Source organism: Globicatella sp. HMSC072A10 (assembly GCF_001811625.1).
GTDB classification, from domain to species: Bacteria; Bacillota; Bacilli; order Lactobacillales; family Aerococcaceae; genus Globicatella; species Globicatella sanguinis.
In genome coordinates, this window is sequence record NZ_KV805621.1 from 1 (window position 1) to 44,874 (window position 44,874).

At 35.8% G+C, this 44,874-nt stretch carries 43 protein-coding genes and 1 pseudogene; 36 read left to right on the top strand and 8 right to left on the bottom strand.

The window, feature by feature from the left end:
• The first annotated feature begins 125 nt into the window (after positions 1-125).
• From HMPREF2811_RS00630 to HMPREF2811_RS00655, 6 genes are all read left to right on the top strand, one after another.
• Positions 126-965, top strand: a complete 840-nt coding sequence (locus tag HMPREF2811_RS00630; RefSeq protein ID WP_071407649.1) for an energy-coupling factor ABC transporter ATP-binding protein — start codon at positions 126-128, stop codon at positions 963-965.
• Positions 935-1,813, top strand: coding sequence for an energy-coupling factor ABC transporter ATP-binding protein (locus HMPREF2811_RS00635; protein WP_071407650.1), 879 nt, complete (start codon positions 935-937; stop codon positions 1,811-1,813). The genes HMPREF2811_RS00630 and HMPREF2811_RS00635 overlap by 31 nt, the downstream gene beginning before the upstream one ends.
• Positions 1,806-2,609: an energy-coupling factor transporter transmembrane component T family protein gene (locus HMPREF2811_RS00640; protein WP_071407651.1), complete on the top strand. Its 804-nt coding sequence runs from the start codon at positions 1,806-1,808 to the stop codon at positions 2,607-2,609. The genes HMPREF2811_RS00635 and HMPREF2811_RS00640 overlap by 8 nt, the downstream gene beginning before the upstream one ends.
• Before the next feature lie 10 nt (positions 2,610-2,619).
• Positions 2,620-3,396 (top strand): tRNA pseudouridine(38-40) synthase TruA, encoded by a 777-nt coding sequence (gene truA, locus HMPREF2811_RS00645; protein WP_071407652.1) that lies wholly within the window; start codon positions 2,620-2,622, stop codon positions 3,394-3,396.
• Positions 3,397-3,523: 127 nt separating this feature from the next.
• Positions 3,524-4,105, top strand: a complete 582-nt coding sequence (locus HMPREF2811_RS00650; protein ID WP_066124337.1) for a xanthine phosphoribosyltransferase — start codon at positions 3,524-3,526, stop codon at positions 4,103-4,105.
• A gap of 5 nt (positions 4,106-4,110) precedes the next feature.
• The gene (locus tag HMPREF2811_RS00655; RefSeq protein WP_071407653.1) at positions 4,111-4,647 is read left to right on the top strand and encodes an LOG family protein; all 537 of its coding nucleotides are present in this window, start codon (positions 4,111-4,113) and stop codon (positions 4,645-4,647) included.
• Positions 4,648-4,767: 120 nt separating this feature from the next.
• Here HMPREF2811_RS00655 and HMPREF2811_RS00660 read toward each other — a convergent pair whose 3' ends face one another.
• Entirely contained in the window at positions 4,768-5,847 is a 1,080-nt protein-coding gene (locus HMPREF2811_RS00660; RefSeq protein WP_168164921.1) for an iron-containing alcohol dehydrogenase family protein, read from the bottom strand.
• Positions 5,848-6,024: 177 nt separating this feature from the next.
• On the opposite strand from HMPREF2811_RS00660, the gene HMPREF2811_RS00665 reads away from it, so the two are divergent.
• Positions 6,025-6,876, top strand: a complete 852-nt coding sequence (locus HMPREF2811_RS00665; RefSeq protein WP_071407655.1) for an aldo/keto reductase — start codon at positions 6,025-6,027, stop codon at positions 6,874-6,876.
• Between the two features lie 105 nt (positions 6,877-6,981).
• Here the strand turns inward: HMPREF2811_RS00665 and galT are convergent, their stop codons facing one another.
• From galT to HMPREF2811_RS00700, 7 genes and pseudogenes are all read right to left on the bottom strand, one after another.
• The gene (gene galT, locus HMPREF2811_RS00670) at positions 6,982-8,475 is read right to left on the bottom strand and encodes a UDP-glucose--hexose-1-phosphate uridylyltransferase (protein WP_071407656.1); all 1,494 of its coding nucleotides are present in this window, start codon (positions 8,473-8,475) and stop codon (positions 6,982-6,984) included.
• A gap of 117 nt (positions 8,476-8,592) precedes the next feature.
• Positions 8,593-8,892: pseudogene (locus tag HMPREF2811_RS00675) on the bottom strand (hypothetical protein); the annotation flags it as partial.
• A gap of 15 nt (positions 8,893-8,907) precedes the next feature.
• The gene (locus HMPREF2811_RS00680) at positions 8,908-9,225 is read right to left on the bottom strand and encodes a hypothetical protein (protein WP_071407658.1); all 318 of its coding nucleotides are present in this window, start codon (positions 9,223-9,225) and stop codon (positions 8,908-8,910) included.
• 29 nt (positions 9,226-9,254) lie between these two features.
• Positions 9,255-9,902 carry a metallophosphoesterase family protein gene (locus HMPREF2811_RS00685; RefSeq protein ID WP_141749220.1) on the bottom strand — a complete coding sequence of 216 codons (648 nt, stop codon included), beginning with the start codon at positions 9,900-9,902 and terminating at the stop codon, positions 9,255-9,257.
• Between the two features lie 113 nt (positions 9,903-10,015).
• Positions 10,016-10,567, bottom strand: a complete 552-nt coding sequence (locus HMPREF2811_RS00690; protein WP_071407660.1) for a biotin transporter BioY — start codon at positions 10,565-10,567, stop codon at positions 10,016-10,018.
• 14 nt (positions 10,568-10,581) lie between these two features.
• The gene (locus HMPREF2811_RS00695) at positions 10,582-11,577 is read right to left on the bottom strand and encodes a biotin--[acetyl-CoA-carboxylase] ligase (protein ID WP_071407661.1); all 996 of its coding nucleotides are present in this window, start codon (positions 11,575-11,577) and stop codon (positions 10,582-10,584) included.
• Between the two features lie 242 nt (positions 11,578-11,819).
• Entirely contained in the window at positions 11,820-12,920 is a 1,101-nt protein-coding gene (locus HMPREF2811_RS00700) for a M24 family metallopeptidase (RefSeq protein WP_071407662.1), read from the bottom strand.
• 171 nt (positions 12,921-13,091) lie between these two features.
• Here HMPREF2811_RS00700 and HMPREF2811_RS00705 point away from each other — a divergent pair, with 171 nt between their 5' ends.
• The 29 genes from HMPREF2811_RS00705 to HMPREF2811_RS00845 all read left to right on the top strand — a co-directional run bounded on the left by HMPREF2811_RS00705 (position 13,092) and on the right by HMPREF2811_RS00845 (position 44,606).
• Positions 13,092-13,697: a TVP38/TMEM64 family protein gene (locus tag HMPREF2811_RS00705; RefSeq protein ID WP_071407663.1), complete on the top strand. Its 606-nt coding sequence runs from the start codon at positions 13,092-13,094 to the stop codon at positions 13,695-13,697.
• Positions 13,698-13,715: 18 nt separating this feature from the next.
• The gene (gene yidD / locus HMPREF2811_RS00710; RefSeq protein ID WP_071407690.1) at positions 13,716-13,991 is read left to right on the top strand and encodes a membrane protein insertion efficiency factor YidD; all 276 of its coding nucleotides are present in this window, start codon (positions 13,716-13,718) and stop codon (positions 13,989-13,991) included.
• A gap of 268 nt (positions 13,992-14,259) precedes the next feature.
• On the top strand, positions 14,260-15,111 hold the full coding sequence (gene cdaA, locus HMPREF2811_RS00715; protein ID WP_246829780.1) for a diadenylate cyclase CdaA: 852 nt from the start codon (positions 14,260-14,262) through the stop codon (positions 15,109-15,111).
• The gene (locus tag HMPREF2811_RS00720) at positions 15,111-16,208 is read left to right on the top strand and encodes a CdaR family protein (RefSeq protein WP_071407664.1); all 1,098 of its coding nucleotides are present in this window, start codon (positions 15,111-15,113) and stop codon (positions 16,206-16,208) included. The genes cdaA and HMPREF2811_RS00720 overlap by 1 nt, the downstream gene beginning before the upstream one ends.
• A 32-nt stretch (positions 16,209-16,240) precedes the next feature.
• Positions 16,241-17,599 (top strand): phosphoglucosamine mutase, encoded by a 1,359-nt coding sequence (gene glmM / locus HMPREF2811_RS00725; protein WP_071407665.1) that lies wholly within the window; start codon positions 16,241-16,243, stop codon positions 17,597-17,599.
• Between the two features lie 69 nt (positions 17,600-17,668).
• Positions 17,669-18,553, top strand: coding sequence for a putative RNA methyltransferase (locus tag HMPREF2811_RS00730; protein WP_071407666.1), 885 nt, complete (start codon positions 17,669-17,671; stop codon positions 18,551-18,553).
• A 59-nt stretch (positions 18,554-18,612) separates the two neighbouring features.
• Positions 18,613-19,203 (top strand): signal peptidase I, encoded by a 591-nt coding sequence (lepB, locus tag HMPREF2811_RS00735; protein WP_071407667.1) that lies wholly within the window; start codon positions 18,613-18,615, stop codon positions 19,201-19,203.
• Positions 19,204-19,586: 383 nt separating this feature from the next.
• Entirely contained in the window at positions 19,587-21,026 is a 1,440-nt protein-coding gene (gene proS / locus HMPREF2811_RS00740) for a proline--tRNA ligase (protein WP_071407668.1), read from the top strand.
• Between the two features lie 260 nt (positions 21,027-21,286).
• A complete protein-coding gene (locus HMPREF2811_RS00745; protein ID WP_071407669.1) occupies positions 21,287-22,681 on the top strand; it encodes a hemolysin family protein in 1,395 nt (464 codons plus the stop codon).
• Between the two features lie 166 nt (positions 22,682-22,847).
• Positions 22,848-24,242 (top strand): sugar transferase, encoded by a 1,395-nt coding sequence (locus HMPREF2811_RS00750; protein WP_071407670.1) that lies wholly within the window; start codon positions 22,848-22,850, stop codon positions 24,240-24,242.
• A gap of 149 nt (positions 24,243-24,391) precedes the next feature.
• On the top strand, positions 24,392-25,510 hold the full coding sequence (locus tag HMPREF2811_RS00755; protein ID WP_071407671.1) for a hypothetical protein: 1,119 nt from the start codon (positions 24,392-24,394) through the stop codon (positions 25,508-25,510).
• Between the two features lie 453 nt (positions 25,511-25,963).
• A complete protein-coding gene (locus tag HMPREF2811_RS00760; RefSeq protein ID WP_071407672.1) occupies positions 25,964-26,662 on the top strand; it encodes a metal ABC transporter ATP-binding protein in 699 nt (232 codons plus the stop codon).
• The gene (locus tag HMPREF2811_RS00765) at positions 26,620-27,444 is read left to right on the top strand and encodes a metal ABC transporter permease (RefSeq protein ID WP_071407673.1); all 825 of its coding nucleotides are present in this window, start codon (positions 26,620-26,622) and stop codon (positions 27,442-27,444) included. Before HMPREF2811_RS00760 ends, HMPREF2811_RS00765 begins: the two co-directional genes overlap by 43 nt.
• A 165-nt stretch (positions 27,445-27,609) precedes the next feature.
• Positions 27,610-28,443, top strand: a complete 834-nt coding sequence (locus HMPREF2811_RS00770) for a hypothetical protein (protein WP_071407674.1) — start codon at positions 27,610-27,612, stop codon at positions 28,441-28,443.
• 16 nt (positions 28,444-28,459) lie between these two features.
• The gene (locus HMPREF2811_RS00775; protein ID WP_071407675.1) at positions 28,460-29,716 is read left to right on the top strand and encodes a UDP-N-acetylglucosamine 1-carboxyvinyltransferase; all 1,257 of its coding nucleotides are present in this window, start codon (positions 28,460-28,462) and stop codon (positions 29,714-29,716) included.
• A 46-nt stretch (positions 29,717-29,762) separates the two neighbouring features.
• Positions 29,763-31,031 carry a transcription termination factor Rho gene (gene rho, locus HMPREF2811_RS00780; protein WP_141749223.1) on the top strand — a complete coding sequence of 423 codons (1,269 nt, stop codon included), beginning with the start codon at positions 29,763-29,765 and terminating at the stop codon, positions 31,029-31,031.
• A gap of 2 nt (positions 31,032-31,033) precedes the next feature.
• A complete protein-coding gene (locus HMPREF2811_RS00785) occupies positions 31,034-31,492 on the top strand; it encodes an aminoacyl-tRNA deacylase (RefSeq protein WP_071407677.1) in 459 nt (152 codons plus the stop codon).
• A gap of 237 nt (positions 31,493-31,729) precedes the next feature.
• The gene (locus HMPREF2811_RS00790) at positions 31,730-32,404 is read left to right on the top strand and encodes an O-methyltransferase (RefSeq protein WP_071407678.1); all 675 of its coding nucleotides are present in this window, start codon (positions 31,730-31,732) and stop codon (positions 32,402-32,404) included.
• On the top strand, positions 32,404-33,225 hold the full coding sequence (locus tag HMPREF2811_RS00795) for a Cof-type HAD-IIB family hydrolase (RefSeq protein WP_071407679.1): 822 nt from the start codon (positions 32,404-32,406) through the stop codon (positions 33,223-33,225). Before HMPREF2811_RS00790 ends, HMPREF2811_RS00795 begins: the two co-directional genes overlap by 1 nt.
• Before the next feature lie 91 nt (positions 33,226-33,316).
• On the top strand, positions 33,317-34,699 hold the full coding sequence (locus HMPREF2811_RS00800) for a L,D-transpeptidase family protein (protein ID WP_071407680.1): 1,383 nt from the start codon (positions 33,317-33,319) through the stop codon (positions 34,697-34,699).
• Between the two features lie 324 nt (positions 34,700-35,023).
• On the top strand, positions 35,024-35,731 hold the full coding sequence (yycF, locus tag HMPREF2811_RS00805) for a response regulator YycF (RefSeq protein WP_071407681.1): 708 nt from the start codon (positions 35,024-35,026) through the stop codon (positions 35,729-35,731).
• Between the two features lie 4 nt (positions 35,732-35,735).
• On the top strand, positions 35,736-37,592 hold the full coding sequence (gene walK / locus HMPREF2811_RS00810; protein ID WP_071407682.1) for a cell wall metabolism sensor histidine kinase WalK: 1,857 nt from the start codon (positions 35,736-35,738) through the stop codon (positions 37,590-37,592).
• Positions 37,589-39,001, top strand: coding sequence for a hypothetical protein (locus HMPREF2811_RS00815; protein ID WP_071407683.1), 1,413 nt, complete (start codon positions 37,589-37,591; stop codon positions 38,999-39,001). The genes walK and HMPREF2811_RS00815 overlap by 4 nt, the downstream gene beginning before the upstream one ends.
• Before the next feature lie 10 nt (positions 39,002-39,011).
• Positions 39,012-39,851 (top strand): two-component system regulatory protein YycI, encoded by an 840-nt coding sequence (gene yycI, locus HMPREF2811_RS00820; RefSeq protein WP_071407684.1) that lies wholly within the window; start codon positions 39,012-39,014, stop codon positions 39,849-39,851.
• A gap of 197 nt (positions 39,852-40,048) precedes the next feature.
• On the top strand, positions 40,049-40,798 hold the full coding sequence (tsaB, locus tag HMPREF2811_RS00825; protein ID WP_071407685.1) for a tRNA (adenosine(37)-N6)-threonylcarbamoyltransferase complex dimerization subunit type 1 TsaB: 750 nt from the start codon (positions 40,049-40,051) through the stop codon (positions 40,796-40,798).
• Positions 40,767-41,345 (top strand): ribosomal protein S18-alanine N-acetyltransferase, encoded by a 579-nt coding sequence (gene rimI / locus HMPREF2811_RS00830; RefSeq protein WP_071407686.1) that lies wholly within the window; start codon positions 40,767-40,769, stop codon positions 41,343-41,345. The genes tsaB and rimI (HMPREF2811_RS00830) overlap by 32 nt, the downstream gene beginning before the upstream one ends.
• A gap of 3 nt (positions 41,346-41,348) precedes the next feature.
• Entirely contained in the window at positions 41,349-41,828 is a 480-nt protein-coding gene (gene rimI / locus HMPREF2811_RS00835) for a ribosomal protein S18-alanine N-acetyltransferase (RefSeq protein ID WP_141749221.1), read from the top strand.
• The gene (gene tsaD, locus HMPREF2811_RS00840; RefSeq protein WP_071407688.1) at positions 41,812-42,822 is read left to right on the top strand and encodes a tRNA (adenosine(37)-N6)-threonylcarbamoyltransferase complex transferase subunit TsaD; all 1,011 of its coding nucleotides are present in this window, start codon (positions 41,812-41,814) and stop codon (positions 42,820-42,822) included. Before rimI (HMPREF2811_RS00835) ends, tsaD begins: the two co-directional genes overlap by 17 nt.
• Before the next feature lie 170 nt (positions 42,823-42,992).
• Complete coding sequence (locus tag HMPREF2811_RS00845) at positions 42,993-44,606, top strand: peptide ABC transporter substrate-binding protein (RefSeq protein ID WP_071407689.1); 1,614 nt, start codon at positions 42,993-42,995, stop codon at positions 44,604-44,606.
• Positions 44,607-44,874: the final 268 nt, after the last annotated feature.

A 44,874-nucleotide genomic window follows, 5' to 3' on the forward strand; every position in this document is an offset into this window, starting at 1 on the left:
TGATAGATACTCTGTTATAGGACGCTTACCATTTTTCTTGATAAAAGAGCACAAAAATCCCTAAGGATAAAGATTCTATGATATAATAAGCATTATGAAAACGACAAAGTAAAGGAGCAACAAATATGACTGAAAAGGTTATCGAAGTAAAAGATTTAACTTTTCGCTATTTTGAAAGTGAACAACTCGCTCTAAACAATGTTTCTTTATCTATCAATAAAAATGAATGGGTAGCTATCATAGGACCGAATGGTTCAGGGAAATCTACACTTGCGAAAGTAATTAATGGATTATTAGTTCCTGAAGCTGGAGAAGTATATATCAATTCGCTTTTATTAAACGAAGAATCGGTTTGGGATATTAGAAGATTAGTAGGAATGGTATTTCAAAATCCAGATAATCAATTTGTTGGGGCAACTGTTGAAGATGACGTTGCATTCGGGTTAGAAAATCATGGAGTCAAACGTGATGAAATGATTATGCGTATCGAAGAAGCTTTAGACCAAGTTCGAATGACAGAGTATAAAAAAAGCGAACCTGCTCGTCTCTCTGGAGGACAAAAACAAAGAGTTGCCATTGCAGGTGTATTAGCTTTAAGACCAGAGGTTATCATATTGGACGAAGCAACAGCAATGTTAGATCCTGTAGGTCGCAAAGAAGTCATTGAAGCAGTGAAAGCTATTAAAGAGAAATATAATTTAACGGTCATTTCGATAACGCACGATATTGATGAAGCAAGTAATGCCGATCGTATTATTGTTATGAACCAAGGAAAACTAGTTCGTCAAGATGACCCATATAATATTTTTATTTTAGGTGATGAGCTTATCAAAATGGGCTTAGATATTCCTTTTGCTCAAAAAATTCATATGGAATTAGAACGAAGAGGAATCGAAGTGCCAAAAGAGTATTTATCAGAAGAGGAGTTATTTGAATGGCTAACAACATCGTATTTGACCAAGTAAGTTATACCTATAATGCTAATACGCCATTTGAATACAAGGCATTACACAATATTAGTTTAGAAATACCAGCCAATAAAATTTCGGCTATTGTTGGACATACAGGTTCTGGGAAGTCTACCTTATTGCAACATTTGAATGTTCTAGTTAGACCAACAGAAGGGGCAGTGACAATTGCAGGTGAACGAGTAACAGCTGATTCGAAACATCAATCATTAAAGGCCTTACGCAAAAAAGTGGGGGTTGTTTTTCAATTTCCGGAAGCGCAACTTTTTGAGGAGACCGTTTTAAAGGACGTGATGTTCGGTCCCTTAAATTTTGGTGCTACAGAAGCAGAAGCTGAGTCGATTGCTCGTGAAAAATTGGCATTAGTCGGTTTAAATGAAAGTTTATATGAACGTTCACCTTTTGATTTGTCCGGAGGACAAATGCGTCGTGTTGCAATTGCGGGTGTGCTAGCATTAGAGCCGGAAATTCTGGTGTTAGATGAACCGACCGCAGGACTAGATCCTCAAGGACATTTCGATATGCTCGAGATGTTTGTTGGTTTGCAAAAAGAACAGTCTTTAACCATGGTGATGGTCACGCATCATATGGAAGATGTTGTAAAATATGCTGAGCATGTGATTGTTTTAAATAAGGGGCATGTCATTCGTCAAGGAACGCCAAGAGAAATATTTGAAGATGAAGCTTGGTTAGATGAATTTCAATTGGGGTTACCTCAAACCTTGTCCTTCATAAAAAAAATTGAGGAACATTTAGGGGTTGATTATGAGGTTCATCCTTTAAGTGTGGAGGAATTAGTAGATGTTTTAATTGAGATGAAGGAGGCGGAGAATAAAGATGCTTGATAAATTATTATTAGGAAGATATATTCAATCCGATTCCTGGATTCATCGTTTAGACCCTAGAACGAAACTTTTAGGAAGTTTTTATTTTATTGCCATTATTTTCCTGGCCAACAATATTTGGGGCTATTTATTGTTATTATTATTTACATTATTAACCATATCGTTAACTGGGATTAAATTATCCGTTTTTATTAATGGAGTAAAACCAATGTTGTGGATCATTGTATTTACAGTAGTGTTTCAAATGATTTTTACCACTGGTGGAGAAGTTTATTTCAAATGGGGACCTTTCACGGTCACCTCTTTGGGTTTATTAAATTCGTTTTATATCTTTATGCGTCTAGTGCTCATTATTATGATGTCAACGATTTTAACTTTAACGACAGCACCGCTTGAATTGACCGACGGTATTGAGCATTTACTAAGACCTTTATCCCGCTTTGGTTTTCCATCACATGAGATTGCGCTTATGTTATCGATTGCTTTAAGATATGTGCCTACGTTAATTGATGAAGCTCAAAAAATTATGAATGCCCAACGATCAAGAGGGGTAGAATTTGATCAAGGCGGATTTGTCGATCGCATGAAGGCGATTATCCCTATTTTGGTTCCACTATTTGTTTCTGCATTCAATCGTGCAGAGGAAATGGCGATTGCGATGGAAGCGAGAGGGTATCGTGGTGGTGAAGGTCGAACGAAATTCCGTCACTTAGACTATACGCGTAATGATCTGATTGCGGTATTGGCATTTATCGTGGTTACTGCGCTATTATTCTTGATTAGAATTTATCTATAAGGGGACTAGCATGCCGAAATATATCATTAAAATTCAATATGATGGGACCGGTTATGCTGGTTATCAAATTCAACCGAATGGCAAGACGATTCAAGAGGAATTAGAAAAAGCGTTGAGATTGATGGCGAAATTGCCGAATGGGGAGCATATTCCTACATCTAGCGCTGGACGAACAGATGCTGGCGTACATGCACTTGGACAAGTCGTTTCTTTCGATTATCCAGCTAATATCGCACCCGATGCGCTCATCCGGGCGTTGAATAGTATTTTAGACGATTCTATTCGTGTGATTGATGCTAATCAGGTGGCAGATGATTTTCATGTTCGATATATGGCAACGGCGAAAGAATATTGTTATCGCGTAGATATTAATCGTTTCCCCGATCCATTTAAACGCCTGTACACTACTCACAATCCTTATCGATTTAATTTAGATGTGATGCAAGAAGCAATTCAAACAATTATCGGAAAACATGACTTTACGAGTTTTTGTTCAACTAAAACAGATAAAGAATATAAAGTTAGAACGATTTATGAAGCGGAAGTAAATTTAGATATAAAGCAAAATGAACTGGTTTTTCGCTTTTACGGAGATGGCTTCTTATATAATATGATTCGTATTTTAGTGGGCACCTTACTACAAATTGGTGATGGTTTGAAACCGGTAGACGAATTACAAAGATTACTTTCAGTTAAAGATCGAAATCAAGCAGGACCGACAGCTCCACCACAAGGACTCTATATGATGCGAGTAGAGTATCAAGAGGATCCATTTAAAAAGAAATGATAATCAGAGCATTGAATTTTAGAAGAGGACGAACGTTCCTCTTTTTTTATATTAAAAATTTTGAAAAATGATAGCATCTTTGATAAGGTTCGGTATAATAGATATGTTAAAAAATGGAGGGTTATTAATGAGTTATTTAAAAGAGCGCATCTTAAAAGATGGCATAATTTTACCAAATAATGTAATTAAAGTGGATTCGTTTATGAATCATCAAATCGATCCGGAAATCATGCAAGAAATTGCGATTGATTTCTATTATCATTTTCGTCAAGAAGGTATCACCAAAGTACTAACAATTGAAGCTTCTGGTATTGCACCGGCTATTATTACGGCTGCACACTTTAAAGTTCCAATGTTATTCGCAAAAAAAACACAGCCATCAACATTAGGAAATAAAGATTTTTATGAGACCAATGTTTATAGCTATACCAAAAATGTGACCAATCGTGTCATCATCTCAAAAAAATATATTAACGAAAATGATCGCGTATTGATTATTGATGATTTCCTTGCGAATGGCGAAGCAGCGCTTGGTTTAGTTGATTTAGTAGAGCAAGCGGGGGCCCAAGTAGCTGGCGTTGGTATTTGTATCGAAAAATCATTCCAAAATGGACGTCAAAAATTAATGGATAAAGGCTTAGAGGTCTTTTCAGTTTGTCGTATCGGCTCTTTAGAAGATCAACAAATTGAATTTTTGGAAGGAAATTAATCGCGATGAATATTACAGTGTACTGTGGATCTAATTTTGGTAATCAGTCAATTTATGAAGAGTTTGCTCGTGACTTAGGTCGTTTTATTGCCATGCATCAACATCAATTAATTTACGGCGGTGGCAATAAAGGGCTGATGGGGGTGCAAGCGAATAGTGTTATCAACACCGGTGGTCGAGTAATTGGGATTATGCCCAGTTTTCTAATCAATAAAGAAGTAGCTAATATACATTTGACTGAATTTATTGAAGTAGACACCATGTCTGAAAGAAAAATAAAGATGATTGAATTAGGAGAAGCTTTTGTCGCTTTACCAGGAGGACCTGGCACACTTGAAGAAATTACTGAGGTCATCAGTTTGATTCGTCTAAATCTTATTAATAAAGAATGCTATTTAATGAAGATTCATGGTTACTACAATCATTTAGAAATATTTTTTGATACGATGGTTAAGGAAGGATTCATGACCGTTGAAGAACGTCAAAAAATTCATTTTGTTGAAAGTATTGGTGAATTAGAACTGTTAATTGAACAACATTAATAAAGACGGATTTAATCATGAGTCGAAGTAACAAACGAGCACAAGTTAAATACTTTTGCGAGGGTTACTAAGACTGTTGGTTAAGTCCATTTTTGATTTTAGCGATTATAATGATTGTATTTATGAATGATAGGCTAAATTTTCTAAATAGGTCATGCCCGTGATAATATCGTCTGCTGTTAGGTCTTGTTTAGCTAAAATAAAACTCTCATTATTTGAAGCAGCATATGTAGCGACTTGATGTATTTTGTTAGGTAAATCTTCCCTCACACCAAGTTGTTTTAAGGTAGTTGGAAAGTGATTAGTTTGGTAAAAAGGTAAGAGGGTATTAAGTTCATCGCGATTACCTAATGTAGCAATTTGTACCAAAATACCATAAGCTACTTTGACTCCGTGTTCAACAGACGCTGTTTCAGGTAGGAGTGTGAGACCGTTATGCACAGCATGAGCCCCCGCGATTCGTCCATATGATCCAGCAAAGCCACCTACACTGGCAGCGATTAGAAAGATGGTATCCGCAATTCGTTGAAACGCATCTGATAATTGCTTCGATTGTATACTTTCAATCGCTTTGGCCCCCTCATTTAACAAAGTTTCCCTACACAATTGAGCGCTATTGAGACCAAGGGCAATGGTAGCGGGCCAAGGTAACGGTAAATTTTCTGCTAAGGCAATGGCTTCATACCATTTTGCGAGGGTATCACCGATGCCACTTTGTAAATATTTTAGTGGTGATTCTACTAATAAATTGGTATCGACAATGGTTAAGAAAGCAGCTTTGGGATAATAGTCAACGGTTTTAAAGGTATGATCGGGATGATAAATGACACTTAATGGTGTACAGGCTGCACAGGTTCCAAGAACAGTTGGAATCATCACATACTCCACTTGAAGTTTGTTAGCGACTCCTTTTGCCGTATCAAGTGCTTTACCACCGCCGATGCCAATAATTAAATCGGTGCCTGGAGGAGCACTATTTACTAAACTCTCGATGTTTTCATGAGAAGCACTTTGATTGTAGAATAACACAGGGAAGCGACGACCTTGAGGATAAAATTGATTAAAAGCATGGTGAGCTTTCGCACCAGTAATAATTAAAGGGTGTTTAAATAATTGAATAGAGCTGTCTAAAAAAGTTAAAGCTCCCGGTTGACTGATATATTGTCCAACACCTGGACGGGTTACTTCAGATAATTCCACACACATCCTTCTTTCTATAGGAGCAAAATAAAAATACTCTCATATTTTTTTAATTCACATCTAATTTATCATAATGAGTATAAGATTTCAAATGAATAAAAGAAGCTAAAATATTGTCATTTAGAGAATATCTATTGTATGATATGGTTAACAACGTTAATTTTTAGGAGGGTTCAGATGAGAAATGCAATATCTTTAAACAATGGGACAAAGATTCCGATGATTGGCTTTGGTACTTGGCGCTTAGAAGAAGGCGAACAAGCGTATAATGCGGTTAAATATGCTTTAGAAGTAGGTTATCGTCATATTGATACAGCACAAGGTTATCAAAATGAAGCAAGTGTTGGGCAAGCTATTTTAGATAGTGGCATTGATCGTCAGCAATTATATGTAACCACAAAAGTAGCAAATACTGTAAGAGGGTACGATAATACTATTCATTCCATTGACGACTCTTTGGCAAAGTTGAAAATGGATTATCTAGATTTAGTTTTAATTCATTGGCCAAATCCACAATCTGTTCGTGATAAAGGTGAGAATGCATGGAAAGAAGCAAACGCTGAAACTTGGCGTGCTTTAGAAGATTTAGTAGAGGCAGGTAAAATTCGTTCAATTGGCATCTCTAACTTCTTAGAGCACCATATTGAAGAATTATTGAAAACAGCTCGTATTAAGCCGGTATTAAATCAAATTAAAATTGCACCCGGTTGTTATCCTGAGGCATTAATTAACTATTGTCGTCAACATGAGATTGAATTAGAAGCTTATAGTCCATTAGGTGCGGGCGAACTATTTAGCAATGAAACAGTGCTCGAAATGGCTAAAAAATATGATTGTACGGCAGCGCAATTAGATTTACGTTGGGTTATTGACCGCGATTGTATACCTTTACCACGATCGACTAATCCTAAAAATATTCAATCAAATCTTGAATTAGAAGGCATTGAGATTTCTGAAGAAGATGCCTTAGTATTACAAAATCTTGCTGGAATGAGTGGTGCGACTCATCCAGATAGCGCGACGTTCTAATATAATTTAAAAGCGAAAGACGCATGCTATTTTGAATTCATAAGCTAGATAAAAAGATACTGGCTTAAAGCATTCATAATAGTATGCGTCTTATTTAAGTGGTAATTATTGTTGATTAAAGGCATCGATAAAACGTAGCATAGCTTGTCGACCAGATTCATCTTGTTTAAAGACACCTGCATCTTCAAGCACACGTCCAAATTTGTTGGTGATTGCTTGTTCGATAAAGCGATCAATTGTTGTTTCGTCATATTCTTTGTTTTTTAATTCTTTTGCCCATGTTTGGTGATATTCTGCCACTTGATTTAAGTCTGCTTGGTTTAACAAATAGGCTTTAATGCTATCGATTTCATTGACTAAACGAGGTGGTAATATCGCTAAGCCCATTACTTCTATTAGTCCGATGTTTTCTTTCTTGATATGTTGAACGTCTTGATGCGGGTGGAAAATTCCATCCGGATGTGCTTCGTTAGTTCGATTATTACGTAAGACAATATCCAATTCAAAATGATTATTACGACGACGAGCAACAGGTGTTACAGTGTTATGAGGTGTATCGTTTGTATAAGCCAGAACATCTACTGATTCATCAGAATAATTTCGCCAAAAGTTAAGTAAGGCTTCCCCAGCAGTTGCGACTTCATCTCGATTAGCACCATTTAAACGAATAACTGACATAGGCCATTCAACTAATTCCACCTTTAAGGAAGGAAAAGCGTTTAATTTAATTGTTTGATAGGCTTTTGCTTTTTCCATAGGGAAGGTATAACGTCCACCTTGGTAATGGTCATGGGCTAAAATTGAACCCCCTACAATTGGTAAATCAGCATTTGAACCAGCAAAATAGTGTGGTAACTGTTCAACAATCGCTAATAAATTGTCCATCGCTTTACGATCGATTTGCATAGGAGTATGTTCTTCACTTAAAAAAATACTATGCTCATTATAATAGACATAAGGTGAATATTGCATCCCGTAGTGACGATGATTCAAATTTAATCGAACAAGACGATGTTGCTGTCTGGCTGGGTGATTATTTCGTCCTTGATACCCTTCGTTTTCCATACAAAGCAAACATAGAGGATAATTAGATTGTTTAGCATTTTTTGCTAAAGCAATTTCTTTTGGATCCTTCTCAGGTTTCGAAAGATTAATGGTAATATCTAAATTGCCATAATTTTTGTATGGTGCGTTAAATTGAATATTTTTGGCAATATTTCTAGTTTTAATATAGTCATTACTTTTAGAGAGTTCGTAAAAATAATCCGTTGCATCGGCAGGGTTATTTCGATATAAAACCCAAAACTTATTATTTAGTTGTGAAGGAGAGGGGGTTAATAAATCCATTACAGCTGCCTCAAATTGTTCTCGTTGATAGCCGATATTTTCGATGATTCCCTTCTCAATGGCATACTGAGTTAATTGATCCATTAAGGAAAGTAAATCATTTGAGTCACTCACACCTTCTTCTAATTCATTGATTTGAATGAGAGACATAAGACGATTAGTGGTGTATATCCGGTCTAAAGAATCAATCCAACCTTGTTCAATTGCGTTATTGACAAAAGAGCGGATGACGGATGAAATGTTAAATTGCATATGCAGCCTCCTAAAATTTTTTACCTACAATGTTATTATACCGTTTACCTAATATTGATTCAATATTGTAAGAATCGAATTGTGAGCGTTAGTAAATTTCGAAAATGTCTCTGTTGATTACCAATGCATATTACGAATTGCGGTGTAGTCTGTTTGATTATTGAGGATCATTTTAAGATCGTCTTTGAAAAAACTTGCTGCATTCTCATCGATAAGCTGTTGAGTTTTTTCACTGTTTGGAATGTCTATTAAATCCAAAGCATCGAGTGGTTTTCCTGCAAAAAAAGCTAAATTAAGTGCTGCGACATATTGTGTTACTTCTTCTAATAGAGGATCATTTTCTTGATACCAACCGCCTTCAATCATTTCGCCATAAGCCATTTTGTGACTGCTATCGTCGAATGGATGTTTCATGTAGTTTGAATAATCGCGTCATTGTGGGTTGATAATGGAGTTGGTAATAGCATTATCAGTCATCGCTAATGGTTCTGCTTGGTAAGCAATCGCATTATCAGTAAAGGATATTTTCCCGATGTAAGATGGATATGAAGCAAAAGATCCCGTTACAATATCGGTAAGTAGTTGCTGATTAGTGGACGCTATCGTCGCATAGTGTTGAGTATGAATATGGCCACTTAATGTAAAGGGTGTATTGTATTTAAATAAAATGTCACGTAATTCATTGGCATTGTCTAAAGTATAGTTAGCGTCTAAAACTTGATGATGTGTAATGGTATTATGATGAATCACCGGAATGATGCGCTTGTTTTTCTTTTGTGCTAGCTGAAAAATATGGTCAATCCATTGAGCGTCGTTTTGTTAAGTAAGCCGTTAACTTTAGGTGCGCCAACCCCTTCAACATCACTATATAGATTACTATCAATCATCAATAACCAGTAGTTATGGTTGATAGTAGCTACATAGCTTAGGCTATCTGAATCTCGGCTAATCGCTTCTCGATAGCCAAACTCATTGAAAATCGTCGCAAAATCGTGAGCCAAAACTTGCTGCGTTTTAATAAAGGCTTCACCTTTAAATTCCCGGGCCCAACCACTTGCGATATCATGATTACCAGGAATGACAAATACATCGGTACCTAAGACTTCTATATTTTTAAAGTATTCGGCTAGGTCTAGCATACTTTGGTACTCCCCATTTAAGGTGAGGTCCCCTGAAATGATTAAAACATCCGGTTTATCTTGATCAATTTGTTGGGTTAGTGCTTGCATACGTTCCGCACCATAATCAAAGTCTTTTCCGGCACCAGTATTTTTTATATGTTGATAAGCGTCACCGTCCTTATCATGCAGGCTAGGAGATAAATAGTGTAAGTCCGTAATAACCCAAGCAACTAAATCGTCGTTTATTGCCTCAATAGTGACTGGTATGAATATTAGTAAGGAACAGGCCCAACAAAAGCAGAACATAATTTTTTCATACAACTCTCCTCATAGTGAATGATTTTCAATTATTGTATCATAAAAAAACCTTCGCCATCGTATGATGAAGAAGGTTCGATTTGAATGCAAAAAATGCCTGCTTATAGTGGTTTATAATTTAATCTGACGATTTTAGTTAATCTTACAGCGACTAAACTAGCGAAAACCAATTTAATTGAATCCCCGATTAAAAATGGCGTCATACCAATTTGCATAATTTGAGCAACCGATTTAGATAAATTAAGAACGTGATTGAGAATAAAACCTAAGTATGGGACCCCAATCGCATAAATCACAATCGTCGCCACAATACCTGCTATGATGAATTGTTTTAATGAACTGTTTGCTTTACGTGATAACAAAGAAGTAACATATGAAGCTGGGATAAAACTGATAATAAAGCCAAATGATGGTGATAAAAAGCTATTAAAACCACCCGAAAAACCACTAAAAACTGGTAACCCAACTAATCCTAGAATCATATAAAATGTCGTTACAATTAAAGCTTGTTTAGGATTTAAAAGCATGCCGATTAATAATACGGCGAATGTTTGTAAAGTGATGGCTACTGGCCACATTGGAACCGCGATTTGGGAACAAATAATTAATAGTGCCAACATAACTGCCATTAAAGTAATATCTCTTGTTTTCATAAAATAACTCCTTTTTACTTACTAAATTGTGTACTTGAAAAATGAATTTCAGAACCGACTAATGCTTCTATGTTGTGATTAGCATGTTCGACTAATAGATGCCCATCTTTATCGATTCCACGAATAATCGCGCTTTGTGTTTGACCATTTTGAAGGTAGGATACTTTTTGATTCAAACCCAGTAAACGTTCTTGATAATAGTCAAGATGTTTCCGTTTATCAATGTTTTGTTCATATTCACAAAAATACTCAATAAACAGAGCTAACATCTGATTATAATTAAAATTTGGTGGAATAGTCTCACCGAAAATTGTTCCGGCAACTTGTTTGATTTCTTCAGATTCCTGTTCGAAATTACCGGCTAAATTCAATCCAATACCTATAATAATAGAACTTACTTGGTGTGACTCTATATCAATCATCGACTCACATAGAATCCCTGCTACTTTTTTATTTTGATAAAATAAGTCATTGACCCATTTGATTTCAAGTGGACGAGTTGTATAATGACTGATAGCTTTAGTCATAGCAGCTGCCGCTAGCGTAGTATATAAAGTAATATCATTTAAAGAATCTACTTTGGGGTTAAAAACTAAGGATAAATAGAGACCATGATCTAAAGATGAAACAAAACTACGCCCATGTCGCCCGCGCCCTTTTGTCTGTTCTGTGGAAATAAATAATCCAGGTATAGTGGGAGAGTGAGTGGCATGAATTTTAGCTAAGTCATTAGTTGAACTCACTTTTTCTTCGATGGTAATGTCTAACTCTGGCCAAATTGTTGCCAATCGTTGCTTTAGCTGAGTTAATTCTAGGTGATTGACACTATCAACGAGAACGTATCCTTTGCGGCCTTGCTGATTAATTTGATAGCCTTCAGAGCGTAATTGTTCAATGGCTTTCCATATTGCATTTCGCGAACAGGCTAAATGATCAGCCATAAACTGCCCAGAGATAGGTTTTGGTGCGGCCTCTATTAGAAAATCTAACACTTTTTGTCGTGTTGACACTGAGGTTCACTCCTTTTTTGTCTTAATAACGATAGAATAATCGAAAACATCCGTTGTGTCAACCTGAAAATCATACAAGGTGACATAAAAACAATAAAAGAACACGCTTGGGTAAGCGGAATTTAATCGATAGACAATAAAGCTTATCATTGTTTAAATAGAGGTATCCATTAAATCATCCGTTATCAAGCGCATAAGTTCTAAGTTTTTTAAGTATTGAAGCATTACTTATTTATAAGAGATTAAGAAAGTGAAGGTTGACAGCTGATTAGGTCTTTAGAGACATTGTTTATTACACGGCAACCATCTTCAGTGACAATGACCAAGTCTTCTATCCTAACACCTAATTCGCCGGGAAGGTAAATACCAGGCTCGATTGAGAAAACATTGCCTACTTCAACGATATCTTGATTAAAAGCACCTACATCACCTGGTTCATGGACTTCGATGCCAATACTATGGCCAGTTCGATGGGTAAAATATTGACCATAACCTGCCTCTTCAATGACTTTACGGGCCGCCTGATCAATAGAGGCGAAAGTGACTCCGGGTTTCACCTGGTTGATTGCCGCTAGGTTGGCTTTTTTAACCAGTTCATAAATTTCACGAGCCTTTTTGCTTGGCTCACCATAAAAAACCGTACGAGTCATATCACTAGCATAGCCTTGATAAAAGCTTCCAATATCAATAACAACACTATCGCCGACTTTAGGTTGGTCATTATTTGTAGTGTGGTGAGGATCAGCGCCATTAGGACCATAGGCAATAATTGGTTCAAATGAAAAACCATCACAATTAAGCTCCTGGTATTTTTGTTTTAATAAAGTAACCATTTCAGTCTCGGGTAATCCTTTTGCCACCAATTGAATGAGATATTCCATTGCTTGGTCGTTCAAATGAGAAGCTTCAGCCATAATTTCTTGTTCCTCCTCAGATTTAAGAGAACGTAGCTGATCACTTAATGGACTCCCATTTTTAAATTGAGCGTGAGGCATCTCTTCAATTAAGCTTAATAAGAAATGACTCGGCCAATCTTTATCGATACCAATTTTACCATTGTAATCTAGATGTTTGACTAATTCTTTAATAATGTTTTCGCCATCACGGTACCAAATGATATCACAATCGATAGCAAGAGATTGTGGCTCTAGAAATAGTCGATTGAGATAAAGAGTGATAGAGCCTTTTTCATTGAGGTGTAAAATAAATAAACGCTCACCGGGCTCAAAATTTTGATAGCTCGTTAAGTAGGCAATCGTAGTAGGATTACTAATTATTAAGTCAGTGTAATGATTTTCTTTTATTGCTTTCATCAGTCTTTGAATGCGTGTATAATGAATCATAGAGAATCCTCCTTTTTTATTATAGAGATTATTATAATACAAAAAATGGTAACATTCATTGATTTAAAAGTCGAAGGGTCTTAAAGATAAAAGATCTGAGACTAGAGACGGATAACATTATCACGTTTTTATTGATATACTTACGTTAACACTGAATATAAGGAGTACAGCATGTCATTAATTTCACTTAAAAAAAAGCGCTCATTAATTCGATATACGACTATTGTGGGCATTATTTTTACCGTTATCGCCTCCTTTTTTATTGCACAGTCTTCTTTTTTTAAGCCAGGTGGCGGATTTAATGAGTTATTAGAAAAGTTAGGGATTGTTGGACCAATCGTGTTTATTTTCTTACAAATTACGCAAACTATATATCCAATCATTCCAATGGGTTTAACGAATGTCATCGGGAACTTAGTTTTCGGAACCTGGTTAGGATTTTTATGTAATGTTACTGGAATGTTAATAGGTTCCAGCATCAATTTTTATTTAGGGAGACGTTTTGGTGAATCGGTAGTTAAAGCCTTTATTTCTGATGAACAATATGATAAATATATCAGCAAAATAGGTGATAGCAAAGCTTTCGAGCGGTTGATAATTATTGGGTTTATTTTACCAGTTTTTCCTGATGATATATTCTGTATGATTTCAGGAATGTCGAAATTAACTTTTAAACGATTTTTTATGCTAGTCGTGTTGTATCGACCGATTTCATTATTTGTCTTTACTTATGCATGGGCCGAGATTATTCGCTTTGCAAGCACCTTATGGAGTTAAGTTAGGAGACGATTATTGTTGAAACGAATTATTATTAAATTAGTACAATTTTATCAAACTTACCTTTCACCTATGAAGCCACCGTCTTGTCGTTATTATCCCACTTGTTCTAGTTATATGTTACAAGCGGTAGAAAAACATGGTGCTTTTAAAGGGTTTATGATGGGGATTGCTAGAATTTTAAGGTGTCATCCTTTTGTTAAAGGTGGTAGGGATGAAGTACCAGAACATTTTTCTTTATGTCGCAATCCTTCACATTATCATCATGAACCTGAGGGATTAAGTAAGAAATAGGCTAGAGATAGATCGTCTCTGCGGCTGAAAATGGCAGGATAGTTGGCATATCAACTAGTTTAAGAAAATGTCATTTATTTATGTATCATATGCTAATAATATAAGACGGGACAGAATTGAAGAGATTCTCTCAAAAATGTTAGATGTTGGTTTAGCTTTGGGAGTCTGCTCAAAATGATACTGATCGGTCTTTTTTTTTACACAAATTTTCACACAAAGAAATGATTTGTGATATAATTAAACGAGAATTAAGGGGGCGGTGACGCGATTGATAGATTGGATAGTACGTTATATGGGAAATCAAACATTGGCAAAGATTTTAGATATTGTCATTGTCTGGTTTCTAATATACCAAGTTCTCTTATGGGCGCGAGGAACTCGTATGATGAATTTATTAAAAGGGATAGCCATCGTTTTTATTGCGAAGGCATTCAGTTCATTGATGGGGTTGCAGACCATAGACTGGTTATTAAATCAAGTAATTTCATGGGGAGTAGTAGCCCTTATTATTTTATTCCAACCTGAAATTAGAAAAGCGTTGGAAAGCTTAGGGAAAAACCTATTCCGTAATCGCAAAAGTATGCAAAATCCAAGTGATAAATTAATCACAGATTTGGAAAAATCAGTACAATATATGTCAAGGCGTAAAATTGGGGCATTAATATCGATTGAAGCAGAAGATAGTTTGGAAGAGTATATTAATACCGGAATTGAAATGGATTCCTATGTAAGTAATCAATTATTGATTAATATTTTCATTCCGAATACCCCTTTACATGATGGGGCGGTAATCATTTCTGATTATCGAGTGGCATCAGCTTCAAGTTATTTACCTCTCTCAGAGAGTACATTAATACCGAAAGAGTTAGGGACGCGGCATCGTGCAGCGATAGGATTAGGGGAAGTGACCGATGCGTTGACTTTAATTGTGTCAGAAGAAACAGGGTCTATTTCTTTGGTCAAACGAGACCATCTCCATCGAGATGTGTCGAATGAGGAACTGCATCAATTATTAACCCAATATTTAACAGCTGATGACGAAGATGACGAAGAAAAATCTCTACCTATGCTAATCAAAGAGTTCTTTCTGAATGGTTTTTCTCAAAGAGGTGATCAATAATGAAAAATAGTTTATTTGATAATAATTGGGTAGTAGGCTTCATTTCATTATTCTTTGCCTTAGTATTATTTGTATCGGTAGCGAACGAAAATAATTCTTTAGCCTCTCTGGCATTGAATAATAATTCAGCGAGTATCGATTCAACGGTAACCATTTCAAACGTACCGGTGCATTTGGGTGAACATGATGATGGGACTTTTGTTAGCGGGATGCCCGAAACAGTCTCTGTGCGATTAAGTGGTCCTAAAAATATCATTAATCAAATTTCTGAAGAAGACATTACCGTTCAAACAGAGTCTTTAGTAGGCAAAAAAGAGGGAGTCTCATCAATTCGTTTTGAAGTAATTGGTTTACCCGATTCAATCGTCTATAAAGTGACACCCGATTTATTTTATGGAACGATTTCTACGAAAGAGACTTTAACACAACCCGTTGAGTATGAAATTGCTGATGGGACTGTAGCAGCAGGTTTTGAAATAGACAGCGTTGAATTAAATATAAATGAAGTCACCTTGTCGGGTTCAGCCGATGAAATCAATAAGGTAGCACGCGTTTTAATTCAAATTTTTGCGGATAAACCACAAAGTACCTCCTTCACCAAAACTTATCGGGTTCAAATTTTAGATAAGGATGGTAATCCACTGGATATTAATCCGTCAGAAACGGAAATAACAGCAACGGTTAATTTAAAAGAAAAATCAAAAGTGGTAGGTTTAAACATTGTACCGGTTGGTGAAAATGAAAATTTTCAATATCGCTATACACTATCGAATACTCAGACAGTATCGATTAGTGGGGATAATATAGCGACTATTGACAGCCTAAATGTGATAGTAGATGTTTCAGACCTAGTAACGAGTGGTAATGTATTAGGCACCATTGAGCTAATAGATGGTATTAGTGTCTCCCCCGAGACGGTCGATGTTACCGTCACAGTCAATAATCTGCAGACGGAGACAGATGTGGAGTCTAATGAAACAACTATTTCACAACCATCTTCAGTGGGGGAAACAACAACGGCACCCGTTGAAACATCATCAATGAATGAACAAACGACAGTAACAGAAGAAGAAACAACACAAAGTAATAATGAATAAAATAGAATAATAGCGATAAAAGGAGCAATATAATGGGGAAATATTTTGGAACTGATGGGGTACGCGGTGTCGCAAATGAAGAATTAACACCGGAATTAGCATTTAAATTAGGACGTTTTGGCGGATATGTATTACGTCAACACGCAGAAAATATCGAGCATCCACGTGTATTAGTAGCGCGTGATACAAGAATTTCAGGACAGCTATTAGAAAATGCTTTAATTGCAGGATTACTATCAATTGGAATCGAAGTAATGCAATTAGGGGTCGTCCCAACACCAGCAGTTGCATACTTAACGCGAACACAAGGTGCGGTGGCAGGTGTTATGATTAGTGCTTCTCACAACCCCGCACAAGATAATGGAATTAAATTCTTTGGTGCGGATGGATTTAAATTATCAGATGATCAAGAATTAGAAATTGAAGCTTTATTAGATGCAGATGAAGATACATTGCCACGTCCAAGTCGTGACGGTTTAGGAACACTAGAAGAATTTAACGAAGCATCAAGTAAATATATTCAATTTTTACAAACGACGATTCCAAATGACTTATCAGGCATTACGGTATGTATTGATGCTGCTCATGGTGCGACTTCACCATTAATTAGTCAATTATTTGCTGATTTAGAGACAGAATTTTATACAATGGGTGATCGTCCAAATGGTCTTAATATTAACGATGGTGTGGGATCTACTCATCCAGAAGCTTTACAAAACTTTGTTAAAGAGAAAAAAGCGATGGTTGGTTTAGCTTTTGATGGTGACGGTGACCGTTTAATTGCTGTTGATGAAAATGGAGAAATTGTTGATGGCGATAAAATTATGTATATTTGTGGTAAACACTTAAAAGCTAAAGGTCGTTTAGCTCAAGATACTATTGTTTCAACCGTCATGAGTAATATAGGATTCCATAAAGCAGTTGAAGACGCCGGCATGGTTGCTTTAAAAACAGCCGTGGGTGACCGTTATGTAGTGGAAGAAATGCGTAATGGTGGCTATACATTAGGCGGAGAACAATCTGGCCATATTGTCTTTTTAGATTTAAATACTACCGGTGACGGTTTACTTTCTGCCATTCAATTACTATATGTAATGAAAGAAACAGGTAAATCATTATCTGAATTGGCTGCTGAAGTCACGATTTTCCCACAATTATTAGTGAATGTTCGTGTGCGCGATAAGCATACCGTAATGGATGAACCAGCTGTTAAAGCGGTGATTGAAGAAGTGGAAGCAGAAATGAACGGTGATGGACGTATTTTAGTTCGTCCAAGTGGAACAGAACCATTGTTACGTGTAATGGCGGAAGCTTCTACCGATGAAAAATGTGATAATTTTGTTCATCGTATTGCGGATGTTATTCGTGAAGTTCGTGGTTTAGACGACTAAATGAGAAAGAATAAATGGCTAGGACTTAGGGTCCCGGCCCTTTTTCATACATACAGATAGGAATAATAAATGAAATTTTCAAAAAAACAATTAACAGCACAATGGTTACAAAATTGGCCGATTGAAGATTGGGGTGCCTGTATTCACTGTGGTTTACCTCTCTTTCAAGAGGACAGTAGTTTTGTTTGCCCCCATAACCATCGCTTTGACGGCGCTAAGCAAGGTTATTATTACTTATCCAAAACGAAATTATCGCCAACAAAGTATGATAAGGAATTATTTAACGCTAGAAGACACGTCATTCAAGACACTGCCTTATATGGAGCGTTGCATCGTCAATTTGATGTTATCATTTCCACTCATTTGACTAAAGTGCCAAAATTGGCAATAGACGCGGGAAGTGGTGAAGGGAGTCATTTGATGCGTATGCGGCAATATCTGCCTGATGGTACCGCACTCATCGGAGCTGATTTAGCAAAAGATGGGATTCAACTGGCAACAGAGTATAATGGAGCGATTTTTTCAATGATCGCTGATTTGGCTAATTTACCCATTCAAGAGGAAAAAGCAGAGATTGTTTTTTCAATACTTTCACCAGCTAATTATCAAGAATTCAAACGAATACTTAAACCACAAGGCCTGATTATTAAAGTAATCCCCAATGCGGATTATTTAGTGGAGGTGCGCGAAGCACTCGCACAATATCACTTAACAGAACAAACGGTATATGATAATTCCAAGGTCTTGGAAGTCTTCACACACCATTTTCCGTATCATCACCGCTATTTAGTTCAGGACAAAGTTGATTTTTCTTATCAAGATAAGCAGGCTTTATTAAAGATGACTCCATTAGCGTGGCAACTGAGTGAAGCGCAGAAGGAACAGCTTGTCCAATCGTTGTCTAATCAAATAACGCTTGATTGTACAGTATTAGTCGGTCATAAGTTGGATTGATTTTAATTAATAATCAAGTTAAAATAAGATAGAAACTAATTTAGATTTGAGGAATTAAGATGGATATAAAAGTAATCTTACGTGAAATTGTGAGTACCTTATTTACCTTTGCCATTGTTTTTGCTATTGTGTGGGGAGTTCAACAAGTAGCCCTACAGCCGTTCATGGTCGATGGTCATTCGATGGATTATACTTTAGCTGATAGAGAACGATTATTTATGTGGAAGTTGGGAGAAGTTGATCGTTTTGACGTAGTCATTATCAACGCGCCAAACAATCCAGAAAAAATGTATGTAAAACGTGTTATCGGCTTGTCAGGTGATACGATTGAAGTGAATAATGATCAATTGATTCTTAATGGACAATCTTTAGATGAACCTTATTTAAAGGCCAAACAAGATGAATTTAATGGCAACTTTACTAAGGACTTTACTTTGGAACAAATCACCGGTTCCACAACAGTACCAGAAGGGAAAATATTTGTAATGGGAGATAATCGTCAAAATTCACTAGATGGACGTGATTTTGGTTTTGTCGACATAGAGAGTGTTGTTGGGGAAGCTAATATTATTTATTGGCCACTAAATAAATTGGGGTTATTAGATACTTATAAACTTAATGATAGTGGAGATGCGATTATCGATCGTTAATGAAAGAAATGAGTTCGAAAGATTAAAATAGTAAGCAATAATAGTCGGTTTTAAAAGCGACATTAACCGCATTGCGTGAATGGTTCAGGCTTTAGTCATGCTTCCTATCGAAGTAATATTATGTTCTTGTTTTTTAGTAAGTTTGTCGCTATAATAAGGGTGATATAGACTAGTATTTTAGTTTCGGCATTTTAAGAGAGGTTGTCCCGGCTGTAAGCAACTAATGTCCCCTAAAAGAACCTACTATAATGTGTATTTGGGTTGCCCCCTTATCGGCAAAGAGTTGGCTTTATAGCAAATAAGGTGGTACCGCGGAGTAGCTGTTCTTCGTCCTTAATACAGGATGAAACAGCTATTTTTATATTTTAAAAAGGAGCAAAAAAATGGTAACGCGTAAAGAAGATTTTTCAAAATGGTATTTACAAACAATTCAACAAGCAGATTTAATGGATTATTCACCAGTTAGAGGATGTATGATTTTTAAACCGGATGGTTTTGAAATTTGGGAACACATTCAAGCCACTTTTAATGCCCGCTTTAAAGAAGAGGGAGTTCGCAATGCTTATTTCCCGATGCTAATTCCTGAAACTTTCTTTAGCAAAGAAAAGGATCATATTGAAGGATTTAGTCCAGAATTACCTTGGGTAACGGAAGCTGCAGGAGAACCGTTAGAAGAACGTTTAGCTTTAAGACCAACATCAGAAACGATTATTGGCGATGCTTATAGTAATTGGATTCAATCTTATCGTGATTTACCAATGCAAATTAATCAATGGGCCAATGTGTTTCGTTGGGAAAAGAAAACTTTACCGTTTTTACGTACGTCCGAGTTTTTATGGCAAGAAGGACATACCGCACATGCGACAGCTGAAGAAGCACAAGAACGTACGATGAGAATGTTAAATATTTATCGTGAAGTTGTCGAAGAGCTATTAGCCGTTCCTGTAGTGGCAGGTGAAAAGACACCTTCAGAACGTTTTGCGGGTGCTGAAAATACCTATTCAATCGAAGCAATGATGCAAGATGGAAAAGCGGTTCAAGCTGGCACTTCTCATTATATGGGAACAAAATTCGCAGAAGCATTTGATATTCGTTATTTAAATACGGATAATGAACACGTTTATGCTTATACTACTTCTTGGGGAGTTTCAACTCGTTTAATTGGGGCGATGATTATGACGCATAGTGATGATCAAGGATTAGTGTTACCTCCAAAAGTGGCACCAATCCAAGTAGTATTAGTACCAGTTGGACCATGGCAAAAAAATCCTGCAATTTTAGAAAAAATTGAGGAATTGAATACGCAGTTAAAAGCTAAAGGGATTCGTACTAAAATAGACGATACTGATAATTCACCTGGCTATAAATTTAATGAATGGGAATTAAGAGGAGTGCCTTTACGTATTGAGTGTGGGCCAAGAGACCTACAAAATGAGCAAGTAATCATTAAATTGCGTGATGAAAGTGATAAAAAAGCTGTCCCATTTGCTGACTTTATTGAGACGATTGAAAGTGAATTAACAACCATGCAAACACGTCTGTTAACAACCGCTCGGGCAATGAATCAAGCTAATTATCATACAAATATCAATACGCTTGATGAATTAGTCAAACATATCGAAACAAAACGTGCAGCTGGAGAGTTGCCAGGATGGGTATTAGCCGGTTGGGATGGTACTGAAGAAAGTGAAGCTAAAATTAAAGAGTTAACCGGGTTTACCACTCGCAATATTCCATTTGCGGGTCAAGTTGAGGAGAAAACGACCTGTATCGTAACAGGACAACCTGCTAAACATACGGTATGGTTAGCGAGAGCTTATTAATTCTCAAAAAATGAGGTTAGAAACTTACTCATTATCTTTCAATTAAAAATCGTGATTAAGCTAATGGCTGAATCAAATTAAAAGCATCGTGTAGAGACAAATTTGATATCCTTCAAACACTGCTAGAGTGGGCAAACGAAACGAAGATAATATCATTTTCATTTTCATATGCACACTCTCTAAAAAATTTGATTTTTCAATAAAAAAAGATTATTATTGTTTTATATTATATATTTTAATAAACAAAGGAGAGAACAATTATGGACCCCTCGGGGAATTCATTATTTAGTCAGATATTAACTGTTCTGATACTGACTGCAATAAATGCATTTTTTGCCGCTAGTGAAATGGCTTTTGTTTCATTGAATCGTAAAAAAATCGATACTTTAGTTGAAGAAGGTAACAAACGTGCAGTTAAAGTGCAAGCATTATTAGATAAATCAGAAGATTTTTTAGCGACGATACAAGTAGCAATTACCTTAGCAGGATTCTTATCATCTGCTTCGGCTGCGACAAGTTTTGCTAAATATATTGCTCGGTGGATACCGCAATTTCCTGGTGTTAATACACTGGCAATTGTTTTAGTAACGATACTTTTATCTTATATTACATTAGTCTTTGGAGAACTATTCCCCAAACAAGTGGCGTTACAAATGCCCGAGAAAATTGCGATGTGGACCGCAGGGACCATTCAATTCGTTCAAACAATATTTAAACCATTTGTAAGCTTATTATCCGCTTCAACAGGATTACTTAGAAGCGTGACACCGATTGATTTTTCAAAAGAAGAAGAAAAATATACGCGAGATGAGATGCGAGCAATCTTGGCCGAAAGTCGTTTAGAAGGAACGATTGATGCTACTGAATTGACGATGTTAGAAGGTGTCTTATCTTTAGATAGTAAGTTAGCGCGTGAAGTTATGGTTCCTAGAACTGACACACAAATGGTAGATATTGAAGACTCTAAAGAAGATATCTTAAACACTTTATTATCCAGCCCATTCTCACGAATTCCTTTATACGAAACTGAAAAAGATAATGTTATTGGGGTTATTCATATGAAAAATGTGATGAAAGCAGCCCGTGAAGTCGGTTTCGATAATATTGAATTTAGAGAGATTGCCAGTGAACCATTATTCGTTCCATCAACAATTTATATTGATGATTTACTAGTTGAGTTTAAACGTGAACAAACCCATATGGCTATTTTACGAGACGAATATGGGGGAGTTGAAGGGATTGTGACCTTAGAAGATTTACTAGAAGAAATCGTTGGAGAAATTGAAGACGAGACCGATACGGGCAATGCTGGAGATATCCGTAAAATCGATGACCAAAACTACTATATTAATGGTGGGTTGTCGATTGATAAATTTAATAATTACTTTAATCAAAGTTTAAGTGATGAAGAAGTGGACACAATTGCCGGTTCGATTATATATGAAATTGGTTATGTGCCAGAAGATGATGAAAAAGTTTCAGTACGCGCTAATGAGTACGTATTAACGACAAGTCATGTTGAAAATGGTCGTATACGTGGTGTATTAGTTCAATTGGATCCAGATTTTACCGTAGAAACGCTTTATAATTTATATGATGAAGAAACGGAAGCGTATGTTCCAATGAAAGAAGTATTAGAAGAGTTATCGGATTAATCACTTGTATAGTTGAGTTATTCAAAAACTTTCATTATTTGTCCTAATGAATGATGGAAGCAATCGCAATAACTCAGCTTTTTTTGATTAAAATGACAACTACTAGATAATTTTATCTAATATCGTTATAATAAGACAGATAGAAAAAGAAAGAAAGGATGATTTTATGAAAAGCCGCTATGAATGGAATACGCTAATCAAATTTGGTGCGGTAACGGTAGGCTCTCTAGTAAGCCTAATCGCTATCTATATTTCTTTTTATATAAAATTCATGGGGAATATTCCGGCGCGTAACTTTTTAGCATTTGAGAGCAGTTACCCTTGGATTATTATCGGTTTTATCATCATTAATATATTATTTGGGACCTATATATTTTATAATAAATCCAAAATTGACATATTATTCTTTACAATTTTAAGTCAAATGATGTTAACCGTTTATTTAATGGCGTTGACTTATGCAGGAAGTTGGTTAACCTTCCCTCGTTCGGTTGTTTTATGGAATTTATTAATCGGTTCTATTGTGATGTTTCTTTATAATTACAGTGTTTATTTGTTATATCATAAGTTAAGAGGACAAAAAAGAATTCTAATAGTAGGCAAGAACGAACGGGTTTTAGAAGCGGTTCATAATTTTGATTTAATGGATAGTCCGCGTCATAAAGTAACCCATGTTGCTTTATCTAATTATTATCAAAATGTAAAAAGATTTGCTGATGAAGTCGATATTGTTTATGTAACCGGACATATCGATGAAAAAGAACGTTTAAAAATTTATGAGTACTTAATGAAGGAAAATAAACAATTATTTATTAGTACAGAATTTGAGAACTTAATGATGGTTAATCCAAATATTATGAATTTTGAGGATGAAAGTATTATTGAAGTTTCACCGTTTACCATACCGGCTGAAGAAGCATTTGTAAAGCGGATGATTGATATTACTGTTTCCTTGGTTTTAATTGCTGTGACAGCACCGATTATGTTGATTACGATGATTGCAATCAAATTAGATTCACCGGGTCCTATATTTTATAAGCAAGAACGTATTACAATGGATCACCGTCCGTTTAATATTTTAAAATTCCGTTCGATGAATGCAGCGGCGGAAAAAGATTCAGGTCCTGTTTTAGCCACTTCGAATGATAGTCGTGTGACAAAAGTTGGACAATTTATTCGTAGTACTCGTATTGATGAATTACCACAATTATTAAATGTTTTAAAAGGCGATATGTCCTTAGTAGGACCGCGTCCTGAAAGACCTTTCTTTGTAGACCAATTTAAAGAGGCTAATCCTTACTATGCTTTACGTCACCATGTTCGAGCAGGGATTACAGGATATGCACAAGTTTATGGTAAGTATAGTACAGACTTCAATAATAAACTAAACTTTGATTTACTTTATATCAAAAATTACTCATTAGCATTTGATTTTAAATTGTTATTTCAAACAATCAAAATTTTATTTGATAAAGTAAGTTCAAAAGGTGTCGATGAAGAAGAAGCGCTGATACCACCAAGTTGGCAAGATTACCAAGAAAAGATTCGAATTATCGAATAAAAATTTAAGAAATAGCGCTGATATCTTGATATATCAGCGTTTTTTTGCTTTTTTTAGTAGAATAATCATAGAATCCCGAGTGTAATTAGTAGAAGATAGTAAAAAACTTATGCTATACTTAGGTTAGAATTTCTAAGGAGGAATTTAAAATGAAGAAAACAATGAAGAAATTTTTTGCATTAGCCGCTTCGACGTTATTATTCGCTGGGCCAGTTGCGACATCAACTAAGGCACAAACAACAATTGATGAAAATGTATTAACTGAAATTCAAGAAGCCAATAAACACTTTGAATCTGTAAAATGGGATGGTTTTGTCAAAGTATCCGCGGTTTCTGATAATCAAACAGCTGATATGGGACAATTAAATTTTAATGGTACATTCAATGGTATCCCTTTACAAGGTAGTTTCGAAGGAAATGTTTCAAGTCTATTTTTAGGTGGACAAGAAATTGGCTTAAAAGCATTTTATCAAAATAGTACTGCGTATATTGGAACAACAGAAGGTGAAGCAGGATCTGGAATTAAATGGGCTGCTTATGATTTCACAACATTAGAAGCAGATATGATTAAGAGTTTCCAAGAAGCTTATAGTCAATCAAGTAATGTAGACCCACAAAAAACAGCGGAGTTTACTAGCAAATATATGGATGTAACAGAATCAGAAACCGATTATGTTTATTCATTAAAACAAGACATTAATGCAGAAGAAATGTGGAATGATATGGATGCATTAGTGGACCTAGAAAAAGTCAAAGAAGATACGATTAAAAATATAGAAGAACAATCGGGTGAAGCAGTTGACGAAGAAACTCGTGCTCAATTAGATAAATCATTCAATAGTGAAGCATTAGCAAAATTCTTACAAATGAAACCTGTTATTGAAGTTTCTTACAATAAAGAAACAAAATTCATTTCAAAACTTCTAATGGATTTAACTGTTAATATGCAAGACTTTATGGGCGAAGAAGAGCTTGCTGAAAATGCAGAAAGTGGTATGCCACAAACCTTCTCTGTTCATGTAGAGATGAACTTCAGTGAGCATAATGTTCCGCAAGAAGTAACAGTACCAGAAGAAGCATTAGCGGTTGAAGTACAACAACCTTCTTCACCAGAAGAAGCTGCCGATGAATTAGAAGATTTAGGCGAAGATTTAGAATCAGTGGAAGAATCAACAATGGACGAAAATGCTGAATCAGAAACTGAAGAATCTGCAGCAGAAGACACTGCGACAGACGAATCTGTAGAAGAAACGACTGCAACAGAATAATCACTTTATAGCGATTATGATGCTTGCAAAATAAAATCAGGTAGAAACTTAATCTAAATGGTGGTTGTTAAATAAATCGACCAATAAAAAAAGAATGGACCATGTGTAATTTCAGTTACGCATGGTTTTATTTGTTATTTTATGCTTCGCTTTTTGACACACTAAGGTGAAAATTAATATAAATTTAAGAAAGACCGATTGCAAATGAATCTGAAGTAATATTGTCATACGCATTTGAATCTACTGAAGATAAGAGCCTTCACTGTCAAAAGTAGTATAAGCTTGATTATAATTTTTGCTTCATTGATTGATCGATGCTACGACCAGGTGATGAATAAAATCAAAGATTATTCTTGACATTCATAAAAAGAACTCTTATCATATATTTGTTAAAAGTAATAGTTACAAATTTTAGAAAATATATCAAAGATGATTATAAGATAGGAGCAAACAATGAGACTATTAACGGTAAAAGAATTATCTTTTTACTATGAACAAGAAAAAGTTCTCCATAATGTGAATTTTCATGTTGATGCAGGAGAATTCGTCATACTAACCGGTGAAAATGGGGCAGCCAAATCCACCTTAATTAAAAATATTTTAGGTTTATTGAAACCCGCCACTGGAACCATTGAGTTGTCTGATGTCAATACCGAAGGAGAAAAATTATCGATTGGCTATGTTCCACAAAATGTGGCCTCTTTTAATGCTGGCTTTCCTTCAACCGTTCAAAAGTTAGTTGAATCAGGAAGATATAGTAAAAATCGCTGGTTTAAAAAATTAGATGTCAATGATTTAGAGCATGTAGCAAGAGCTTTGAATGCCGTTGGGATGGCCCATTTAGCTAATAAAAAGGTCGGCGAATTATCAGGAGGACAAAAACAAAGAATTAATTTGGCGCGTGTTTTTGCAACTGACCCTGATTTTTTTGTATTAGATGAACCTACGACTGGAATGGACATCGAATCGAGACGCTCTTTTTATCAATTATTACAACATAGTTGTAAAGCGCATGGCAAAGCGATATTGATGGTTACGCATGCGGATAAAGAAATTGAAGGTTATTTTGATCGCGAAATAAGATTAGTAAGAGGGGAGGGGACATCACCATGGAGATGTTTCAGTATGACTTCATCCAAAGAGCATTTCTAGCAGGGGCTGCTATTTCATTAATTACGCCCATACTAGGATTATTATTAATTCTACGACGTCAATCTTTATTAGCGGATACCTTGGCCCATATCTCTTTAGCAGGGGTAGCGTTAGGTCTATTGCTGAAAGTAGCACCGACTTATACTACTTTAATTGTGGTTGTGATTGCGTCCGTTCTAATAGAATATTTAAGAATGGCTTACCGTGATTTTTCAGAAGTATCGGTGGCTTTGATGACAGCAACTGGGATGGCAGTAGCATTAGTGCTAGTTAATTTAAATCCTGACGCCGCTTCTTTTAGTATTGAGCAATACTTATTTGGATCCATTATTTTAATTACTAATCAAGAAGTAAAATTATTAATTGGTTTAGCCATTGGGTTAGTGGTATTATATACCATTTTTAGACGCCCACTCTATGTATTAACATTTGATGAAGCGACTGCACAAACATCCGGTTTACCTGTTAAATTAATTTCAATTCTATTTTCTGTAATTACAGGGGTAGCAATTAGTATCATGATGCCGATTGTGGGCAGTCTGTTAGTATCTGCTTTAATCGTGATTCCCTCTGCGACAGCGATTAAAGTATCCGATTCATTTTTAAAAACGATTATCATTGCGATTGTTATCAATGTTATTGGTGTTTTCTCAGGTATTACCTTATCTTATCAGTGGGATACACCTCCGGGTGCCTCTATTACCTTGATGTTTGTGGCAGCTTTTGTCATTGTGTCGTTATTTAATCGTATTTGGATTTATTTTAAAAAAGGGCGTTCTTAAACAATTAATGTGTAAATGATTAAAAAGGGGTTAGACTTTTTTTGCTAACCCCTTTTTGCCTGTCTTTAGCCTATACAAGCAAGATTATTTTTGATAAAATCAAAAAGTATGAATGTTTTTAGACTTATGATAAACTAAAATAAATACGAATTAGGAGGCCTCCAAATGGATGATATAACACAAAAACAAAGACATCATCACGATGTATTGTTGGCCCTCTTAAATTATGATCATTTTCAAGCGCTAGAACTTGAATTAAAGCAGTTGGCTTTTGATGGTAAAGACGAGATTTTATTATTAGTCCAGTTAGCCAATGCTATTTTACAAGTGGACATTGAAAATGTAAAAAAACTTGCACAAAACACTCCGTTTCAAGGTGTTTTAGATGCATCCCAATTAGAACGTAAAGCCTATTATTACTTACAAACACTGACTTTGCAATTGAAGCGACAGGAGTATGGTGATTACTTAAGAGGACTGACTCCATTATTAGTCGATGTTTTTCGGATCGCAATTGAACGTGATTTTTTACCAAATCTTGCGGAATATATTCAACCAATAAAAAAAGAGACGACTAACGGTGCACATCTGTATCGAGGGCTTCAATGGTCACAAAATAAAATTGAAAGTCATCCCAATATTATTGCTGATACTTGGAAAAAGTATTACGGGAACTATTTCAATTATGATCACTATGTTAGTTCTAGTCATTTAATGAAATTAATCGAAGCTAACTCATCAAATGAGCGCTTAATTGAACTGACCTCCACCATGCGTAAGATCGAAAAGTATTTAAGAAATTTGGTTGCCCATGAAGTATTAACCGTTAATCAACAATTCTTTGTGGATCGTATACAAAGGACACCAGTGCAAGTTCATCAAGTGTTATTAGATTTATATGATGAAGTAGGATTAACTCATCCGTTACAAAGAACCATTATTGAACAAATAAAACAACAAATTACTTTACTATTACAACAAACAAAGGAAAAGAACTAAAAGAGGAGCACAATCAATGAAAAAGCTAGTCATTCATGGAGGGAAACCTTTAAAAGGTGAAATTACAATCAATGGAGCAAAAAATAGTGTAGTAGCTTTAATTCCAGCTGCTATTATGGCTAATTCTGAAGTAACATTAGAAGGCGTTCCAGATATTCAAGATGTACACTCATTAATTGAAATTTTAAATGATTTTAACGTTAAAACTCATTTTGAAAATAATGTTTTAAAAATAGACCCGACTGATATTGTTTCAATTCCAATGCCTACTGGAAAAATTCAAAGTTTACGCGCATCCTACTATTTTATGGGCGCTACTTTATCACGTTTTGGTGAAGGCGTGATTGGATTACCAGGGGGATGTTTTTTAGGACCACGTCCAATCGATCAACATATTAAAGCATTTCGTTCTTTAGGAGCAGCTGTTAATGATGAATATGGTGTCGTAACCTTATCCACACCAGAAGGCTTAAATGGTGCTCGAATTTATATGGATGTTGTATCAGTGGGCGCAACTATCAATGCTATTTTGGCTTCGGTTAGAGCACAGGGGCGCACCATTATTGAAAATGCAGCCAGAGAACCAGAAATAATTGATGTGGTTACTTTATTAAATAAAATGGGTGCTAAAATTCGTGGAGCAGGTACGAGTGAAATCCGAATTGATGGAGTAGACGAGTTAAATGGTGTGACTCACACCATTATTCCTGACCGAATTGAAGCAGGTACCTATATGGCGGCGGCAGTCGCAATGGGCGAAGGAATTAAAATAAACAATGTTATTTATGAACATTTAGAAAGTTTTATTGCGAAGTTAATTGAGATGGGCGTAAAATTAGATATTTTTGAAGATAGCATTTACGTTCATCCTTCTAAAGATTTAAAAATGGTGAGTTTAAAAACATTACCTTATCCTGGCTTTGCTACAGACTTACAACAACCAATTACACCGTTAATGGCAATTACCAATGGTCACGGTACGATTATGGATACTATTTATCCGGCACGAGTCAAACACATTCCTGAATTAAACCGGATGGGAGCAAATATTCGCGTTGACGGGGATATGATTCGTCTTGAAGGACCAAGTAAATTAACTGGCGCTCAAGTGAAAGCTAGTGACTTAAGAGCGGGAGCAAGTTTAGTCATTGCGGGCTTAATAGCAGAAGGTGAAACCATTATCACAGGAGTGGATAATATCTTAAGAGGTTATACCAATATTGTTGGTAAGCTACAAGCATTAGGCGCAGATATTCAAATGATTGAAGATTAAGAAAGTAGGAAAAATAGTGTCAGATGCATTTTCACTAAAAACATTAATGGCTGCGGAAGTAAAGCAGTTATATGTTTATGCGAAAGAATTAGAGATTCCGAACTATAGTCAACTTAGTAAGAAAGAACTTGCACTCGCAGTTATGCGTACACAAGAAGAAAAACAAGGTTTTTATCAAGTTGAAGGGGTCTTGGATATTGTAGGCGGCGATGGCTTTGGCTTTATTAGACCTATCAATTTTTCTCCCAGTCAAGAAGATATTTATATCTCTAGTTCTCAAATAAGACGTTTTGATTTAAGAAATGGAGATAAAGTAGCAGGACCAGCACGTCCACCAAAATCTAATGAACGTTATCCTGGTTTAATGCAAGTAAGTTCAGTGAATGGAAAAAATCCTGAAGAAGCTAAAAATCGCGATCATTTTCCAAGTTTAACGGCCATCTACCCGGATCAACAAATAAAATTAGAAAGTGGTTCTAAACGGATAGCGAATCGAATGATTGATATTATAGCGCCTATTGGTTTTGGACAACGTGGTATTATTGTTTCGCCACCAAAAGCGGGGAAAACAACTGTTTTGAAGGAAATTGCGAATGGGATTACAAGCAATTATCCAGATACAGAATTAATTGTTCTTTTAATTGATGAACGACCTGAAGAAGTAACGGATATTGAACGCAGTGTTGAAGGAGAAGTAGTATCTTCAACCTTTGATCAATTACCAGAAAATCATGTTCGGATTAGTGAACTCGTGTTAGAAAGAGCTATGCGTTTAGTAGAAGATGGACGTGATGTCGTGATCTTGATGGATAGTATTACTCGCTTGGCACGAGCTTATAATTTAGTAGTCAAACCAAGTGGTCGTACTTTGAGTGGAGGGGTAGATCCTGCGGCATTTTATCTACCTAAACGCTTCTTTGGTGCTGCGCGTAATGTTGAAAATGGTGGGTCGTTAACGATCTTAGCAACCGCATTAGTTGACACTGGTAGCCGAATGGACGATGTTATTTATGAAGAGTTTAAAGGGACCGGCAATATGGAATTACATCTATCGCGTCAATGGGCAGAAAGAAGAATTTTTCCTGCGGTGGATATCTTGCGTTCTGGTACACGTAAAGAAGAACTCTTAATGTCTGAAGAAAAATTACAACATATTTGGAAATTACGTAATTTAATGGGTGAAGATGTTTTACAATATACACAACAAGTAATTGAATTGCTTGAAAGAACAGATAATAATGAAGTAGCCTTTCAACAATTGACAGCTTTTTTAAACGCGATGTCGCCCAATAAGAAAAGTAGTAAGAAGGGTTAAATTTGTCAAAACAACATAAAACCAATGTGATGAGATTGTTAGAGCAACATCAAATAGCTTATCAACCTCATGAATTTACCAATAAAAAAGCAGCCAGTAAATTACCAATTTATAAAACACTGGTGACGGTTGCGAAATCAAAAGCACACTATGTGTTTGTCGTACCCTTAACGCATGAACTAGATTTAAAAAAGGCAGCTAAAGCAGTTAATGAGAAATCAATCGAAATGATTAAAGAAAAAGAGCTCTTGCCTTTAACGGGATATGTTCATGGCGGTTGTTCACCGATTGGCATGAAGAAGTCTTTTTATACGACTTTTGATCAATCGATAGATAATCATACGTCGATTTTATTTAGTGCAGGTAAAGTAGGGTTTTCCGTTGAAATAGCAGTATCAGATTTAGAGCAATTAAATCAAATGATTGACATGCAAAAAGCTGAAGTAGCCAAAGAAAAGTGATGAGATAGTAACTGGCAGTATGGGTGCATTAGATCCTAACACTGTAGCAGCAATCATCTATCCTTTATTAATATTAAATGAAACTCATTATGGGAGTGGTTACATGAAGTCAGAATGCACCGATGTTCTACTTCTAATCCGCTCCCCATTTCTTTTGTCTTGAAAACGGAACCTTATTTTACATCTTATTCTAGTGAGTGTACAATATAGAGGAATAAATAAAGAAAGAGGCAACGAATGTTAAACGAAATGATGCATCGACCAGTAGTCATGAAAGAACTGGTTGATTATATGCGAAGTGCTCAATTACCATTTGAAGGTAAGTTAGGTGAAATTGAAAAATATGCAAACGAACGAGGTATCCCGGTGATTCCTCATGAAACAGCGAAATTTATCGACTTTTTTTGTGCAACCATTCAACCAAAAGATATTTTAGAAATCGGAACAGCGATTGGTTTTTCAGGCAGTCTAATGGCTAGACACTTACAAGCAGATGGGCATTTAACAACCATCGATCGCTATGAATTAATGTATGAAAGAGCCAAAGAAAATTTCAAAAAAATTGGATTGAGTGACCGCATTACTTTAATCGAAGGTGATGCGAATGATGTGTTACCAACTTTAGAAGGTTCTTATGATTTAATTTTTATGGACAGTGCTAAAGCGAAATATATTGAATTTTATCCTGAATGCATGCGCCTATTAAAAATGGGCGGCGTCTTAATTATCGATGATGTCTTCCAAGGTGGCACTATTTTAGATGACGAAGCAGACATACCAAAACGTGTTCGTAAAATTCATCGTAAATTAAATGAATTACTGGATACCGTTTTATCCGATAAAACACATCGTTCATGTTTAGTTCCTTTAGGAGATGGCTTATTGATGGTTAGAAAGGAAGCGGAAGTATAATGGATAATATTAAGTTAGTGGCAATTGATTTGGATGGTACATTTTTAACAGATACGAAAGAAATTCCCGCCGCTAATATCGAAGCGGTTCATCATATTATGGATAAGGGGATTAAAGTGGTCATTTGTACTGGACGTACGTTACCAGGAACCCGACGCTTTATCGATCAAATTGATTTTGGACATGAGAATGAGTATGCAATCATTCAAAATGGTGCGGCGACACATCGTTTACCAGGATATGATGTTGTGGCGGCCACTTATCAATCCGTTGAGAGCCGCCAAAAATTAGTGCGATTTTTCTTTGAAAGTCGCTTTGATACATTGCAATTAGTAGCATTTGATCAAGAAAATCTTTTTCTAATTGGTGATCAAACTCCAAGTGAATTTGTACAAAAAGATGCTGAAACATTGGCAACGCCTATTACATTTATTTCTCAAGCAGATTTTGACCAAGTGGAAGGTATTTTTAAAATGATGGTCTTAGGACCAAAAGCAGACCTTGATGCCTGGAATGAGTTACTTACCCAAGAAATAAAAGCAGCTTTCGATGTCGTTCGTAGTCAACCAATCATTATTGAATTTTTATCAAATGATACGAATAAAGCGACAGCGTTAAAAGCATTGAGCGAAGACCTTGGTATTTCGCAAGCTGAAATAATGGCTATCGGTGACGAACAAAATGATGTTGAAATGTTGAAGTGGGTCAAACATTCGGTTGCGATGGGCAATGCTTCGCCGGCGATAAAAGAACTTTGCTTATATGAAACGGCGAGTAATAATGAAGGTGGAGTAGCAGCAGCTCTTCGTAAGTTATTCTAATATATATTTGAATACTTACGATAAAATTCAAAATATTTTCACATTTCTATGCTATTATTTAAAATGAACAAGAAAGAAAAGAGGCAACGATATGAAAAAGCTACTTTTTACGAGTATCGCTTTAGTCTTATTGTTGGGAATTGGTTATGGGGCTGGAATTGGCTATTATGCTGAGAAGTTCCAAGCGAATACCACATTTGGCTCGGTTGATATTAGTAACTTAACATTAGAAGAAGCAAAGCAAAAAATTTCTGATGATTTAAGTAAAAAGGAAATTACATTAACTGAAAATGGTCAAGAATTAGGTAAATTTACCTTAGCACAATTAAATGGGCAAATTAATGCCGATGAAGTGTTAACCGCTGCTTATCAAGCTCAAGATCCATCACAATGGTTAGCAGGATATTTCTCATCGGTGGAATACGATAATTTATTAATGAATAATGTAAAAATTGATGACGCTGCTTTAACCGAAGCTTTCGCTGCAATTGGCTTAAACAATAGTGAACGTACGGCTTCTACTGATGCATATATTGAATATACCGATGCAAGAGGCTATTATGTTGAGCCAGAAACGGTAGGTAATCAACTTGATTTAGACTTAGTAAAACAAATGGTCGTTGAAGGATTACAGTCAGGACAAACGACTGTAGAATTGAATACTGCTTATTTACAACCAGATATAACTAGTGAGAGTGAAAAAATCACGAGCTTTATGGATCAAATCAATTCTTATATTGAGACTAAAATCAATTTAGAAATTGCGGGAGATACCGTTACGATCCCGAAAGAAGAAATTATTAAATGGATTTATTTCGATCAAAGTAACCAAATTGTCGTAGACCAAGCATTAGTTCAAGATTATGTGTCAACGCTTAATGATAAATATGCGACTTTTAATAAACCGCGTGAGTTCGCAAGTACATTAAGTGGAACCGTCACGGTTCAACCGGGCACTTTAGGTTGGTCCATCGATAGTGAATCTGAAGCCGCACAAATTGCTGCTGATTTAGCTGCAGGTCAAGAAGTAACGCGAGCACCGGCAATCGTAGGGTCAGGCTATTCGACCGATGGTACAAATGACATTGGTAGTACCTATGTTGAAATTGATATTGCCAATCAAATGATGTTTGTTTACGTAGACGGCACCCAAGTTATTTCGACACCAGTGGTGACAGGTAGAACAGGAACAGCAGATACTGTACCAGGTGCATATGCTATTTGGAATAAAGAAAAGGATACTGAATTAAAGGGATATAATGTCCATACTCAAAGAGATTATGTTCAACCCGTTTCTTATTGGATGCCATTTGATGACACCGGTCAAGGAATTCATGATGCTAACTGGCAAGCTTCTTTTGGTGGGGATGCTTACTTAACAGCCGGATCTTTAGGATGCATTAACACGCCACCTGATGTGATGGCACAAGTTTTCAATACTGTAGAAGTCGGAACGCCGGTCATTATATTTTAATTGAATAAGTAATAACACGTGACATAGCTATGATATGCTCTCCCTAAAGTGGAACTATAAAAAGTAATACTTTAGAGGGAACATATCACGATGCATCTATGTTGCGTGTTTCTTTATTTTATAGTCTATTAGAGTATATTAAACTCAAGGCTGAGTCGTTTACAAAGTAAAATTTTAGAAAAGCCATACTTTTAAACAGGTAAATATTCATGCATCTAGATAAAAAAAAGAATTGTTGTTATAATGGACAGAGATAAAACCCTTTAATGAAAGAACAAATAAAGGAATTGTAGTAAATTTAAATCCTACAAGGAGGATAAGATAATGAAAAAGGTTCTCGTTGTTGACGATGAAAAAACAATATCAGATATCATCGTTTTTAATTTAGAGAAGGAAGGCTTTGAAATTAAAGTTGCCCATGATGGTGAAGAAGCACTACAGAAGTTTCATGATGAATCTCCAGATTTAATAGTATTAGATTTAATGTTACCAAAAATTGATGGTTTGGAAGTTTGCCGTGAAATCAGAAAAGAAAGTAGCGTACCGATTATAATGCTAACGGCTAAAGATTCCGAAATTGATAAAGTTCTAGGATTGGAATTAGGCGCGGATGATTATGTAACTAAGCCGTTCTCTAACCGTGAATTAGTAGCACGTGTTAAAGCTAACTTACGACGTCATAGCGCTCGTGAACAAAGTGATAATGCGGCTGGCAATGCTAATGAAATCGTAGTCGGAGATTTAATTGTTCATCAAGATGCGTATATTATTTCTAAACGTGGTGAGGAAATTGAATTGACTCATCGTGAATTTGAATTATTACATTATTTAGCCAAACATATTGGTCAAGTGATGACGCGTGAACATCTCTTAGAAACTGTTTGGGGATATGATTATTTTGGTGATGTGCGTACGGTGGACGTGACCATTCGTCGTTTAAGAGAAAAAATTGAAGATGCACCAAGCCATCCGGTATATATCGTGACCCGAAGAGGCGTAGGATATTTCTTAAAGAATCCGGATCAGGACTAGTTGTATGAAGCGAGGGTTTAGTTTTTTTCAATCCATTTACTTTAAAATACCGATGTTGTTTATTTTTATTTTACTGATTTCATTTCAGTTTATTGGCGTATTTTTTATCGACCAACTACAATCACAATCGGTCACAACTTTTAAAGAAACGTGGAATACACAGTCGAATTTTTTAATCAATAATGTGAGACCTATTTTAGAGTCGTCTGGTGATCCTAACCAGACGACTACTATTGAGTTACAGCTAACTCAGACCTTAGCTACTTTCACGGCTGACGAAGCAACTAAAATTCAAATTTTGGATAATGAGGGTTATGTTAGGGCGATAAATCAAAGTGGGCTTGCTAATACGGTGGGACAAAGAGTGGATAATGATAATGCTTTAGCCGTTATAACATCAAGAGAAGCTTACGCCCAAGAGTATCATGATTATGCTCGTAATAACCGTAGTTATTTATTAATACGTCCTGTCATGTCTCAAGATAATAATCAACTATTAGGTGTCGTAATGGTAGAAGCGAGTATGAATAATATTTACAATCAAACTCGCTCTGTTATGGTTATTTTTGTGCAATCCGCAATTATCGCAATTGGGGTCGCTTTCGTGATTGCATTATTCCTCTCTCAAGCGATTACCAATCCTATTGAGCAAATTAGACAACAGGCAATGCGTATTTCTGATGGGATATATAATTATCCAGCAGCCGTCAATGGAAAAGATGAGCTGGGTGAATTAGCGAATACCGTCAATGAATTGGCGATTAAAGTTAAAGATGGACAGGAATCCATTGAATCCGAACGTCAACGTCTAGACGGGATTTTAAGACATATGACAGATGGTGTGATTGGAACAGACCGCCGGGGGAATGTTTTACTGATCAATGAACGTGCTTTAGAGCTATTGAGTATTCATCAACAAGATTCTTTAGGTATTTCAATTATTGAGTTATTAGGTCTTCAGCAAACGCATCGTATCAAGGAATTGCTTGCCGGAGAAAAAGAAGTAATGATCGAGCGTGAAGATGACACAATCCTTAAGGGAGAAATCTCAATCATACGTCGTGAGACAGGGTTTGTAACCGGACTCGTTTGTGTTTTGACCGATGTGACAGAGCAGGAGAAAACAGATCGAGAAAGAAGAGAATTTGTTTCGAATGTTTCCCATGAATTACGAACACCATTAACTAGCGTTAAAAGTTATACGGAAGCTTTGGCAGATGGCGCTTGGCAAGATGAAAATATTGCTCCGCAATTTATTGAAGTGATTCAATCAGAGACGAATCGGATGATTCGGATGATTGGCAACTTACTGGATTTATCGAAAATTGATGGAGGTCAAATTAAGCCTCAAATGGAATTAATTGACTTTAAACGGATTGTCAACCATATTGTTGATCGTTTTGAATTTACTTTGGATTCACAGGAGAAAAAATATACGATTAAACGTCAATTTACACCAAGAGAAATATATTTAGAAATTGATCAAGATCGCATGACACAGGTCATTGATAATATTATGAGCAATGCGATTAAATATTCTCCTGATGGTGGGGAAGTAATTGTTAAAATTGTTGATAATCCTCATACGGTTGTGTTGAGTATTACCGATGAAGGATTAGGCATTCCACAAAAAGATTTACCACATCTGTTTGAACGTTTTTATCGAGTGGATAAAGCTCGTTCAAGAGACCAAGGGGGAACCGGTCTAGGTTTAGCCATCTCTAAAGAAGTGATAGAGTTACATGGAGGTAAAATTTGGGTTGAAAGTAAAGAAAATCATGGTTCAACTTTCTTTGTAGAATTACCATATGAGCCATTTGAACTAGAGTTTTCGGACGAAGAAGGGTGGGATGAAGCGTGAGAAAATTTTCCTTTCAAACATTCTTTTTAACGCTCTCAATTGTGGTAAGTTTGTTACTAAGTTATATTTTGATTTTTGATAATAATGCTTTATTATCCCGTTTCTCTTCTAATCAGGAAACAGCACAAGTCAATATTCAAATTGATAGTAATAATAAAGTTTCTGACTACTATCAATTGGCTAATGTAAAATTAGCAGAAATCATCTATCCGACCAATGTGATTATTTCTGAAGGCGATAAAGCCTATTTATTGAATGATTATTCGGGATTACGTTCACTGGCATCGAGTTTAAGTCAAAAACGTATCTCCTTAGTTGAGAAAATCGTAGTACCTTCAGAAGAAAAATATATCGAATTAATATCACAGGAAAGAGTCGAGTTTGAATTTTCAACGGCGTTACCATTTGAACTAGTGGATAATTTTATTAAAAATGAAAGTGAAGAAACGGAATTTGAATTTAACCGTATTATTTTTCCTAAAAACGAAAAGAATACCGCCTACTTATTAAATACTTTTGAACAAGTTTATATGAAGGCTAAATTGTCAGAAGGGAACACAACGGACGATTATTTTAAAATAGCGCGAGTTTCAAAAGGGAAATGGGTTGTTGCTGAACGCTATAATTTAAGTAATGGCAATCATGTTTACTTACCATTAAAAACCATGACAGTACCAAGTCAACTTTATACTTTAAATTTAGTTCCTGAAACCAATGTGATTGATTCTTTATTTGGAAATGTCCGTTCATGGCGATCTGTTTCTACCAACGAAGACAGTAGCAGTGGGACCATTATGTATTACAACTCAAATATGGAGCTTCAGATTAACCCTTTTGCTCAAATGCTTGGAATTAATTACAAAAATACCAATCAGTTTGAAGCTAAAACATATAGACAACGAATTGAGCAAAGTTATAGTCAAATGCGCCAGTTTGAATATTGGAAAAACGGGATACGTATTGGAACCCAGTCAAATGGCACAACCATTGTCTATCAACGTTATCTTGATGGTTATCCTACCTTTTCTAGTTCGATGGTCAATCATTATGCTAGTAGTCGTGTTTATTTTCGTGGAGGTAATTTGACTACTTCTATTACGCGCTTAGCATTACCGATGGTTTACTTGGAAGCGCATGTCGCCGATCAAAGTAGAGAATATGAATTGATGAGTGTGGATGAATTGATATATGAATTGAATATGGCGGGATATTCTGTTAGTGATTTTACCAATGTAGTGATTGGCTATGAATGGCAAAATAATATGTCTGAATTTCAAAAAGTGAACTTTGTTCCTAAATGGTTTTTTGAAATCAATAATGTTTACTATTCAATTGATCAAATTCGTGAAGGTGAGCTCGAAGCCATGGGGAATATTAGTGATAGTCGTCGCTATTTTACAAGAAGGTAGGTGACAAACAATGGATTTTAAACGAATTATGTTAATGTTAACCTTGTTTTTTTTAATTTTTGATATTTATTTAGGGTTTAGAGTCTATCAACAAGTTCAATCTACTACCATTCGTCAAAGTAATTTTCAGCAACAAAGCATTGAACAGAGACTTCAAGCTCGTGATATCACTTTGTTGTCACCACTAAATGAAGAAGAAGTTGAGGGCACCTTAATTAAAACTGAAGAGAATACCGTATTACGTGATGGATTGAATCAATTAACCCATCAGCAAGTGAATTTTTCAGACGAAAATGTATTAACAGCTACTTTTGATGAACCGTTAAATATGGAAGGGCAAATAACGCCTGAAACGAGCACTTTACCAAACGAAGTGGCAAAATTTATTCGTGATCAATATTTATTGAATGATGAGTTATTTATTGAAGGTGGGGCTTATACGCAATATTGGTATTTACCAACCAATCGGACCATTGTTTTTTGGATGACAGCTATTAATAATACCCCCATTGTGGATGGGAGTGCTGAGATTAAATTACAATTAGATGAAAACTATAATATTGCGTCCTACACTCAAACGTATCAGCATAATTTTGTGACTTTAGATGAGGATAAACCTTATAAATTAATCACAGCACGTGAAGCAATTGAAGTACTCGATACGCGTATTCAGACGAACTTGCCGTCTAATTCAACCATTATTCATGTGACTTTATCTTATATCAAATATAAAGAATGGGACGAGATAAATATTTACCTTCCAGTTTGGAATGTCGTTTATCAACGTTCTGAAGGTCAAACAGGTTCAATGTTAGTGGATGCCATCAAAGGTCAAGTGATGGAACGATAGTTTATAAAGTTTAGTAGCATTGTCAATGTAAGCAACCGAACTGTTACCCTAGAATACACAGGTATCTTCAGGAAACGCAGTTAAAAGTGCAAAACATTGGCAATGTTTTTTTATTAAATGATCGATATGAACGAAAAAATATTAAGTGAAATATAGTCGTGCTTATGATAAGATAGACAAATGAAAGGGGCGATCATATGCGTTTATTAGCCATTGATACATCTTCAAATTTACTCAGTTTAGCCTTGTTTAACAATCAAAACATTATAGCATTTGAAAATAATCAATCACAAATGCAACATGGCGTATTATTATTACCCAAAATTAAAGAGCTTTTAGCAAGCAATCAAGTGACGGCAAAAGAGGTTGATGGCATTATTATTGGGATGGGACCGGGGTCTTATACGGGCTTAAGAATAGGTGTTACAGCGGCTAAAATGTGGGCAGTTAGTCAAAATATACCCGTTTATCCTGTTTCGAGTCTAGCTGTAATGGCTTTAAGCGTAGAGCCGTCCGACAAAAAAGTAGCCATTGTGCCGATTGTGGATGCACGTCGAGAGAGTTGCTATACTGCTATTTATCAAATAGATATGACGGGTAATCTTAACACTATTCTTGAAGATAATCATAGTGATTGGCGATTGTGGTTAGAAAACAATGCGTCTATTTTAAGTCAGTATGATGAGATTGTTTTCGTAGGGCATCAAATCGCAAATTTTGAGTCGCTAGTCAAAGAGATGTTACCTGATTCAAATTATCGATGGGTTGACGATGTGTCAGCTTTACCACGTATGGAACGTTCAATGGGTTTAATAAAAGAACCTATTGCAGATATTGATTTATTATCTCCAAATTATGCTCAGTTGACTTTAGCTGAGCGAGAATGGTTAGAGAAAAAAGAGCAGGTAGACGGTTATGATACATTGGTTGATACAACTATTAACTAAATACAAAACACGACTAACAAGCAAAGATGTAGTGACGTCTACCATGCCCAAAATAATGGAACAACTGGATTGGCAAGCAAAAAAACATCCCGAGGGCTTTGTATTACGACTGTGTCACCAATCGGATCTCGATTTTTTTGAACAAATTGAAAAACAAACTTACGACGGTTATTTAGCCTGGCGTAAAGCTGATTTTTTAAATGATTGGCGCAAAAATCCTTATGCCTTGTATTTAGTGATTGAATTGCAAGGAAAGTTAGTGGGCGTAATCACTGGTAGAGTACTGTATCGAGATTCACATATCAGTCAGTTGATGGTGCTGCCAAGATACCAATCAAAAGGGTTAGGTCAGTGGCTAGTGAGTGAATGGCTATCTATCGCTAAACAATTTAAAACAAAGCAAATCACTTTGGAAGTACGAGAAAGTAATCAACATGCTCAAAAATTATATCAAAAAATGGGTTTTCAAGTCATTGATCAAAGGGAAAACTATTATTACAATAATCACGAAACGGCTTTAATTATGTGTCGTAGAGAGAAGGAATAAGGATTGATAGAGTACCATGTTGTACCGATAAAAGGAAAACTAATGATGTCGCCATTAAAGGAACAAATTATTGAAGCTAATCGATATTTTGGGTGGAATGAAGCCCAAACGTTAACAGATTTTAATAATGAACATAGTGAATATTATTGTTTGGTTAATCAAGACAAATTATTAGGTTATGTCGCTTTGCATCATATTTTAGATGAAGCGTCGATCAATATTGTCTACATGGATAAGACCTTTCGACAACAAGGGTTAGCAACGGAACTGCTCGTCTTTGTATTAAACCAATTAAGTCAGCGTCAAGTAAAAAATATCTTTTTAGAAGTACGAGCGAGTAATCATCCGGCAATTCATTTGTATCAAAAAACCGGCTTCGATTTATTAATTAAGCGCAAGAATTATTATCAAAATCCCATGGAGGATGCTTATATTTTCCAAAAAAATTTGACGAAAGGAGATCAAGATGAGTCAAAAGAATAATCTCATTTTAGCATTTGAGTCAAGCTGTGACGAAACAAGTGTTGCCGTCATTGAAAATGGTTCGATTATACGCAGCAATATTGTGGCTTCGCAAATTAAATCACATATGCGATTTGGTGGTGTCGTACCAGAAGTAGCCAGTCGTCATCATGTTGAACAAATCACTCAAATTTATCAACTGGCATTAAAAAAAGCACAAGTGTCAATAGATGAGATTGATGCGATTGCCGTCACCAAAGGTCCAGGACTAGTTGGGGCTTTACTGATTGGCATTACTGCTGCTAAAACATTAGCCTTCGTTCATGATAAACCATTAATTGAAGTTAACCATTTGGCAGGGCATATTTATGCATGTCAATTAGAAAATCAATTACAATTCCCATTATTAGCCTTAATCGCAAGTGGCGGTCATACTGAGCTCGTTTACATGAAAAACCATAACCAGTTTGAAGTTATTGGCGAGACACAAGATGATGCGGTTGGAGAAGCTTATGATAAAGTAGGGCGGATATTAGATTTACCTTATCCAGCGGGAAAATACTTAGATCAATTAGCACAAACAGGACAAGCAACCTATCCAGTCCCTAGAGCGATGATTCATGAAGATAATCTTGATTTTAGTTTTAGTGGCATGAAAAGTGCTATTATGAATCTCGTTCATAATGCGCAACAACGTGGCGAGACCATTGTCAAAGAAGATTTAGCGACTAGTTTTCAAACGGCAGTCATTGATGTTCTAACGACTAAAGCGGCGAAAGCAGTGGCAAAATATCCTTCTGTTAAACAATTTATTTTAGCGGGTGGAGTAGCCGCTAATTCCGGATTAAGAAAAGAATTAGTGGCAACCTTAGATCCAATCGAAGTATTGATTCCTTCATTACCTTTGTGTGGTGACAATGCGGCCATGATTGGGGCAGCTGCTTATCAAATGTACCAACAACAACAAATCGGTAGTTTAGATTTCAATGCGCAACCTAGTTTAGACTTATCATAATTTAAAGAAACTCTGAAACAAATAAAATGTTTCAGGGTTTTATTTTTTCGATAAAAATTAAAAACATATTAAAATAAAGGTTGCTTTTTAATTTTATTTAGTGTATCATCTCATTTAAAGAGGTAATCTTTAATGAAACTATCATAAATACCAAATAGGAGGAAACATTAATGAGAAAATTCTTTAAAAAAGCAGCTGTTTTAGGTACGGCACTATTATCATTTAACGCAATGTCTCCATTATTCGTAACCAAAGTTGGCGCACAAGCAGAACAAACCTTAACATTATCAACTACATCTGAGCCACCAACTGTTGACCCAGGGATTGCAACCGATAGTTCGTCAGGTGCGATTATTAAAAACGTCTTTGAAGGTTTAACAGCGATTAAAGATAATCAACCAGTGCCAGCAGCGGCTGAATCTTGGGAAGTAAGCGAAGATGGTTTAACTTATACGTTCAAATTACGTGAAGGCTTAACATGGTCAAATGGTGATCCAGTGAAAGCAAGTGATTTTGAATTTGCATGGAAACGTGCTTTAAATCCAGAAACCTTATCAGAATATGCGAACTTACTTTATGTGATTGAAGGAGGGGAAGCTTATAATACGGGTGAAGGCGAAGAGGATGCAGTCGGTGTTAAAGCATTAGATGATATGACTTTAGAAATTAAATTAAATGCTCCGGTAGCTTATTTCCCAGAATTAATTGCGCACTATACTTTTATGCCAGTTAATCAAGCAGTAGTAGAAGCGAACCCTGATTGGGCAATGGAAGCGGGTGAAGATTACGTAACCAACGGACCATTCGTCTTATCTGAATGGAATCATTCGAGTGATTATGTATTGACTAAGAATGAAAATTATTGGGATGCAGACAATGTTTCATTAGAAACTGTCAATGTACAAATGGTAGAATCTGAAGCAACTGCTAATGCAATGTATCAAGCAGGTGAATTAGATTACTTAGGATCACCATATAATAGTGTTTCATTAGATGCGATTGATACTTATAAAGCAGATGGAGCATTAAATATCTCTGACTATGCTGCTATTTATTGGTACAAAGTGAATACAACCGATGAAGTAATGTCTAATGTGAATATTCGTAAAGCTTTAGCTTTAGCTATTGACCGTCAAGGTTTAGTAGACAATATTACGAAAGGTGAACAAGAACCGGCATTAGGTTATGTTCCACAAACAATTGCTGGGTTTGAAGAAGACCGTGGTTACTTCAAAGATGCTGATTTTGAACAAGCTAAAGAATATTTAGCAAAAGGTTTAGAAGAGTTAGGATTAAAAGATCCGAGTGAATTAACTGTTAAAATCTCAATTAATACATCAGAAGCGCATTCAACAATTGCGCAATATATCCAAGAAGGTTGGGCAAGTAATTTAGGTATTAACGCTGAAATTGATAATTCTGAATGGCAAGTTTATCTAGATAAATTATCTGCTTTAGATTATCAAGTAGGACGTTTAGGTTGGATTGCAGACTACAACGACGCTTCTTCATTCTTAGGAATGTATGATTCTGTAGACAATGGTAACAATGATACGGGTTGGTCTAATGAGGAATATACTAAATTATTAAAAGAAGCAGAGTTAGAAACGGATCTTGATAAACGTACAGAATTATTGAAACAAGCTGAGGCTGTCATGATTGAAGAAATGCCAGTTATCCCATTGTATTACTACACTAACTTATCAGTTAAGAAAGACAATATTAAAAATATGGAACCTGATGCATTAGGTAACCTTGATTTGAAAAATGTCGTAGTTGAATAAAATATAACGGAATGAATGAGGACTGGGCAGGAACTTAATAATTTCTGTCCAGTTTTGTATCGTTATATCATTGCGCAGTGGGTAAATGGCGTGAACTGGTATTTTTCAGACTTGTTTGATACCTACTTCTTACTGTGCGGGGGTGGGCATATGAAGCGAAAATCAATCGGTTTTCTACTTCTTGCCTACGCCCATTTCGTGTTGCTTTATTAAACGGTGGCGCAAACTTTTGATAATATAAGTCTAGTGGTAATAAGTCAAGAGAAAA

Coding starts and splice junctions, on each gene's coding strand:
- HMPREF2811_RS00720 (WP_071407664.1), top strand. CDS start 15,111: ATGAAAAATAGTTTATTTGATAATAATTGGGTAGTAGGCTTCATTTCA.
- rimI (WP_071407686.1), top strand. CDS start 40,767: ATGATACATTGGTTGATACAACTATTAACTAAATACAAAACACGACTA.
- HMPREF2811_RS00665 (WP_071407655.1), top strand. CDS start 6,025: ATGAGAAATGCAATATCTTTAAACAATGGGACAAAGATTCCGATGATT.
- HMPREF2811_RS00845 (WP_071407689.1), top strand. CDS start 42,993: ATGAGAAAATTCTTTAAAAAAGCAGCTGTTTTAGGTACGGCACTATTA.
- HMPREF2811_RS00760 (WP_071407672.1), top strand. CDS start 25,964: ATGAGACTATTAACGGTAAAAGAATTATCTTTTTACTATGAACAAGAA.
- truA (WP_071407652.1), top strand. CDS start 2,620: ATGCCGAAATATATCATTAAAATTCAATATGATGGGACCGGTTATGCT.
- walK (WP_071407682.1), top strand. CDS start 35,736: ATGAAGCGAGGGTTTAGTTTTTTTCAATCCATTTACTTTAAAATACCG.
- HMPREF2811_RS00700 (WP_071407662.1), bottom strand. CDS start 12,920: ATGATTCATTATACACGCATTCAAAGACTGATGAAAGCAATAAAAGAA.
- HMPREF2811_RS00745 (WP_071407669.1), top strand. CDS start 21,287: ATGGACCCCTCGGGGAATTCATTATTTAGTCAGATATTAACTGTTCTG.
- HMPREF2811_RS00750 (WP_071407670.1), top strand. CDS start 22,848: ATGAAAAGCCGCTATGAATGGAATACGCTAATCAAATTTGGTGCGGTA.
- proS (WP_071407668.1), top strand. CDS start 19,587: ATGGTAACGCGTAAAGAAGATTTTTCAAAATGGTATTTACAAACAATT.
- tsaB (WP_071407685.1), top strand. CDS start 40,049: ATGCGTTTATTAGCCATTGATACATCTTCAAATTTACTCAGTTTAGCC.
- glmM (WP_071407665.1), top strand. CDS start 16,241: ATGGGGAAATATTTTGGAACTGATGGGGTACGCGGTGTCGCAAATGAA.
- HMPREF2811_RS00790 (WP_071407678.1), top strand. CDS start 31,730: ATGTTAAACGAAATGATGCATCGACCAGTAGTCATGAAAGAACTGGTT.
- HMPREF2811_RS00635 (WP_071407650.1), top strand. CDS start 935: ATGGCTAACAACATCGTATTTGACCAAGTAAGTTATACCTATAATGCT.
- lepB (WP_071407667.1), top strand. CDS start 18,613: ATGGATATAAAAGTAATCTTACGTGAAATTGTGAGTACCTTATTTACC.
- HMPREF2811_RS00775 (WP_071407675.1), top strand. CDS start 28,460: ATGAAAAAGCTAGTCATTCATGGAGGGAAACCTTTAAAAGGTGAAATT.
- HMPREF2811_RS00730 (WP_071407666.1), top strand. CDS start 17,669: ATGAAATTTTCAAAAAAACAATTAACAGCACAATGGTTACAAAATTGG.
- HMPREF2811_RS00795 (WP_071407679.1), top strand. CDS start 32,404: ATGGATAATATTAAGTTAGTGGCAATTGATTTGGATGGTACATTTTTA.
- HMPREF2811_RS00655 (WP_071407653.1), top strand. CDS start 4,111: ATGAATATTACAGTGTACTGTGGATCTAATTTTGGTAATCAGTCAATT.
- HMPREF2811_RS00755 (WP_071407671.1), top strand. CDS start 24,392: ATGAAGAAAACAATGAAGAAATTTTTTGCATTAGCCGCTTCGACGTTA.
- HMPREF2811_RS00705 (WP_071407663.1), top strand. CDS start 13,092: ATGTCATTAATTTCACTTAAAAAAAAGCGCTCATTAATTCGATATACG.
- HMPREF2811_RS00770 (WP_071407674.1), top strand. CDS start 27,610: ATGGATGATATAACACAAAAACAAAGACATCATCACGATGTATTGTTG.
- HMPREF2811_RS00650 (WP_066124337.1), top strand. CDS start 3,524: ATGAGTTATTTAAAAGAGCGCATCTTAAAAGATGGCATAATTTTACCA.
- HMPREF2811_RS00630 (WP_071407649.1), top strand. CDS start 126: ATGACTGAAAAGGTTATCGAAGTAAAAGATTTAACTTTTCGCTATTTT.
- HMPREF2811_RS00800 (WP_071407680.1), top strand. CDS start 33,317: ATGAAAAAGCTACTTTTTACGAGTATCGCTTTAGTCTTATTGTTGGGA.
- yycI (WP_071407684.1), top strand. CDS start 39,012: ATGGATTTTAAACGAATTATGTTAATGTTAACCTTGTTTTTTTTAATT.
- HMPREF2811_RS00640 (WP_071407651.1), top strand. CDS start 1,806: ATGCTTGATAAATTATTATTAGGAAGATATATTCAATCCGATTCCTGG.
- rho (WP_141749223.1), top strand. CDS start 29,763: ATGGCTGCGGAAGTAAAGCAGTTATATGTTTATGCGAAAGAATTAGAG.
- tsaD (WP_071407688.1), top strand. CDS start 41,812: ATGAGTCAAAAGAATAATCTCATTTTAGCATTTGAGTCAAGCTGTGAC.
- yycF (WP_071407681.1), top strand. CDS start 35,024: ATGAAAAAGGTTCTCGTTGTTGACGATGAAAAAACAATATCAGATATC.
- HMPREF2811_RS00690 (WP_071407660.1), bottom strand. CDS start 10,567: ATGAAAACAAGAGATATTACTTTAATGGCAGTTATGTTGGCACTATTA.
- HMPREF2811_RS00765 (WP_071407673.1), top strand. CDS start 26,620: ATGGAGATGTTTCAGTATGACTTCATCCAAAGAGCATTTCTAGCAGGG.
- galT (WP_071407656.1), bottom strand. CDS start 8,475: ATGCAATTTAACATTTCATCCGTCATCCGCTCTTTTGTCAATAACGCA.
- HMPREF2811_RS00685 (WP_141749220.1), bottom strand. CDS start 9,902: ATGTTCTGCTTTTGTTGGGCCTGTTCCTTACTAATATTCATACCAGTC.